Source organism: Saccharopolyspora antibiotica, assembly GCF_047200635.1.
In the GTDB taxonomy this organism is placed as follows: Bacteria; Actinomycetota; Actinomycetes; order Mycobacteriales; family Pseudonocardiaceae; genus Saccharopolyspora_C.
In genome coordinates, this window is record NZ_JBJZOI010000031.1 from 1 (window position 1) to 56812 (window position 56812).

52 protein-coding genes and 1 pseudogene (1 of these 53 cut by a window edge) are annotated in these 56812 nt (G+C 72.7%); 40 read left to right on the plus strand and 13 right to left on the minus strand.

Annotated features, from left to right (window positions below; translation table 11 throughout):
• Nucleotides 1-214 precede the first annotated feature (214 nt).
• Nucleotides 215-463, minus strand: coding sequence for a zinc finger protein (locus ACL03H_RS21750; RefSeq protein ID WP_412813149.1), 249 nt, complete (start codon nt 461-463; stop codon nt 215-217).
• 170 nt (nt 464-633) lie between these two features.
• On the opposite strand from ACL03H_RS21750, the gene ACL03H_RS21755 reads away from it, so the two are divergent.
• Both ACL03H_RS21755 and ACL03H_RS21760 read left to right on the plus strand, forming a co-directional pair.
• Complete coding sequence (locus ACL03H_RS21755) at nt 634-1515, plus strand: helix-turn-helix domain-containing protein (protein WP_412813150.1); 882 nt, start codon at nt 634-636, stop codon at nt 1513-1515.
• Nucleotides 1512-1706: a DUF397 domain-containing protein gene (locus ACL03H_RS21760; protein ID WP_412813151.1), complete on the plus strand. Its 195-nt coding sequence runs from the start codon at nt 1512-1514 to the stop codon at nt 1704-1706. The genes ACL03H_RS21755 and ACL03H_RS21760 overlap by 4 nt, the downstream gene beginning before the upstream one ends.
• Nucleotides 1707-1751: 45 nt before the next feature.
• Here the strand turns inward: ACL03H_RS21760 and coaA are convergent, their stop codons facing one another.
• Nucleotides 1752-2678 (minus strand): type I pantothenate kinase, encoded by a 927-nt coding sequence (gene coaA / locus ACL03H_RS21765; protein WP_412813152.1) that lies wholly within the window; start codon nt 2676-2678, stop codon nt 1752-1754.
• 163 nt (nt 2679-2841) lie between these two features.
• Nucleotides 2842-4293: an amino acid permease gene (locus ACL03H_RS21770; RefSeq protein WP_412813153.1), complete on the minus strand. Its 1452-nt coding sequence runs from the start codon at nt 4291-4293 to the stop codon at nt 2842-2844.
• Nucleotides 4294-4549: 256 nt separating this feature from the next.
• Between ACL03H_RS21770 and ACL03H_RS21775 the strand changes: the two genes are divergently transcribed.
• The 5 genes and pseudogenes from ACL03H_RS21775 to ACL03H_RS21795 form a co-directional block, all read left to right on the plus strand.
• Nucleotides 4550-5002: a universal stress protein gene (locus ACL03H_RS21775; RefSeq protein WP_412813154.1), complete on the plus strand. Its 453-nt coding sequence runs from the start codon at nt 4550-4552 to the stop codon at nt 5000-5002.
• Nucleotides 4974-5978, plus strand: a complete 1005-nt coding sequence (locus ACL03H_RS21780) for an adenylate/guanylate cyclase domain-containing protein (RefSeq protein ID WP_412813155.1) — start codon at nt 4974-4976, stop codon at nt 5976-5978. Before ACL03H_RS21775 ends, ACL03H_RS21780 begins: the two co-directional genes overlap by 29 nt.
• Before the next feature lie 386 nt (nt 5979-6364).
• On the plus strand, nt 6365-7750 hold the full coding sequence (locus ACL03H_RS21785) for an FAD-binding oxidoreductase (RefSeq protein ID WP_412813156.1): 1386 nt from the start codon (nt 6365-6367) through the stop codon (nt 7748-7750).
• Nucleotides 7751-7773: 23 nt separating this feature from the next.
• Complete coding sequence (locus ACL03H_RS21790) at nt 7774-9006, plus strand: class I SAM-dependent methyltransferase (protein ID WP_412813157.1); 1233 nt, start codon at nt 7774-7776, stop codon at nt 9004-9006.
• Nucleotides 9007-9139: 133 nt separating this feature from the next.
• Nucleotides 9140-9958, plus strand: a pseudogene (locus tag ACL03H_RS21795) (putative RNA methyltransferase); the annotation flags it as partial.
• 20 nt (nt 9959-9978) lie between these two features.
• Here the strand turns inward: ACL03H_RS21795 and ACL03H_RS21800 are convergent.
• Nucleotides 9979-11331: an FAD-dependent oxidoreductase gene (locus ACL03H_RS21800; protein WP_412813158.1), complete on the minus strand. Its 1353-nt coding sequence runs from the start codon at nt 11329-11331 to the stop codon at nt 9979-9981.
• Nucleotides 11332-11897: 566 nt separating this feature from the next.
• Between ACL03H_RS21800 and ACL03H_RS21805 the strand changes: the two genes are divergently transcribed.
• The 3 genes from ACL03H_RS21805 to ACL03H_RS21815 all read left to right on the plus strand — a co-directional run bounded on the left by ACL03H_RS21805 (nt 11898) and on the right by ACL03H_RS21815 (nt 16776).
• Nucleotides 11898-14012, plus strand: a complete 2115-nt coding sequence (locus tag ACL03H_RS21805; RefSeq protein WP_412813159.1) for a putative bifunctional diguanylate cyclase/phosphodiesterase — start codon at nt 11898-11900, stop codon at nt 14010-14012.
• Nucleotides 14013-14173: 161 nt separating this feature from the next.
• Entirely contained in the window at nt 14174-16213 is a 2040-nt protein-coding gene (gene thrS, locus ACL03H_RS21810) for a threonine--tRNA ligase (protein WP_412813204.1), read from the plus strand.
• Nucleotides 16210-16776, plus strand: a complete 567-nt coding sequence (locus ACL03H_RS21815) for an HIT family protein (RefSeq protein ID WP_412813160.1) — start codon at nt 16210-16212, stop codon at nt 16774-16776. Before thrS ends, ACL03H_RS21815 begins: the two co-directional genes overlap by 4 nt.
• A gap of 70 nt (nt 16777-16846) precedes the next feature.
• Here ACL03H_RS21815 and ACL03H_RS21820 read toward each other — a convergent pair whose 3' ends face one another.
• A complete protein-coding gene (locus tag ACL03H_RS21820; RefSeq protein ID WP_412813161.1) occupies nt 16847-17386 on the minus strand; it encodes a YceI family protein in 540 nt (179 codons plus the stop codon).
• 196 nt (nt 17387-17582) lie between these two features.
• On the opposite strand from ACL03H_RS21820, the gene pgsA reads away from it, so the two are divergent.
• Nucleotides 17583-18200: a phosphatidylinositol phosphate synthase gene (gene pgsA, locus ACL03H_RS21825; protein ID WP_412813162.1), complete on the plus strand. Its 618-nt coding sequence runs from the start codon at nt 17583-17585 to the stop codon at nt 18198-18200.
• Here the strand turns inward: pgsA and ACL03H_RS21830 are convergent.
• A complete protein-coding gene (locus ACL03H_RS21830) occupies nt 18176-18487 on the minus strand; it encodes a hypothetical protein (RefSeq protein WP_412813163.1) in 312 nt (103 codons plus the stop codon). The two genes, pgsA and ACL03H_RS21830, sit on opposite strands and share 25 nt — an antisense overlap.
• A 172-nt stretch (nt 18488-18659) precedes the next feature.
• Between ACL03H_RS21830 and ACL03H_RS21835 the strand changes: the two genes are divergently transcribed.
• The 3 genes from ACL03H_RS21835 to ACL03H_RS21845 all read left to right on the plus strand — a co-directional run bounded on the left by ACL03H_RS21835 (nt 18660) and on the right by ACL03H_RS21845 (nt 20300).
• The gene (locus ACL03H_RS21835) at nt 18660-19523 is read left to right on the plus strand and encodes a helix-turn-helix domain-containing protein (RefSeq protein WP_412813164.1); all 864 of its coding nucleotides are present in this window, start codon (nt 18660-18662) and stop codon (nt 19521-19523) included.
• Nucleotides 19520-19726 carry a DUF397 domain-containing protein gene (locus ACL03H_RS21840; protein WP_412813165.1) on the plus strand — a complete coding sequence of 69 codons (207 nt, stop codon included), beginning with the start codon at nt 19520-19522 and terminating at the stop codon, nt 19724-19726. Before ACL03H_RS21835 ends, ACL03H_RS21840 begins: the two co-directional genes overlap by 4 nt.
• Nucleotides 19727-19811: 85 nt before the next feature.
• The gene (locus tag ACL03H_RS21845; RefSeq protein ID WP_412813166.1) at nt 19812-20300 is read left to right on the plus strand and encodes a hypothetical protein; all 489 of its coding nucleotides are present in this window, start codon (nt 19812-19814) and stop codon (nt 20298-20300) included.
• A 158-nt stretch (nt 20301-20458) separates the two neighbouring features.
• On the opposite strand, the gene ACL03H_RS21850 is transcribed toward ACL03H_RS21845, so the two are convergent.
• Nucleotides 20459-22534, minus strand: coding sequence for an elongation factor G-like protein EF-G2 (locus ACL03H_RS21850; RefSeq protein WP_412813167.1), 2076 nt, complete (start codon nt 22532-22534; stop codon nt 20459-20461).
• A gap of 240 nt (nt 22535-22774) precedes the next feature.
• On the opposite strand from ACL03H_RS21850, the gene pdxS reads away from it, so the two are divergent.
• Nucleotides 22775-23680: a pyridoxal 5'-phosphate synthase lyase subunit PdxS gene (gene pdxS, locus ACL03H_RS21855; RefSeq protein WP_412813168.1), complete on the plus strand. Its 906-nt coding sequence runs from the start codon at nt 22775-22777 to the stop codon at nt 23678-23680.
• A gap of 94 nt (nt 23681-23774) precedes the next feature.
• On the opposite strand, the gene ACL03H_RS21860 is transcribed toward pdxS, so the two are convergent.
• A complete protein-coding gene (locus tag ACL03H_RS21860) occupies nt 23775-24323 on the minus strand; it encodes a helix-turn-helix domain-containing protein (RefSeq protein ID WP_412813169.1) in 549 nt (182 codons plus the stop codon).
• A 71-nt stretch (nt 24324-24394) separates the two neighbouring features.
• On the opposite strand from ACL03H_RS21860, the gene ACL03H_RS21865 reads away from it, so the two are divergent.
• The 13 genes from ACL03H_RS21865 to ACL03H_RS21925 all read left to right on the plus strand — a co-directional run bounded on the left by ACL03H_RS21865 (nt 24395) and on the right by ACL03H_RS21925 (nt 36849).
• Complete coding sequence (locus tag ACL03H_RS21865) at nt 24395-25117, plus strand: AzlC family ABC transporter permease (protein WP_412813170.1); 723 nt, start codon at nt 24395-24397, stop codon at nt 25115-25117.
• On the plus strand, nt 25114-25422 hold the full coding sequence (locus tag ACL03H_RS21870) for an AzlD domain-containing protein (RefSeq protein ID WP_412813171.1): 309 nt from the start codon (nt 25114-25116) through the stop codon (nt 25420-25422). Before ACL03H_RS21865 ends, ACL03H_RS21870 begins: the two co-directional genes overlap by 4 nt.
• A gap of 28 nt (nt 25423-25450) precedes the next feature.
• Nucleotides 25451-26095, plus strand: a complete 645-nt coding sequence (pdxT, locus tag ACL03H_RS21875) for a pyridoxal 5'-phosphate synthase glutaminase subunit PdxT (protein WP_412813172.1) — start codon at nt 25451-25453, stop codon at nt 26093-26095.
• A gap of 44 nt (nt 26096-26139) precedes the next feature.
• Nucleotides 26140-26892, plus strand: a complete 753-nt coding sequence (locus ACL03H_RS21880; RefSeq protein WP_412813173.1) for a YebC/PmpR family DNA-binding transcriptional regulator — start codon at nt 26140-26142, stop codon at nt 26890-26892.
• A 72-nt stretch (nt 26893-26964) separates the two neighbouring features.
• Nucleotides 26965-27471: a DUF4262 domain-containing protein gene (locus ACL03H_RS21885; RefSeq protein ID WP_412813174.1), complete on the plus strand. Its 507-nt coding sequence runs from the start codon at nt 26965-26967 to the stop codon at nt 27469-27471.
• Nucleotides 27472-27650: 179 nt separating this feature from the next.
• Entirely contained in the window at nt 27651-28238 is a 588-nt protein-coding gene (gene ruvC, locus ACL03H_RS21890; protein WP_412813175.1) for a crossover junction endodeoxyribonuclease RuvC, read from the plus strand.
• A complete protein-coding gene (gene ruvA / locus ACL03H_RS21895) occupies nt 28235-28831 on the plus strand; it encodes a Holliday junction branch migration protein RuvA (RefSeq protein ID WP_412813176.1) in 597 nt (198 codons plus the stop codon). The genes ruvC and ruvA overlap by 4 nt, the downstream gene beginning before the upstream one ends.
• Nucleotides 28828-29907, plus strand: coding sequence for a Holliday junction branch migration DNA helicase RuvB (ruvB, locus tag ACL03H_RS21900; protein ID WP_412813177.1), 1080 nt, complete (start codon nt 28828-28830; stop codon nt 29905-29907). The genes ruvA and ruvB overlap by 4 nt, the downstream gene beginning before the upstream one ends.
• A gap of 228 nt (nt 29908-30135) precedes the next feature.
• Nucleotides 30136-30582, plus strand: a complete 447-nt coding sequence (gene yajC / locus ACL03H_RS21905) for a preprotein translocase subunit YajC (RefSeq protein ID WP_412813178.1) — start codon at nt 30136-30138, stop codon at nt 30580-30582.
• 389 nt (nt 30583-30971) lie between these two features.
• Nucleotides 30972-32597, plus strand: coding sequence for a protein translocase subunit SecD (gene secD / locus ACL03H_RS21910; protein ID WP_412813179.1), 1626 nt, complete (start codon nt 30972-30974; stop codon nt 32595-32597).
• Nucleotides 32598-32599: 2 nt separating this feature from the next.
• On the plus strand, nt 32600-33805 hold the full coding sequence (gene secF, locus ACL03H_RS21915; RefSeq protein ID WP_412813180.1) for a protein translocase subunit SecF: 1206 nt from the start codon (nt 32600-32602) through the stop codon (nt 33803-33805).
• On the plus strand, nt 33805-34350 hold the full coding sequence (locus ACL03H_RS21920) for an adenine phosphoribosyltransferase (RefSeq protein WP_412813181.1): 546 nt from the start codon (nt 33805-33807) through the stop codon (nt 34348-34350). The genes secF and ACL03H_RS21920 overlap by 1 nt, the downstream gene beginning before the upstream one ends.
• Nucleotides 34351-34536: 186 nt before the next feature.
• On the plus strand, nt 34537-36849 hold the full coding sequence (locus ACL03H_RS21925) for a RelA/SpoT family protein (RefSeq protein ID WP_412813182.1): 2313 nt from the start codon (nt 34537-34539) through the stop codon (nt 36847-36849).
• A 97-nt stretch (nt 36850-36946) separates the two neighbouring features.
• On the opposite strand, the gene ACL03H_RS21930 is transcribed toward ACL03H_RS21925, so the two are convergent.
• Together ACL03H_RS21930 and ACL03H_RS21935 are read right to left on the minus strand one after the other, a co-directional pair.
• On the minus strand, nt 36947-38134 hold the full coding sequence (locus ACL03H_RS21930; protein ID WP_412813183.1) for a cytochrome P450: 1188 nt from the start codon (nt 38132-38134) through the stop codon (nt 36947-36949).
• A 56-nt stretch (nt 38135-38190) separates the two neighbouring features.
• Nucleotides 38191-39021 (minus strand): peptidylprolyl isomerase, encoded by an 831-nt coding sequence (locus ACL03H_RS21935; protein WP_412813184.1) that lies wholly within the window; start codon nt 39019-39021, stop codon nt 38191-38193.
• A 179-nt stretch (nt 39022-39200) separates the two neighbouring features.
• Here ACL03H_RS21935 and ACL03H_RS21940 point away from each other — a divergent pair, with 179 nt between their 5' ends.
• From ACL03H_RS21940 to ACL03H_RS21950, 3 genes are read left to right on the plus strand one after another with little or no spacing between them, the layout of a single operon-like run.
• A complete protein-coding gene (locus ACL03H_RS21940) occupies nt 39201-39878 on the plus strand; it encodes an MBL fold metallo-hydrolase (protein WP_412813185.1) in 678 nt (225 codons plus the stop codon).
• Between the two features lie 33 nt (nt 39879-39911).
• Nucleotides 39912-41183 (plus strand): histidine--tRNA ligase, encoded by a 1272-nt coding sequence (hisS, locus tag ACL03H_RS21945; protein ID WP_412813186.1) that lies wholly within the window; start codon nt 39912-39914, stop codon nt 41181-41183.
• Nucleotides 41180-41821: a hypothetical protein gene (locus ACL03H_RS21950; RefSeq protein ID WP_412813187.1), complete on the plus strand. Its 642-nt coding sequence runs from the start codon at nt 41180-41182 to the stop codon at nt 41819-41821. The genes hisS and ACL03H_RS21950 overlap by 4 nt, the downstream gene beginning before the upstream one ends.
• Before the next feature lie 15 nt (nt 41822-41836).
• Here ACL03H_RS21950 and ACL03H_RS21955 read toward each other — a convergent pair whose 3' ends face one another.
• The 3 genes from ACL03H_RS21955 to ACL03H_RS21965 all read right to left on the minus strand — a co-directional run bounded on the left by ACL03H_RS21955 (nt 41837) and on the right by ACL03H_RS21965 (nt 46625).
• Nucleotides 41837-43099 (minus strand): YibE/F family protein, encoded by a 1263-nt coding sequence (locus tag ACL03H_RS21955; protein ID WP_412813188.1) that lies wholly within the window; start codon nt 43097-43099, stop codon nt 41837-41839.
• Between the two features lie 641 nt (nt 43100-43740).
• Entirely contained in the window at nt 43741-44940 is a 1200-nt protein-coding gene (locus ACL03H_RS21960) for an APC family permease (protein ID WP_412813205.1), read from the minus strand.
• 665 nt (nt 44941-45605) lie between these two features.
• On the minus strand, nt 45606-46625 hold the full coding sequence (locus ACL03H_RS21965; protein WP_412813189.1) for a hypothetical protein: 1020 nt from the start codon (nt 46623-46625) through the stop codon (nt 45606-45608).
• A 407-nt stretch (nt 46626-47032) separates the two neighbouring features.
• On the opposite strand from ACL03H_RS21965, the gene aspS reads away from it, so the two are divergent.
• The 9 genes from aspS to ACL03H_RS22010 form a co-directional block, all read left to right on the plus strand.
• The gene (gene aspS, locus ACL03H_RS21970) at nt 47033-48823 is read left to right on the plus strand and encodes an aspartate--tRNA ligase (RefSeq protein WP_412813190.1); all 1791 of its coding nucleotides are present in this window, start codon (nt 47033-47035) and stop codon (nt 48821-48823) included.
• A gap of 308 nt (nt 48824-49131) precedes the next feature.
• The gene (locus ACL03H_RS21975; RefSeq protein WP_412813191.1) at nt 49132-50349 is read left to right on the plus strand and encodes a phosphotransferase family protein; all 1218 of its coding nucleotides are present in this window, start codon (nt 49132-49134) and stop codon (nt 50347-50349) included.
• A gap of 474 nt (nt 50350-50823) precedes the next feature.
• Complete coding sequence (locus ACL03H_RS21980) at nt 50824-51189, plus strand: hypothetical protein (protein WP_412813192.1); 366 nt, start codon at nt 50824-50826, stop codon at nt 51187-51189.
• A 65-nt stretch (nt 51190-51254) separates the two neighbouring features.
• Nucleotides 51255-51869 carry a carbonic anhydrase gene (locus tag ACL03H_RS21985; protein ID WP_412813193.1) on the plus strand — a complete coding sequence of 205 codons (615 nt, stop codon included), beginning with the start codon at nt 51255-51257 and terminating at the stop codon, nt 51867-51869.
• Nucleotides 51870-52136: 267 nt separating this feature from the next.
• Nucleotides 52137-53657 carry a SulP family inorganic anion transporter gene (locus ACL03H_RS21990; protein ID WP_412813194.1) on the plus strand — a complete coding sequence of 507 codons (1521 nt, stop codon included), beginning with the start codon at nt 52137-52139 and terminating at the stop codon, nt 53655-53657.
• 94 nt (nt 53658-53751) lie between these two features.
• Entirely contained in the window at nt 53752-55104 is a 1353-nt protein-coding gene (locus ACL03H_RS21995; RefSeq protein WP_412813195.1) for a replication-associated recombination protein A, read from the plus strand.
• Nucleotides 55105-55183: 79 nt separating this feature from the next.
• A complete protein-coding gene (locus ACL03H_RS22000; protein WP_412813196.1) occupies nt 55184-56143 on the plus strand; it encodes a 2-hydroxyacid dehydrogenase in 960 nt (319 codons plus the stop codon).
• A 124-nt stretch (nt 56144-56267) separates the two neighbouring features.
• Nucleotides 56268-56669 (plus strand): DUF948 domain-containing protein, encoded by a 402-nt coding sequence (locus ACL03H_RS22005; RefSeq protein WP_412813197.1) that lies wholly within the window; start codon nt 56268-56270, stop codon nt 56667-56669.
• A protein-coding gene (locus ACL03H_RS22010; RefSeq protein WP_412813198.1) for a hypothetical protein crosses the window boundary here: on the plus strand, nt 56666-56812 show its 5' portion. 174 nt of this gene lie beyond the right edge of the window; only the first 147 of its 321 coding nucleotides appear in the window; it begins with the start codon at nt 56666-56668; its stop codon lies beyond the right edge, outside the window. Before ACL03H_RS22005 ends, ACL03H_RS22010 begins: the two co-directional genes overlap by 4 nt.

Genomic DNA, 56812 nt, shown 5'->3' on the forward strand with positions numbered 1-56812 from the left:
GGGGGGGGGGGGGGGGGAGGGGGGGAGGGGGGGGGGGGGGGGGGGTATCCGTGGGGGGGGGGGGGGGGGGGGGGGGGGGGGGGAAGACCCCCCCCCCCCCCCCCCGGGCCCGTCGCCGCTCGGAGGGTGCGGCGCCGGGCCGGGGAAGGCCGGGTCGGGGCATGGCCGACCTTCCCTGCTCGGGGGGCGGGGCATTGCCGCGCCGCGCGGCTGGTCAGAACCCGTGCAGGTGTGCCTTCGGCGCCGGGTGCCGCGCGTTGTGCGCGGCGGCGAGCGGGTGCACGGCTGCCCCGCAGGCCCGGCAGGTCGGCCACAGCCACGCCTGTTCGCCGTGCGCGACGACGACCTGCCGGTCGCAGAGGGTGGCGGCGGAGCCCGCCGGTGGCAGGCCCGGGCCGGGGGCGCTGTCGGTGGTGGCGTGGCGTTCACCCGCCGCGGGTATCCAGCGGAACGGGTAGGGCATGGTCATCCCCTTTCCGAGAACGGAATCGGGGAATGCGCGCGGGCATTCCTCCGCGATCGCACCTCGGATCGGAGCTCCGGTCGGGACTCCGTCCGATCCCCTCGTGCGCTGGAGCTCATCGTCATGTTCCGGAACCAAGGTTCGCAATGCCTCGATCGTGTGTATTGATCATGAAACTTCGCTGCGCAAAGCTATGTTCCATGTCCGGAGACACTGAACAGCATTCACCGCAGGCGCGCCTTCTCGGTGGGCAGATCCGCACTCTGCGGAAACAGGTCGGCTACACCGGCAGGGAATTGGGGCAGCGCCTCGGAGTGGGGCACGCGGCGATCTCCCGCTATGAGACAGGTCGTCGCGTTCCGTCGCCGGACATGCTCTCCCGCATCATCGGCGCGCTCGCCGTCCCGGCGGGCCACGCCGAGGAGATGCTGGAACTGGCCCGGCGGGCCTCCTCGGCGAACGTCATCGGTGACACCGGATCGGGCCTGCACAAGCACCTGATCGACCTGGCCGAGCTGGAGCGCGAGGCGGCCGGCATCGTGCACGTCTCCCCGCTGGTGCTGCCCGGGCCGGTGCAGACCCGCGGGTACGCGCGCGAGATCATGCGCAGTCATTCCCCGGACGAGGCGAACCTGCGCGTGGAGCTGCGGATGGCTCGCAGCCGCCCGGTGCAGGGCGGGATCCCGCTGGAGATCTACGTCCGGGAGCAGGTGCTGCGCGATGCGCTCGGCGGTCCCGAGGTGATGGTGGAGCAGATCCGGCGCCTGCTGGAACTGCACGAGTCGGGATCCGTCCGGTGCCGGATCGTGCCCGATTCCCTGCAGCGCTGGACCCTCGCGCACGAAGGTGCGTTCGTCCTGTTCGAGTTCGACGACGCCCCGTCGATAGTGCACTTGGAGAACTTCCGCGGACCCGCGTTCCTCTACGACAGGGAGGATGTCGAAGCCTATCGGGGGGCACTCGCTACGCTCGCCGCCGTGGCCGTGAGCGGAGCAGAATCAAAAAGGATCATGGCCGAGGTGCTGGAAGGATGGGAAGGGGCCGAACCATGATCGATCCTGCGGGATGGCGGAAATCCAGCCGATCGGGTGCGAACAGCAGTTGCGTGGAAATCGGTCGCGCGGAGCACGGCGGTGCGGCGGTGCGGGACACGAAGGACCGCTCGGGGGGAATCCTCGTCGCGAGCCCGCACCAGTGGTCCGCCTTCGTCATCGCGGTGAAGGACGGGCGGTACGAGAGCTGACCGTCGAGCTCCGGAGCGGCCGGTCCGCGCGCCCCGGGGCCGGGGTCAGAGCTTGCGCAGCCGCACCCGGTTGATGGCGTGATCGCCGTCCTTGCGCAGCACCAGCGTGGCCCGCGGCCGGGTCGGCAGGATGTTGTCCACCAGGTTGGGCCGGTTGATGGTGTGCCACAGGTGGTGCGCCTCGGCGCGGGCGTCGTCGTCGGACAGCCCGGCGAAGTGGTGGAAGTGCGAGCCGGGATCGGCGAACGCCGTCCCGCGCAGTGCCAGGAAGCGGTCGGTGTACCAGCGCTCGATGTGCTCGGTGTGCGCGTCCACGTAGATCGAGAAGTCGAACAGGTCGGACACCGCGAGGCTCGGCCCCGGTTGCAGCACGTTCAGCCCCTCGACGATGAGGATGTCCGGCTGCCGCACCACCTGCTCCTCACCGGGCAGGATGTCGTAGGCCAGGTGCGAGTACACGGGAGCGCTCACGGCATCGGCGCCGGACTTGACCGCGGTGACGAAGCGCAGCAGCGCCCGCCGGTCGTAGCTCTCCGGGAACCCCTTGCGGTGCATGATGCCGCGCCGCACGAGTTCGGCCTTGGAGTGCAGGAATCCGTCGGTGGTGACGAGGTCCACCTGCGGGTGGTCGGGCCAGCGGGCCAGCAGCGCGCGCAGGATCCGCGCTGTCGTGGACTTGCCGACCGCGACGCTGCCCGCCAGCCCGATCACGAACGGCACCTTCGGGGCGGTTTCCCCGAGGAACGTGGTGGTGCTCTCGTGCAGCCGCTGCCGGGCCGACACCTGCAGGTTGATCAGCCGCGACAGCGGCAGGTACACGTCGGCGACCTCGTCGAGGTCGACGGGCTCGCCGAGCCCGCGCAGCGCTTCGAGCTCGGAGCGGGACAGCGGGAGCGGCAGCGAGTCGCTGAGCTCCCGCCACTGGCGCCGGTGCAGTTCGACGTACGGGCTCGATTCGCGGACTCGCGTCACAGCGCACACCCCTCGACGTTGAGGACCGGACCGGCTCGAGCGTCGCGCGGCCGGTCCGCACCGGTGCCGCCGACCCGGCGGCACCGGCAACCCTAGATCTCGGGTACTCGTGGGCGCTGTGACGCAGTGCACCGCTGCCCGCACTGATCAGGTGATCGTCGACTCAGGCGGAGTCGTCGGTCCTCTTGTGCAGCAGGGAGTGGCGGTACCCGTAGGCGCCGTACACCGCGAGGCCGATGAGGAACCAGATGGCGAACCGCAGCCAGGTCTCCGGTGCCAGGAAGGTCACCAGCCACAGCGAGAACACGATCCCGACCAGCGGCACCAGCGGCATCAGCGGCGTGCGGAAACCGCGCGGCAGGTCGGGGCGGCGGTAGCGCAGCACGATCACCGCGGCGCACACCACGACGAACGCCAGCAGGATGCCGATGTTGGTGAGCTCGGCGGCTTCCTCGATCGGCAGCAGCCCGGCGAACACGGCGGCGACGATGCCGATGAGCCAGGTGAACCGGGACGGCACCTTGCGCACCGGGTGGGTGCGGGAGAACCACTTCGGCAGCAGCCCGTCGCGGGACATGGCGAACCCGACGCGGGTGGCGCCGAGCATGAAGGTGAACAGCACCGTGAGGATGCCGAGGATGGCGCCGACCGCGATGATCGCACCGACCACGGGCAGGCCGACGTCGGCGAAGGCGGTGGCGAACGCGCTCTCCTCGCTGATCTCCTGGTACGGGATCATCCCGGTGAGGACCAGGCAGGCCAGCACGTACAGCACCATCGAGATGACCAGCGAGTACAGGATGGCCTTGGGCATGTGCTTCTGGGAGTCCTTGGACTCCTCGGCGGCGGTGCTCATGGCGTCGTAGCCGAACACCGCGAAGAACACGGTCGCGGCTCCGGTGACGGCGCCGCCGATGCCGAACGGGAAGAACGGCGTGTAGTTGCCCGCGTTGATGTGGAAGGCGCCGACGCCGACCACGAGCAGCACGACGCCGACCTTGAGGTAGACCAGGGCGGTCTCGAACCGGGCCGCGTTCTTCATGCCCTGGTTGAGCACGAAGGCGATCAGCAGGCACAGCAGCATCGCGAAGAGGTTGACCTTGTAGCTGCCGGGCGGAGCGTCACCGCCCTCGGTGCCGGGGGCGCCGATCATCCACAGCGGGAGGTCGACGTGCAGGAACCCGAGCAGCTCGTTGAAGTAGCCGGAGATCCCGATCGCCACCACCGCCACGATCGCGGTGTACTCCAGCAGCAGGTCCCAGCCGATGAGCCAGCCGACGATCTCGCCGAGCACCGCGTACCCGTAGGTGTAGGCGGAGCCGGCCTTCGGGATCATCCCGGCGAACTCCGCGTAGGAGAACGCCGCGGCGGCGCTGGCGATCCCGGCGAGCAGGAACGAGATGAGCACCGCCGGACCGGCCTTGCCGTGGGCGACGGCTCCGGCCAGCGAGAAGATGCCCGCGCCGATGATGCCGCCGACCCCGATGGCCGTGAGCTGCCACAGCCCCAACGTTCGCGTGAGGCCGGCGCCCGACTCGCCGTCGTCCTCGGTGATCGAGTCGATGGGCTTGCGGCGCAGCACGCCGTTGCCGGGACTGAGCCCAGGTACTGCCATCGCGTCCTCCTGATGATCTGTGGGTTGCGGCGAAACGTACGCCTGGCGAACGACCGGGTGGTTGTGGTGTACGACGACGTTCGCCACCGTCCTTCGTCGACTCGCACGATGGTCGTCCGGGCTCGCGGGGGCGGAGCGCCGGGCCCGAGCGCGTTCGAGGGAGGTTCTGCCCGGAGCGCGTGACCCGTCGGCTGCCAGGTCGTTAGTGTTCACGTCCGCGCGAACGGCGCGTCACGCGATGGAGGGTGATCGGCAGATGTCCAGCTACCGGAGTGTCGTGGTGGGAACGGATGGATCGCCTCCCTCGTTGCGCGCGGTCACCAAGGCGGCGAGCGTCGCGGCGGACACCGGGGCGAAGCTGGTCGTCGTGTGCGCTTACTACCCGAGTTCCGACCGCGAGGTGGAGCAGGCGAAGGACGAGCTGCGCGAGGAGGCCTTCCAGGTCATCGGTTCGGCTCCGGCTGAGCAGACGCTGTTGGAGGCCGCGGACCTGGCCCGCCAAGCCGGGGTGTCCGAGGTGGAGACGGTGCCCTCGTTGGGGGCGCCGGTGACCGCGCTGGTGGATGCCGCGGAGAAGGCCGGGGCCGACCTGCTGGTGGTGGGCAGCCGCGGCTTGAACACGCTGAAGGGTCGGCTGCTGGGTTCGGTGCCGTCCGAGGTGGCCCGCCGGGCCGATTGCGATGTGCTCGTTGTCCGCACCTCGCGATGAGCCGGGGTCCCGGCCGCCCGGGCACGGGCTGGGGCACGAGGTGGAGAAGGCGCTGCTCGGCGGCGAACCCCGCTACCGCAAGGCGGACGTGGCGGCGGCGGCCGGGGTCGAGCTGGAGCGGGCGGAGCGCCTCTGGCAGGCGATGGGCTTCGCCCACGTCGAGGACGACGAGGTGGTGTTCACCGACGCCGACGTGCGCGCGGTCCGGATGCTGGTGCAGTTGGTCTCCGCCGAGGTGATCACCGCCGAGGTGGAGACCGCGGTCGCGCGCACGCTCGCGCAGACGATGTCGCGGCTCGCCGAGTGGCAGGTGGGGATCTTCCGCTCGGTGCTGGGCGACCGGTTCGCCGAGGACCTGGACGTCACCGCGCAGTTCGCGGAGGCGATCACGCCGGTGATGGAGGAGCTGCAGGGCTACGTCTGGCGCAGGCACCTGGCGGCGACGGCGGCCCGCGAGCTGACCGAGCGCGCCGGCGGCGCCGACGAGCGGGTGCAGGTGATCGGTTTCGCCGACCTGGTGGGCTACACCCGGTTGATCCGCGACTTCAGCGAGGTGGAGCTGGCGCGGCTGATCGACGATTTCGAGGAGTCGGCGACGGCGGTGGTCGCCGAGAACCGGGGCCGGATCGTGAAGACGGTCGGCGACGAGGTGCTGTTCGTCGCGGACGCGCCGTCCGATGCCGCGGAGATCGCGCTGACGCTCAACGAGAAGATCGGCGGCGAGGGTCAGCTCCCGCCGCTGCGGATCGGCTTGGCTCGGGGGACGGTGCTGGCGCGGTTCGGCGACGTGTACGGGTCCACCGTGAACATCGCGAGCAGGTTGACCTCGGTGGCGCGCCCGGCTTCGGTGCTGGTCGACCGGGAGCTGGCGGCGTCGCTGCGGGGGCATCCCGCGTACTCGCTGACGTCGATCGGCCCGACGAAGGTGCAGGGCTTCCGGGGCTTGCGCGCCTACGCGTTGCGCCGGAACCGCTGAGCCCACCTCCGGGTGGGAGCCCACCCGGCCGGGTGGGCCCGTCGAGCCGCTTCCGGCCGGGCCCGCGGTGCACGTCCCGTGATCGCGCGATCGCGCGCTGGTCCGTTCGGGCAGCGGCGGCAGTGGGTGTGACCAAGATCCCTATCCGGTTGCCGGCGGAGCTCCGGGGGCGCCGAAACCGCTGGCCGGAGCGAGCTGGCGGGGTCCGGGTCCGGGTCCGATGACCTGCGAAATCGGTTGCGTGGCGCAACTTGTTGGGCGCGGCGGGCAGCCCCGGAACGGGCCGGGTGATTCGGGTGGTTCGTCCGGTCGACCGAGTCCGCGCGGCGCTGCGAGCAGGCGGAAGTGGGATGCCGGGCACTTCGAGGCGCAATAAGGTCGAGCGCATGGGAGCCGATCCGGGAACCGCGGGAGCACCGCCAGCCGACCACTCCGACGAGGTCGCCGCCCTGGTGGACCAGTACCGGCGGATCCCGCCCGGGAACCAGGTCCGGCTGGCCAAGCCCACCAGCAACCTGTTCCGCTTCCGGGCCCCCACCACCACCGGCCTCGACGTGGGCAGGTTGAACCGGGTGCTGTCGATCGATCCGGACACCAGCACCGCCCAGGTTCAGGGCATGGCCACCTACGAGAGCGTCGTCGCCGCCCACCTGCCCACCGGCCACGTACCGCTGGTGATCCCGCAGCTCAAGACGATCACGCTCGGCGGCGCCGTGGCGGGGCTCGGCATCGAGTCCAGCTCGTTCCGCTCCGGCCTTCCCCACGAGTCGGTGCGCGAGATGGAGATCCTCACCGGAGCGGGCGAGGTCGTGGTGGCCCGCCCCGACAACGAGCACGCGGAACTGTTCCGGGGCTTCCCCAACTCCTACGGCACCCTCGGCTACGCGCTGCGCCTCGAGGTCGAGGTGGAACCCACCCGGCCCTACGTGCGGCTGCGCCACGTCCGGTTCTCCACCGCGCAGGAGTGCGCCGCGGCTGTCGAGGAGATCTGCCGGGACCGCGAGTTCGAGGGGCACCGCGTCGACTTCCTCGACGGCACCGTCCTCTCCCCGTCGGAGCAGTACCTCACCGTCGGCACCTACGTCGATGAGGCCCCGCGGACCAGCGACTACACCGGCAGCAAGATCTACTACCGTTCCCTGCGCGACCACCAGACCGACTTCCTCACCGTCCACGACTACCTGTGGCGGTGGGACACCGACTGGTTCTGGTGCTCTCGCGCGTTCGGCGTGCAGCACCCGGCGATCCGCGCGCTGTGGCCGCGCAGGTACCGCCGCTCCGACGTCTACCGCCGCATCGTCGCCTGGGACCGGCGCGCCGGGCTCTCCGACCGCCTCGCCCGGTGGCGGGGCGCCGCGGGCAGCGAACCGGTGATCCAGGACGTGGAGATCCCCGTGCGGCGGCTGCCGGAGTTCCTGGAGTTCTTCCACCGCGACATCGGCATCGAGCCGATCTGGCTGTGCCCGGTGCGGCTGCGCGACCCGCGGGGCTGGTCGCTGTACCCGATGGACCCGGACGAGCTCTACGTGAACGTCGGCTTCTGGTCCGCGGTGGACACGAAGCCGGGCGACCGGCCGGGCGAGTACAACCGCGCCGTCGAGGACGCCGTCGGCGCGCTGGACGGGCACAAGTCGCTGTACTCGGACTCGTTCTACGAGCCGGAGCAGTTCTGGCGGCTCTACAACCGCCCCGCCTACGAGCGGTTGAAGCAGCGCTACGACCCGGACGGGCGCCTTCCCGGCCTGTACGAGAAGTGCGTCGGCAAGCGGTAGGGCAGCAGGGAGGAGAACAGAACATGGGTTGGGCAGAGGTGTTCCCGCGCATCCTGGGTGACGGGCTCGACGTCGAGTTCCGCGCCTACGACGGCAGCAGCGCGGGACGGGCCGGAGCGGACGTGGCCGTGGAGATCCGCTCTCCGCTGGCGCTGTCGCACCTGGCTGCCTCCCCGGACGAGCTGGGACTCGCCCGGGCCTACGTCACCGGTGCGCTGGAGGTGCACGGCGACATGCACGAGGCGCTGGCGCGCTTCCCGTCCATCGCGGTCGAGAACGTCCCGCCCCGCACGAAGCTCGACCTCGTCGTGCGGCTCGGCGCCCAGCGATTCTGGTGGCCGGTGGGTCCGCCGCCGGAGGAGTACCGCCCCCGCGGCGGGTCGCGGCACACGAAGCTGCGCGACAGCCGATCCGTGTCCTACCACTACGACGTGTCGAACCGCTTCTACGAGTGGGTGCTCGGCCCGTCGATGGCCTACACCTGCGCGGTGTACGAGAACGCGGGCGCGACCCTGGAGCAGGCGCAGTTCGCCAAGCACGACCTGGTGGCGCGCAAGCTCGGCCTCGGTGAGGGGATGCGGCTGCTCGACGTCGGCTGCGGGTGGGGCGGCATGGTGATGCACGCCGCCGAGCACTACGGGGTGCGGGCGCTGGGCGTGACCCTGTCGCGGCAGCAGGCGCAGTGGGCGCAGAAGGCCATCGTGGACCGCGGTCTGGCGGACCTCGCCGAGGTCCGGCACCTGGACTACCGCGACGTTCCGGAGTCCGGCTTCGACGCGATCAGCTCGATCGGCATGACCGAGCACATCGGACTGTCCCAGCTGCCCGCCTACTTCTCCGCGATGCGCGCGAAGCTGCGCCCCGGCGGGCGGTTCCTCAACCACTCGATCACCCGGCCGGACGGCACCCGAGGCTCCAAGCCGGGGAAGTTCATCGCCCGCTACGTGTTCCCCGACGGCGAGCTGGAGGGGCCGGGCACCCTGATGTCCGCGATGCACGACAGCGGGTTCGAGGTGCGCCACACCGAGAACCTGCGCGAGCACTACGCGCTGACCTTGCGGGACTGGTGCGCGAACCTGGAGTCGCACTGGGACGAGGCGGTGCGCGAGGTCGGCCCGGCCCGGGCGCGGATCTGGCGGCTCTACATGGCGGGCTCGCGGCTGGGCTTCGAGCTCAACAACATCCAGCTGCACCAGATGCTCGGCGTCCGCCTCGACGAGGGCGCCGCGCGGATGCCCCTGCGTCCGACCTGGTGACCTGCCGCCCGGCCGGGTGGTGCTCGCTCCCGCCGCGCGGGCTCGTCCGCGCGGCGGGCCGGGGCGCGTTCCGGGGCCGTGGCGGTGGGCCCGGCCGCGCACGGGCCTAGACTTCCCAGCGGGAGGCGGGGAAGTGTTGCACGATGTCGCGCGCCTGCTGGCGTGCCCGCATTGCGGTGCGGATCTGGAGCTGGCCGGGAGCGCGCTGCGCTGCCCCGCGCGCCACTCCTTCGACCTGGCCAAGCAGGGCTACGCGAGCCTGCTGAGCGGGCGGGGCGCCCCGGCGACCGGGGACACCGCCGACATGGTCGCCGCCCGCGCGGACTTCCTCGCGGCGGGTCACTACGCCCCGATCACCGATGCCCTGGCGGAGTTCGCGGGGCGGCACCCGGGCGGTCCGCTGCTGGACCTGGGTGCCGGGACCGGGCACTACCTGGCGCACGTGCTGGAGCGGCTGCCGGGTGAGGTCGGCGTCGCGCTGGACGTCTCCAAGTACGCCTGCCGCCGCGCGGCCAAGGCGCACCCGCGCGCCTCGGCGGTGCTCGCCGACGCCTGGCGCGCGCTGCCGCTGCGGAACGCCTCGGTGGGCGCGGTGCTCAACGTGTTCGCCCCGCGCAACCCGGCCGAGGCGCATCGGGTGCTGCGACCCGACGGGTGCCTCGTCGTGGTCACCCCGAACTCGGGGCACCTGGCCGAGCTGGTGGCGGAGCTGGACCTGCTGAGCGTGGACGAGCGCAAGCCGCAGCGGCTGGCCGCCCAGCTCGCCGAGCACTTCGCGCCCCGGGAGTCGGCGGTCCGCGAGTTCCCGCTGCGGCTGGATCCGGCGGAGGTCGCGACCCTGGTGGGCATGGGGCCGAACGCCTGGCACCGCACCGGCGACCTGGCCGCCCGCATCGCGGCGCTGCCCGTCCCGTTCCCGGTCACCGCCTCGGTCACCGTTTCGACGTACCGGCGCCGCTTCGGGTGCGGAGGTCAGCTCTCGCCGCGGGAGATGCCGATCATCTCGTCGCGTTCGACGACCTTGATGCGCTCGCGGCCTTCGGCCTGGCCGAGGGACTGCTCGTGGGCGTCGAGGAGGTTCCAGCCGTCCCAGGTGGTGTAGCGGACGCCGTTGTCCTCCAGCAGCCGCAGCACGCTGTCGCGGCCGGGCTCCTCGGCGGCGGGCATCGCGTCCAGGTCGGCCAGCAGGTTGTTGATGGTTTCGAGGGCGTCGCCCTTGGTGTGGCCGATGAGGCCGACGGGGCCGCGCTTGATCCAGCCGGTCGTGTAGACGCCGGGGATGTGGTCGCCGTCGAGGTCGAGCACCCGGCCGCCGTCGTTGGGCACCGTGCCGGTGCCGTGGTCGAACGGGACGTCCGGGAGGGGGGAGCTCAGGTAGCCGACCGCGCGGTAGACCGCCTGCACCGGGGTGACCTCGAACTCGCCGGTACCGCGCACGTTGCCGTCGCCGGTGAGCTCCATGATCTCGGTGCGCAGGCCCTCGACCCGGTCGGTGCCGAGCACCTCGACGGGGCCGCGCAGGAAGTGGAAGTGCAGCCGGCGCGGGGTGTCGTTCTTCGGGTCCCGCAGCGCCCAGTCCTGGAACGTCTTGACGATGGTCTTGACCTGGTTGCTGCCGCGGATGGCCTGCTCGCTGGCCTCGTCGAGCTCGAAGCCCTCGGGGTGCACGATGAGTTCCACGCCCGGCTGGTGGTCGAGCTCGCGCAGCTCCAGCGGGGTGAACTTGGCCTGCGCGGGGCCGCGGCGGGCGAACAGGTGCACGTCGGTGACCTGGGAGTCCTTCAGGCCCGCGTAGACGTTGGCCGGGATCTCGGTGCTGAGCAGGTCGTCGGCCTGCTTCGCCAGCACCCGCGCCACGTCGAGCGCCACGTTGCCCGCGCCGATGACCGCGACCTCGCGGGCGTCCAACGTCCAGTCCCGGGGGGCCTCGGGGTAACCGTCGTACCAGTACACGAAGTCCGCGGCGCCGTGGCTGTGCGCGAGGTCGATGCCGGGGATCTCCAGCGCCCGGTCCTTGTCGGCGCCGGTCGAGAAGATCACCGCGTCGTAGTGGTGGCGGAGCTGGTCGAGCTTGATGTCCTCGCCGTAGTTCACGCCGCCGAGGAACCGGATCTCCGGCTTGTCCATGATCCGGCGCAGCGCGTTGACGATGCCCTTGATCCGAGGGTGGTCGGGCGCCACGCCGTAGCGGATGAGGCCGTAGGGGGCGGGCATCCGGTCGAGCAGGTCGATGTCCACTGGGGTCTCGGATTTCGTCAGGATGTCCGCGGCGTACACGCCGGCGGGGCCGGCCCCGACGATCGCCACTCGCAGTGGGCGGGTCATGCGTGTCCTCCTGCTCGGATTCAAGGCTGGTGCCAGGACGCGCGTCCCGGCCCGGATGCGACTTCCGCGGCGGCTTCCCGGCGCGCGGAGCGGACCCGGTTCCCTCCAGCTTAGGTTGCCCTTACCGCAAATCCCGTCATGCGGACGGTGAGAAGCCTCATAGCCGATCGCTCGGGCGCGGGCGGGTCCCGGATTTCCGGTGGTGACCCTACGCGGACCGTCACAGTACGATCACGAGCGGCGTCGGTGCCCGTGCCGGAAAAGATCTTGTAGAGTACCGACTTTAGTCGGTCGCCCATCGTGGACGCCGGCAACCAGGAGGCAACGATGCACCAGCGGCCGGACCGGCTGCCTGATGGTGTTCACCTCGGAGAGCTCGCGCGCCGGAGCGTTCCGGCGGTGAGGTGCGAGCCATCCGCCCCGGCCCGCGATCGGCGGGCCGGGTGGACGTCGCGCCGCGCTCCGGGCCTGCCGGGTCGCGGCGCGCGGTGTTTCCGTCCCCCTTGGAATATGCCCTTCGCGATGGCTCCGATTCGGCATGAGGCCGCCGTCGGTGGTGATCGCCCGTGACCGCGCGGCCGCCGTCGGCGGACGAGTTCGTCCGCCGCTGGGCGCGCGAGATCATCCGCAGCAGCTACGTGCCGATGGCCCGCGCCGACATCGAGTCCTTCCTGCACGAGCGCCTCGGCCGCGTGCTCGCCGCGCTCGACGACGACGAGCGGCTGGCGGGCGCGGGTGCCGAGCTCGGTGAGCAGCTGGTGCGGGTGCACTTCACCAGCCCCGCCGCGCTGGACCGCACGCTGTGGATGCTCGGCGCCGAACTGCCCCGGCTGCGCCCCGGCGCGACCCGGCCCGACGCGCTGGTCGCGCTCCTCGGCGCGGTCGCGGCGGGCTACGCGGGCCAGCTGCGCGAGCAGACCCTCGACGAGCAGGAGGTCGTCAAGCGCGCCGTCCTCCAGGCCAGGGACGCGGCCGAGGAGGCGCTGCGCGCGAGCGAGGCCTCGTTCCGCGCGGTGTTCACCTCCTCCCCGCTGGGCATCGCGATCGTCACCCTCGACGGCTCGATCGAAGAGGTCAACGCCCCGATGGAGGCCATCTTCGAACCGGTGTGCCAGGACCTCGTGGGCCGCAGCGTCTTCGACCTCGCCGATCCGGACTGGGTCGAGGAGGTCGTGGAGTTCGTGGAGGCGCTCGCGGCGGGCGAGGTGGACCGCTTCCAGTCCGAGACCCGGCTCAGCGGGGAGGACGGCGCGCACATCTGGACCCAGGTCTCGGCGTCCCTGGTGCGCGACCCGCAGGGGCGGCCCGACTACCAGGTGCTGCTCTACGAGGACATCACCGACCGGCACATGCTCCAGGAGCAGTTCCGCAGGCAGGCCACCCACGACCCGCTGACGGGGCTGGCGAACCGCACCCTGCTCAAGACCCGCCTGGACGAAGCGCTGGAGCCCTCCGTCCCGGGTCGCCGGGTCGGGCTGTGCTACTTCGACCTCGACGGCTTCAAGGCCATCAACGACAGCCTCGGCCACCCCATCGGCGACGAGCTGCTGCGCGCGATGGCGCAGCGGCTCAACGCCCTGGCCACCATGGAGTCCGGCCTCGCCGCGCGGATGGGCGGCGACGAGTTCGTGGTGCTCGTCCCGGACTCGCACGGCGCGGCCCGGCTCGTGGAGGTCGTCGAGCACATGCTCGGCGAGGTGACCCGGCCGGTCTCGGTGCAGGGCCACCTGCTCACCGCCTCCGCCAGCGTGGGCGTGGTGGAGACGGCGGTCGCCGACACCAGCCCGGACGAGCTGCTGCAGGACGCCGACATCACGCTGTACCGGGCGAAGAACGAGGGCCGCGCGCAGTGGGCGCTCTACGATCCCGCCCACAACGCGCTGGCCAAGGAGCGGTTCCTGCTGTCCTCGGCGATGCCGAGCGCGCTGCACGACCACGAGCTCTACGTGGAGTACGAGCCGGTGCTGTGGCTGGACACCGCGGCGCTGGTCGGGGTGCAGGCGCACCTGCGCTGGGACCACCCGGAGTTCGGGGAGCTCGATGCGGAGGACTTCCTCGGCCTGGCCGAGGAGACCGGGCTGATCTCCCGGCTCGGCACCTGGATGCTGGAGCAGGTCTGCGCGCACGCGGTGCACTGGCAGGAGCGCTTCGGCGACCGCGGCCCGGTGGCGGCGGTGAGCCTGTCCACCCGCCAGCTGCGCGACCCGGAGCTGGTCGCGGACATGCGCCGCATCCTGAGCGCGTCCGGGCTGGCCGCCGGCAAGCTGATCATCGGCGTGCCGGAGATCGCCCTGTTCGACCAGCACGGCGATCCGATCGACGCGGTGGAGATCTTCGCGGAGATGGGTCTGACGCTGGCGGTGCACGACTTCGGCCGCGATCACCGGGCGGTCGGCCGGTTGAAGGACCTGCCGCTGCGGGCGGTGCGGCTCACCGGCGCCTACCTCGACGGCTTCGCCGATCCGGACGGCCCGGAGCCGCTCGACGAGCACCTGGTGTCCAGCCTCGTCGGCTCGGCCGACCTGCTGGGCCTGGCCGTGGTGGCCAACGGGGTGCGCACCATCGAGCAGGCGAAGCGGCTGCGGGCGCTCGGGGTGCAGGGCGTCACCGGACCGTGCGCGGGCGGCCTGGCCTCGGCGCTGGAGATCGAGGCGATGATCGCCGAAGGTGATCTCGCCTGACCTGTCCGCCCCGGGCAGGGGCGGAAACCGGGTGGCGGTCGGCCGATAGCATCGAAGGGGCAAGTCCCAGCCGGTTCAACCGCAGGTCGCCCGTCGGCGACCGGCCTTCGCGAGGAGTCATCGTGTCCGTTCAGCCGCCCGAAGCCCAGCAGGTCACCAGGGTGAAGGTACCGGCGGGCACGACCGCCGGGTCCGCCGTCGCGGACGCCGGTCTGCCCTCGCAGGGAGCGCAGGCGATCGTCGTGGTCCGCGACGAGGACGGCGAGCTGCGCGACCTGGCCTGGGTCCCCGAGTCCGACGTCGAGGTCGAGCCGGTCGCCGCCGAGACCGAGGCGGGCCGCAGCGTCATCCGCCACTCCGCCGCGCACCTGCTCGCGCAGGCGGTGCAGCAGCAGTTCCCGGACGCCAAGCTCGGGATCGGACCGCCGGTCAAGGACGGCTTCTACTACGACTTCGACGTGGACCGCCCGTTCACCCCGGAGGACCTGCAGGCGCTGGAGAAGCGCATGAAGCAGCTCATCAAGTCCGGGCAGAAGTTCTCCCGCCGCCGCCTGGACTCGGTGGAGGCGGCCCGCGAGGAGCTGGCGAACGAGCCGTACAAGCTGGAGCTGGTCGACCTCAAGTCCGGATCGGACGAGGTCGACACCAGCGAGGTCATGGAGGTCGGCGCCGGTGAGCTGACCGTCTACGACAACATCGACCGCCACGGCGAGGTCGTCTGGGGCGACCTGTGCCGCGGCCCGCACGTCCCGCACACCCGCTTCATCCCGGCCTTCAAGCTGACCCGGGTGGCCGCCGCCTACTGGCGCGGCGACCAGAGCAACCAGCAGCTGCAGCGCGTCTACGGCACCGCCTGGGAGTCGAAGGAGGCGATGGCCGCGCACCTGGAGTGGCTGGCCGAGGCCGAGCGCCGCGATCACCGCAAGCTCGGCGCCGAGCTCGACCTGTTCTCCTTCCCGGAGGAGGTCGGCTCCGGGCTGCCGGTCTTCCACCCCAGGGGCGGCATCATCCGCCGCGAGCTGGAGGACTACTCGCGCCGCCGCCACGAGGCCGCGGGCTACGAGTTCGTCAACACCCCGCACATCACCAAGAGCACGCTGTTCGAGACCTCCGGTCACCTCAGCTGGTACAAGGACGGCATGTTCCCGGCGATGCACCTCGACGAGGAGCGCGACGAGGACGGGACGCTGCGCAAGGCCGGGCAGGACTACTACCTGAAGCCGATGAACTGCCCGTTCCACAACCTGATCTTCCGCTCCCGGGGCCGCTCGTACCGGGAGCTGCCGCTGCGGCTGTTCGAGTTCGGCTCGGTGTACCGCTACGAGAAGTCGGGCGTGGTGCACGGTCTGACCCGGGTGCGCGGCATGACGCAGGACGACGCGCACATCTACTGCATGCCGGAGCAGCTGCAGGACGAGCTCAAGTCGCTGCTGTCGTTCGTGCTGGACCTGCTGCGCGACTACGGGCTGGAGGACTTCTACCTGGAGCTGTCCACCCGCAACGAGGAGAAGTACGTCGGCGACGACGAGAGCTGGCAGGTGGCCACCGACGCGCTGCGCGAGGCCGCGGAGTCCTCCGGCCTGGAGCTGGTGCCGGACCCGGGCGGGGCGGCCTTCTACGGCCCGAAGATCTCGGTGCAGGCCAAGGACGCGCTGGGCCGCAGCTGGCAGATGTCGACCATCCAGGTCGACTACCACCTGCCGGAGCTGTTCGGCCTGGAGTTCACGGGCAAGGACGGCTCCAAGCAGCGGCCCATCAAGATCCACCGGGCGTTGTTCGGCTCCATCGAGCGCTTCTTCGGCGTGCTCACCGAGCACTACGCGGGGGCGTTCCCGGCCTGGCTCGCGCCGGTGCAGGTGGTGGGCATCCCGATCGCCGACGAGCACGCCGACCACCTGGTCGACGTGGTGCGGTCGTTGCGCGCCGGGGGGATCCGCGCCGAGGTCGACCACGGCGACGACCGGATGCAGAAGAAGATCCGAACCCACACCACGCAGAAGGTGCCGTTCCTGCTGCTGGCCGGGGCCAAGGACGTGGAGGCCGGGGCGGTGTCCTTCCGGTTCCGCGACGGGACTCAGATCAACGGGGTGCCGGTGGCCGACGCGGTGGCCGCGCTGGGCCGCTGGGTCGAGCGCCGCGACAACACCTCCCCGACCGCGGAGGTCTTCCAGGCGGAGCTGGGCGGAACGGGGGCGCGGTGACGGCCGACGACGGCGGGACGCGGTTCTCCGAGCAGCACGGCACCGGAGTGCCGGACGCGCTCCAGCGGTTGTGGACCCCGCACCGGCTGGCCTACATCCAGGGCGAGAACAAGCCCGAGGGCGAGGCCAGCGAGGGCTGCCCGTTCTGCCGGTTGCTGGAGTCCGGGCTGCCCGACGAGGACACGTTGATCGTGGCCCGCGGTGAGCTGGTCTTCTCGATCCTCAACCTCTACCCGTACAACCCGGGGCACCTGATGGTGCTGCCGTACCGGCACGTCGCCGATTACACGGAGCTCACCGACGCCGAGACGACGGCGGTGGCCGCGTTCACCAAGCGCGCCATGCGGGTGATCCGCGAGGTCTCCGCGCCGCACGGCTTCAACATCGGCCTGAACCAGGGCCCGGTGGCGGGGGCGGGCATCGCCGCGCACCTGCACCAGCACGTCGTGCCGCGCTGGGGCGGGGACGCGAACTTCATGCCGGTCATCGGGCACACCAAGGTGCTGCCCCAGCTGCTCGGCGACACCCGCGGCCTGCTGGCGGAGGCCTGGCGGCGGTCGTGACCGCGCCCGGAACGCGCCGAAGGCCGAGGACGCACCCCGCGTCCTCGGCCTTCCGCGTCTCGCGCCCGGCTCAGTCGCGCAGGTTCGCCTCGATGTCGAGGGTGATCTTCACCTTCTCGCCGAGCATGGCGCTGCCGTTGGGGCCGACGCCGAAGTCGGTGCGGTTGAGGGTGGTGGTGGCGGAAATGCCCAGCAGCGTGCCGCCCTGGCCGTTGTCGGTGAAGCCGCCGAGCTCGGCCTCCAGGGACACCTGCTTGGTCACGCCGTGCAGGGTGAACTCGCCGTCGATGAGGTAGTCGTCGCCGTCCTTGCGGATGCCGGTGGAGCGGAACCCGGCCTTGGGGAACTTCTCGACGTCGAGGAAGTCGCTGTTGCGCACGTGCGCGTCGCGGTCGCCGTTGCCGGTGTTGATGGACGCCGGGTCGATGTCGGCGGTGACCGTGGAGTCGAGCGGGTTCTCGGCGGTGACGATCTCGCCGCTGAAGCCGTCGAAACGTCCCCGGGAGCGGCCGACGCCGAGGTGGCGCAGGGTGAACTCGATGTCGGAGTGCACGCTGTCGATGTCCCAGGTGCCGACGACGTAGCCGGGGATCGTGGTCGCGGTGCTCATGGCGTCTCCTGAAGGCGATGCGGAATCAATTCCGGTTCGGCCAACGGCGTTGAACGTTCAACTATTCCGGCTGTGATCTGTTTCACTTGATTCGGCGCCGCTCGCCTGCCGCCCAGGAGGGGGCGCGGCTCCGGATACGCTGCCGGAAGATGGAGCAGGACGTATTCGGGGCGCAGGGCGGCTGGCAGAGCAGGCGATGATCACACTCTTCGCGCGGGCATCGATCTCCCGCTGGACGCACCCGGTGGGTGCCGCGCTGGTCCGCCTCGGCCTCGCCCCCAACGCGGTCACCGTGGCCGGGACCGTCGCCAGCGCCGCCTCGGCGCTGTGGTTCTTCCCGCGCGGCGAGCTGTTCGTCGGCACGGTCGTGGTCGCCGTCTTCCTGCTGTTCGACGTGCTCGACGGTGCGATGGCCCGCGCCGGGGGCAAGGGGTCGGCCTTCGGCGGGGTGCTCGACGCCAGCTGCGACCGCATCGCTGACGGCGCCCTGTTCGGCGCGCTGGTGTGGTGGGCCCTGGTCGTCGCCGGGGACCGGGTGCTCGGGGCCGGCCTGCTGCTGTGCCTGGTGGGCGCGCAGGTCACCTCGTACGTCAAGGCCCGCGCGGAGGCCAACGGGCTCAGCGCGGACGGCGGCGCGGCGGAGCGGGCGGAGCGGTTCGTCCTCGTCCTCGTCGGCACCGGGCTGCACGGCCTGGGCGTGCCCTTCGTCCTGGGCGCGGCGGTGTGGTTGCTCGCCGCCCTGTCCGCGATCACCGTCCTCCAGCGCCTGCGCGCCGCCGCCCGCTCGGCTCAGGCGGGCACCAGCTCCTCGTAACCGGACCAGGTGAAGTGCCGCTCCGCGGGCAGCTCGTCCCGCTCCAGCAGGAGATCCGCGGCCGCGTCGTCCGGGGCGCCGCCCTCGTCGAGCGGGAGGACCGCGGCGAAGTACATCCCGAACCGGCACTCGTGCGCGCGCAGCTTCGCCAGGCCCCAGGCCGTGAGGCAGTCCTGCCACACGCCGGGCGGCTCGTCGCCGGGCAGCTCGCCGAGGCAGATCAACTGCTCGTAGGACGAGAGCGAGTCGGGATTGCGGATCTCGTAGAGGGCGATGCCGCAGCGCACGGGGACCTCCTGGTGATCGGGGTGTCGGATTCGGCAAGTACTTTGAGTGCCTGCTTGATCACTGAATGATGCTGTAAAGATTACTTAGTGAATGTTCTTCGCATAGATCACCGTCGGGTGATCTTGTCGGCCCCGGCCGGCGAACACGCACCCAGCGGGAAGCGAGTCCCTCATGCACGACCGCTCGACGCCGATCAGCCCGACCGTCGGTAGGCGGTGGCTCGCGCAGGAGATCCGGCGGTTGCGCGAAGCGGCCGGGCTGACCCAGCGCGACGTCGCCACCAGGCTGCGCTGCGCCTCGGCCAAGATCGCCCACATGGAGAGCATGCGGAACGCGATCAGCGGGCCGGACCTGGAAATCGTGCTCCCGTTCTTCGGCGTCCCCGCCGAGCGGGTCGACTGGTACCTGCAGCTCGCCGACGTCGCGAAGCAGAAGGGCTGGTGGGACGGCAACCGCGCCATCCCGGAGTGGTTCTCGCTCTACATCGGGCTGGAGTGGGGCGCGAGTGAGATCCGCGAGTGGGACCTCGGCTTCGTCCCGGGAATCCTGCAGACCCGCGAGTACGCGGAAGCCGTGCTCGCCGACGACCTGTCCGCGTCGGCGGCGCGGCTCCAGCAGCAAGCGGAAGCCCGTCTGCGTCGGCGCGATGCCCTGAACCGGGCGAACGCGCCGCTGTCGATGCACGCGATCATCGACGAATCCGCGCTCCGGCGAGTGATCGGCGACCGGCAGGTGATGCTCGACCAGATCGAGCAGTTGGTGAAGTTCTGCGCCGATCCGCGCGTGACGGTCCAGGTCATGACGTTCGAGGGCGGTCCGCATCGGGGACAGCTGGGCTCGTTCCACCTGCTCGACTTCACGCGGGACCACGATCACGGTGTCGTGTACGTCGAGAACCAGTCCGGCGGGGCCTGCCTGGAAGAAGTCGTGGAGGTCGAACGCTTCCGCCAGGTGTTCGAGGAACTGACAATGAAGGCGTTGTCGATCGAGGATTCCGAAGGATTCCTCCGCGGACTGGTTGGGGATCTCCGATGAGCACTCTGCAGCACCTGTCGAGCGCGTCGAGCGTGGCCGGAGCCGTTTGGCGCAAGAGCAGCCGCAGCGGACAGGGCGGTGGTGCCTGCGTCGAGGTGGCCTCGGTCCGGTCGGGCGTGGGGGTTCGGGATTCCAAGAACCCCACCGGACCCGCGCTGGTGTTCGGCCGCGACGCCTGGTCGGCGTTCCTCCGGGGGCTCTGACCGGCGCGGAGCGGGTGCGGGCACCACCGGTGCCGCTGGTTAGGCTGCTCGCCGCGAGAGTGCGAACGAGCGGAGGGGTGGCGCGGTGGTTTCGGGTGCGGGGGCTTCGGAGGCGGTCTACGACGTCCGGATCAGGGCTTGGGCGAGCGGTCAGTTCGACTGGTTCCCGCTGGCCTCGGCGGTCCCGGCGGACACCGTCGCGATCCTGCGCGAGACCGCCGCGTGGGAGATCGAGGTCACCGACACCGACACCGACACCGACGCGGCCTCGGTCGCCCCGGTGACGCACCCGTTGACCGAGGCCGAGGAGTACGCGGTGTGGATGCGCTACCCGTCGACCGGCGGCAAGGTCCCCTGGGGGCTGATCGCGGACCGCCTCACGCCGGAGCAGGCCGCCGCCTACGTGCGCAACCCTCGGACCCAGCTCAACGTGCAGCCCGCCGCCGACCGCACCCCGCCCCCGGTCGAGGACGACAGCGAACTCGACCCCGCCGAGGCCCCCGCCCCGGCGGAGGCCCCCGACCCGGCCGAGGTCCCCGACCCGGCCGAGGCATCCGAACCCGCCGCACCCTGAACCGGCGGCCCCCGAACCGGCGGGCGGTCGATGCGCCGCTCGGCCGCGCTCAGTCCCCGTCCCAGGCCGGGAAGATCGTCGAGAACTCGGCTCGCTCCTCGGCGCGCGGCCACGGACACCGCCAGGGTGGCCGGTCTCGGGCCGGCACGGGGCTCGACTCACTCCGCCGGGTGCATCGGGTCGTAGCGCTCGAAGTGGCGGGTGAAGGTGGCGGTGCCGGAGCTCAGGGAGCGCACGCTGATCGAGTAGCGGACGAGCTCGCTCGCGGGCACGTGGGCGTGCACCACGGTCCAGCCGGTGTCCTCCGGCGCGGTGCCGACGACCTTGCCGCGTCGGCTGGAGAGGTCGCCGAGGATCACGCCCAGGTGCTCGTCGGGCAGCGAGATCGAGACCGCGTCCACCGGTTCGAGGGTGAGCAGTCCCGCCTGCTCGGCGGCCTCGCGCAGCGCGAGCGCCCCGGCGGTCTGGAACGCGGCGTCGGAGGAGTCGACGCTGTGCGCCTTCCCGTCCAGCAGGGTGATCTCCAGGTCCGTCAGCGGGATGCCCTCCGCGACGCCCCGCTCGGCCTGGGCCCGGACGCCCCGCTCCACGCTGCCGATGAACTGCTTCGGCACCGCCCCGCCGACCACGCGGTCGGTGAACTCGATGCCGGTGCCGCGCGGAGCGGGACGCGCCTCGATCTCGCACACCGCGTACTGGCCGTGCCCGCCGGACTGCTTCACGTGCCTGCCGCGGGCCTTCGCCGGTGCCCGGAAGGTCTGGCGCAGCGCGACCCGGACCGGCTCGGTGTCGATCTCGGCGCCGCCCTCCCGCAGCCGTTGCAGCACGACGTCGGCGTGCGCCTCGCCCGTGCACCACAGCACGAGCTGGTGGGTCTCCTCGTCGCGATCCAGCCGCAGGCTCGGGTCGGCGGCGACGAGCCGGTTCAGGTTGCGGGCCAGGGAGTCCTCGTCGCTGCGGGTGCGGGCGGTGACCGCGATCGGCAGCAGCGGGTCCGGCATCGGCCACGGCGAGATGAGCAGCGGCCGCGCCGGATCGGACAGGGTGTCGCCGGTCTCGGCCGAGCCGAGCTTGGTCAGCGCGCACACGTCGCCCGCCACGCAGCGCGCCACCTCCCGGAGGTTCGCGCCGAGCGGCGAGTACAGGTGCGGGACGCGCTCGTCCTCGTCGTGGTCCGGGTGGCCGCGCTCGGCCATGCCGTGCCCGGACACGTGCACGGCCCGCTCCGGCCGGACCGTCCCGGAGAACACCCTGGCCAGCGACACCCGGCCCACGTAGGAGTCGGCGGAGGTGTGCACGACCTCGGCGGCCAGCGGGCCGTCCGGGTCGGGGCGGAGCCCGCGCGGGTGCCCGCCGGAGGGGTCGGTGACCTCGGGGGCGGGGCGTTCCACCGGGGAGGGGAAGCCTCTGACCAGGCCGTCGAGCAGCTCCGGCAGGCCCAGCCCGGTGGCCGCGCACACCGGCAGCACCGGGTGCAGGCCGCCGCGGGCCACGGCGGTCTCCAGGTCGCGGATCAGCTCCTCCTCGCCCAGCTCCTCGCCCTCCACGTAGCGGTCCATGAGCGATTCGTCCTCGCTCTCGGCGATGATCGCCTCGATGAGCTCGGCGCGGTCCCGGCCGATCTCGGGCGCGGCGCCGGTACCGGAGGTGGTGCCGGTGAGGACGCCGACCAGGCCGGTCGCCGCACCGTCGGCGTCGCGCAGCACCCGGTGCAGCGGCAGCACGCCGTCCCCGAACGCGTCCCGGCAGTCCCGGAGCGCGGCGTCCGGATCGGCCCGGTGCTGGTCCAGCCGCGTCAGCACCACGGCTCGCGGCAGGTCGAGGCGGGCGCACTCCTGCCAGAGCGCGCGGGCGGCGGCGTCCACGCCCTCGGCGGCGGCGATCACGAACAGCACGGCGTCGGCCGCGCGCAGCCCGGCGCGCAGCGCGCCCGTGAAGTCCGCGTAGCCGGGGGTGTCGATGAGGTTGATCTTGTGGTCGCGGTGCGGCACCGGGGCCACCGACACCGACACCGAGCGCTGCTGCTCGATGGCGGCGGCGTCGTGGTCGCCCACCGTCGTCCCCTCGGTCACGGAGCCGGGGCGCGGGATGGTGCCGGTCTCGACGAGCAGCGCCTCCACCAGCGTGGTCTTGCCCGCGGCCGACGGGCCGACGAGGGCCACGTTCCGGATCGCGCTCGGCTCGCCGGGAGCGGGCGCCTCCGGCGCGCCCGGCGCGTGCTGCCTGCTGCCCATCGCTGCCCCCTCCGACGTGGTTCCTCCCACGAATCGCACACCGGCTCCGCTCGCCCTGCAATGCCGTTCACCGCGTCCCGATCGAGGTGGCGGGCTCGCGCCCGTGGGCGAGGGGGTTCTTCCGCCCCGGAAGTGGACTACGGGGAAAGGGGATGAGTGGACCGTGGTCGTGGTCCAGTTCGGCGCTAGCGTCGGAGGTGCGCGGCGATCCCGTCGCGCCCGACCTAGGGAAGGCAGACCGTGACCGACACCGCAGCCCCCACGCAGACCACCGGCACCGACGGAGTGAAGCGCGGCATGGCGGAGATGCTCAAAGGCGGCGTGATCATGGATGTGGTCACCCCGGAACAGGCGAAGATCGCCGAGGACGCCGGGGCGGTGGCCGTGATGGCGCTGGAGCGGGTGCCCGCCGACATCCGCGCGCAGGGCGGCGTGGCCCGCATGTCCGACCCGGACATGGTCGAGGGCATCGTCGAGGCCGTCTCCATCCCGGTGATGGCCAAGGCCCGCATCGGGCACTTCGTCGAGGCGCAGGTGCTGCAGTCCCTCGGCGTCGACTACATCGACGAGTCCGAGGTGCTCACCCCCGCCGACGAGGCCCTGCACATCGACAAGTGGGCTTTCACCACGCCGTTCGTCTGCGGCGCCACCAACCTCGGCGAGGCCCTGCGCCGCATCGCCGAGGGCGCGGCGATGATCCGCTCCAAGGGCGAAGCCGGCACCGGCAACGTCGTCGAGGCGACCCGGCACATGCGCGCGATCCGCGCCGAGATCCGCAGGCTCGCCGCCCTCGACGCCGAGGAGCTCTACGCGGCGGCGAAGGAGCTGCGCGCTCCGGTCTCCCTCGTCCAGGAGGTCGCCGCCGCCGGGAAGCTGCCGGTGGTGCTGTTCACGGCGGGCGGGCTGGCGACCCCGGCGGACGCGGCGATGATGCGCCAGCTCGGCGCGGAGGGCGTGTTCGTCGGCTCCGGCATCTTCAAGTCGGGCGATCCCGCCAAGCGAGCCGAGGCGATCGTCAAGGCCACCACGTTCTACGACGACCCGGACGTCATCGCGAAGGCCTCCCGCGGCCTCGGTGAGGCGATGGTCGGCCTCAACGTCGACGCGCTCCCCGCGGACCAGCGGTACGCGACGCGCGGCTGGTGAGTCCCGCCGCCCGTGGCTCGGCTGTCGCGGCGGCGGAACCCCGGCGGCTCCGCCGCCGACGGGGCGGTGACGGCCACCGACGCGGATTCGAGGATCAGACGTGTTCCATCAGCAGGACCGCCCGGGTGTCGGGTTCCAGGGCCTCGTAGCGGTGCGGGACGTCGCCGGAGAACGCGGCGTAGTCGCCGGGGCCGAGTTCGACGGGGGAGGGTTCGGGCCCGGCGAGCAGTCGGCCCGCCGTGATCACCAGGTGTTCCACGGTGCCCGGCAGGTGCGCTTCCGCGCGGCGCGGATCGCCCGGCTGGACCTCCAGCACGTGCAGGTCCCGGCGCGCCCCGGTGGGGCAGGCCGAGAGCATCGCGGCGGCGAACGGCGCGTGCTCGGAGCGGATCAGCGGGGTGTGCCCGGCGCGCACGACCCGCAGCTGCGGAGCGCGCTGTTCGACGAGCCTGCTGAACGGCACGTCGAGCGCCACCGCCAGCGCCCACAGCGTTTCCACGCTGGGGTTGCCCGCGCCGGATTCGAGCTGGGAGAGCGTGGACTTGGCGACTCCGGCGCGCTTGGCGAGCTCGGACAGCGTCAGCCCGACGCGGTCCCGCTCGCGGCGCAGCGCGGCCGAGATGATCTCCAGCGGTGAGGTCATGAAGATGTTCGTTTCGTCGTGCTCAACGTTCGATTTGACGAACGCACTGGCCGGTGTTCAGGATAACGAACATGAGGTCGTTGTGGCGAACGATGCGCTCGTGGTGGCGCGACAAGCTGATCCGGGACCTGGTGGCCCTGGTGCCGGCGCTGGCCGTCGTCGGCGCGTCCCTCGGTGCCATCGCGGTGACCAAGGGCGTGCCGCTGTGGCTGATCACGCTCACGGCCGCGGCGGTCTTCGCGGGCGGATCGGAGTTCATGCTCGTCGGCCTGCTCACCGCCGGGGCCGCCCCGGCGACCGCCGTGCTGGGCGGCCTGCTGCTCAACGCGCGGCACTTCCCGTACGGGCTGGCCGTGGGCGGGCTCCTCGGGAACCGATGGCTGGACCGGCTGGTGGGCAGTCACCTCATGGTGGACGAGTCCGTCGCGTTCGCCCTCGCCGAGCGCGACCCCGCCCGGCGGCGCCGCGCCTACTGGCTCACCGGGACAGCGGTCTTCCTGACCTGGGTGCCGTCGGTGGCGCTCGGGGGCCTGCTCGGCCAGGTCGTCGGCGACCCGAACCGGTTCGGCCTCGACGCGGCGCTGCCCGCCGCGATCCTGGCGCTGATCGTGCCCGCGCTGCGGGACGCGCCGACGCTGCGCGCGGTGCTGGGCGGGGTGGTGCTGGCGGTGGCGACCACGCCGGTGCTGCCCGACGGGCTGCCGGTGCTGGTGGCGCTGCTCGGCGTGGTGCTCGCGCTGCCGGTGCGGCGCGGGCCGCGACCGGAGGCCGAGCGGCAGGAGGTGGCGGCGTGACGTTGACGGCCGTGCTCGCGCTCGCCGCCGGGACCTACGCGATGCGGCTGGCGGGCCCGCTGCTGCGGCGGCGGATCACGATCCCGCCGCGGTGGGAGCGGGTGCTGGCGATCGCCGCGACGGTGCTGCTCGCCGCGTTCGTCGCCATCGGGGCGGCCTACGAGGCGGGGGGTTTCGCCGGCGTCGCCCGGATCGCCGGGGTGCTCGTCGCCGGCGTGCTGGCGCTGCGCGGCGCGTCCTTCGTGCTGGTGGTGCTGGTGGCGGCGGGCGTGACCGCGGGGCTGCGGTTCGCCGGGATCGGTTGACGGAGATCAGAGGAACGGAGTTCGAGCAGTGCAGGAGAGGTCCACCGCGCCCGGCGCGGCCCCCGCGATCGGCGTGCTCGCCCTGCAGGGCGGGGTCGCCGAGCACCTGGCCGCCCTCGACCGCAGCGGTGCGCTGGCCCGCCCGGTGCGCAGGCCCGAAGAGCTGCGCGGCCTGCACGGGGTGGTGCTGCCCGGCGGTGAATCCACGACCACCAGCCGGTTGCTGCACGCCTTCGAGCTGTTCGAACCGCTGCGGGAACGGCTCGCCGCGGGCCTGCCCGCCTACGGCTCCTGCGCGGGCATGGTGCTGCTGGCCCGCGAGGTGGTCGGGGGCGCCGAGGCCGGGGTGACGCCGCTCGGGGCGCTCGACGTGACCGTGCGGCGCAACGCCTTCGGCAGGCAGGTCGACTCCTTCGAGGCCGACCTGGACTTCACCGGGGTGGACGGTCCCGTGCACGGGGTGTTCATCCGCGCCCCCTGGGTGGAGCGGGTCGGTCCGGAGGTCGAGGTGCTCGCCGAGGTCACCCCGCGCGGCGCGGGTGACGACCCCGCCGCCGGTAGGATCGTCGCGGTTCAGCAGGGGCGCGTGCTCGCCACCAGCTTCCACCCGGAGCTGGTCCACGGCGACGAGCGCGTGCACCGGCATTTCGTGCAGACCGTTCGCGCAGGCTGAGGACCCCGGTCCGGCCTGCGGCGGCGTGGGAAGACGGAGGAAAGATGAGCGGCCACTCCAAGTGGGCGACGACGAAGCACAAGAAGGCCGCCGTCGACGCCAAGCGCGGCAAGCTCTTCGCGAAGCTGATCAAGAACGTGGAAGTCGCCGCGCGGACCGGCGGGGGAGACCCGGACGGCAACCCGACGCTCTACGACGCCATGCAGAAGGCGCGCAAGAACTCGGTGCCGGTGGACAACATCGAGCGCGCGCGCAAGCGCGGCGGTGGTGAGGAGGCGGGCGGCGCCGACTGGCAGACCACGATGTACGAGGGCTACGGCCCGAACGGCGTCGCGGTGCTGGTCGAGTGCCTGACCGACAACAAGAACCGCGCCGCCGGCGAGGTCCGCACCGCGATGACCCGCAACGGCGGTTCGATGGCCGACGCCGGGTCCGTGTCCTACCTGTTCTCCCGGCGCGGCGTCCTGATCGTGCCGAAGAACGGGCTCACCGAGGACGACGTGCTCGGCGCGGTGCTGGAGGCGGGCGCCGAGGAGGTCAACGACCTCGGCGAGAGCTTCGAGGTGCAGTGCGAGCCGACCGACCTGGTCGAGGTGCGCAAGGCGGTGCAGTCGGCGGGCATGGAGTACGACTCCTCGGAGCTGAGCTTCATCGCCTCGGTCAGCGTGCCGCTGGACGTCGAGGGCGCGCGCAAGGTCTTCAAGCTGATCGACGCGCTGGAGGACTGCGACGACGTGCAGAACGTCTACGCCAACTTCGACGCCCCCGACGAGGTCATGGCCGAGCTCGACACCTGATCACCCGGGGCCCGCGAGGGGGATGATCGGACCCGGTGCCCGGGGTTCGCCCGAACGGATGAGATCGGCAGAATGGCACTCGTGGCGGAGACGGAAGAGCAGCTGCGGCAGTGGTTGGTGGACACCGCGGAGCGGGACGGCGCCGCCGTGGTGCACGTGGCGGCGGACGAGGCCGGCGCCGCCTACGCCTTCTCCGTCGGGGCGTGGCGGCGGTTCGGCAAGCCCGAGGTCGTCGTGATCGGCCTGCCCCGCGACGTGGCGCAGGCGGTGGTGGACACCTACGTGCGCCGCGCCGCCGCGGGTGAGCGCTTCTCGCCGGGGAGCCTCTACGACGGCTTCCTGCGGGACTGCCCGGTCACCTTCGAGCGGGTCGCGAAGCAGCACTACCCGGAGTTCCTGGGCAGCGCCTTCGCCGTCTACCAGGGTGGCGACTTCCCCGCGCTGCAGCTCATCGTCTCGGCGCCGGGCGGGGCCTTCCCGTGGCAGCCGGACGCGCCCGGCGGGTTCGCCGAGTACCAGCCGGTGCTCACCGAGAGCGGAGCGCCGGAGCGCTGGACCCCGGGCGTCGACGGCCCCTGACCCGGGAGGAGGGGGCCGGTCCCCGCCGGTTCCCGCGAACGGGCGATCATCGGGTGTGTCGGACGGCAGTCCGCCCCCGGCCGGGGTCTAGGCTGTCGAACGGGTGTTCCCGCTCGTCGCGGCTGCGCCCGGCCGTGGTCCGCTCCCGCCGGGGGCGGCCGGAGAGCGAGGAGGACGTCGTGCGGGTGCTGGGAGTCGACCCCGGGCTGACGCGGTGCGGGATCGGCGTGGTCGACGGCGGGCGGAACCGGCACATCTCGTGCGTGGCGGTCGGCGTCGTGCGCACCCCGCCCGGCGACGAGCTGCCGATGCGGCTCAAGGCGGTGGCCGACGCGGTCGAGCAGTGGATGGACGCCCACCAGCCCGAGGTGGTGGCGATCGAGCGCGTGTTCAGCCAGCACAACGTGCGCTCCGTGATGGGCACCGCCCAGGCCTCCGGCGTGGTGGCGCTGGCCGCCGCGCGTCGCGGGCTGCCGGTCGCCTTCCACACGCCCAGCGAGGTCAAGGCCGCGATCAGCGGCTCCGGCCGCGCGGACAAGCGGCAGGTCACGCTCATGGTCACCAAGGTGCTCGGGCTCAGCGAGGCGCCGCGTCCCGCCGACGCCGCCGACGCCCTCGCGCTGGCCGTCTGCCACATCTGGCGGGCGCCGATGCGCGACCGGCTCGCGGAGGCGGAGGCGAAGGCGGCCGAGCTGGCCCGCGCGCACCGGCAGCGCCTGCGGGACGCCCGACGCTCCTCGGCGGGCAGGGGGGACTCGATCCGATGATCGCCTCAGTGCACGGCCCGGTGCTGTCCATCGGGCTGGACCACGCCGTCGTCGAAGTCGGCGGCCTCGGCCACGCGGTGCACGCCACCCCCGCCACGCTCGCCGGACTGCGCCGCGGAGAGCAGGTGCGGCTGTGGACCACCCTCATCGTCCGCGAGGACTCGCTGACCCTCTACGGCTTCGCCGACGTCGAGTCCCGCGACCTGTTCGCGCTGCTGCAAACGGCCTCCGGGGTGGGGCCGCGGCTGGCGCTGGCCGCGCTGGCGGTGCTCTCACCCGAGCAGCTGTGCCACGCGCTCGCCGACGGCAACCTCACCGTGCTCACCCAGGTCCCGGGCATCGGGAAGAAGAGCGCGGAGCGGTTGATCCTGGAGCTGCGGGACAAGGTGGGCACCCTCGCGGGCTCCGCCCAGCGGCCCGGCGCCCCCGATCGCGGCCAGGTGCGCACCGAGGTCGCCGAGGCCCTGGTCGGCCTCGGGTTCTCCGCCAAGCAGGCCGAGCAGAGCGTGGAGGCGGTGCTCGCCGCCGACGGCGCGCCCGCCGACACCGCCGCCGTGCTGCGCAAGGCGCTGGCGACGCTGGGCCCGCGATGAGCGACGGCCCGTCGTACGAGGACTTCCCGGCCGCCCCGCTGCCGGGCGAGGCACCGCTGGACCCGCAGCAGGACACCGCGGAGCAGGACGTCGAGAGCACGCTGCGTCCGCGCAGGCTCGACGAGTTCGTCGGCCAGCCCCGGGTGCGCGAGCAGCTCCAGCTGGTGCTGCACGGCGCCCTCAACCGCCGCGAGCAGCCCGATCACGTGCTGTTCTCCGGCCCGCCCGGGCTCGGCAAGACCAGCCTCGCGATGATCATTGCGGCGGAGCTGGGCTCCGCGATCCGGGTGACCTCGGGACCCGCTCTGGAGCGGCCCGGCGACCTCGCGGCGATGCTGTCCAACCTCGCCGAGGGCGACGTGCTGTTCATCGACGAGATCCACCGCATCGCCCGCCCCGCCGAGGAGATGCTGTACCTGGCGATGGAGGACTACCGCGTCGACGTCGTCGTCGGCAAGGGCCCCGGCGCCACCAGCATCCCGCTGGAGATCGCCCCGTTCACCCTGGTCGGCGCGACCACCCGCTCCGGCACGCTCACCGGGCCGCTGCGCGACCGCTTCGGCTTCACCGCGCACATGGAGTTCTACTCGCCCGGGGAGCTGGAGCGGGTGGTGCGGCGCTCGGCGGGCATCCTCGGCGTCGACCTGCGCACCGACGGCGCCGCCGAGATCGCCCGCCGCTCCCGGGGGACGCCGCGCATCGCCAACCGGTTGCTGCGCCGCGTCCGCGACTACGCCGAGGTGCGCGCGGACGGCGCGGTCACCGTCGCGGTGGCGCGGGCCGCGCTGGAGGTCTACGACGTCGACGAGTTCGGCCTGGACCGGCTGGACCGGGCGGTGCTCTCGGCGCTGGTCCGCTCCTTCCACGGCGGACCGGTCGGCGTCTCCACGCTCGCCGTCGCGGTGGGGGAGGAGCCGACCACGGTCGAGGAGGTCTGCGAGCCGTACCTGGTGCGCGCGGGGATGCTCGCCCGCACCCCGCGCGGCCGGGTGGCCACGGTGGCGGCCTGGCAGCACGTCGGGCTGCCCCCGCCGCCCCACGCGCCCGGCGAGTCCCAGGCGGCCCTGTTCGAGTAGCGGACCGCTCGCGGCCGGTGCTGTGAGTCCGGCCACCGGAGGGCGATAGGCTGCGCGGCGTCGCCGGCCGAGGCCGTGCCTGCCGGAGCTCGGCCCGCCCTGCGCGGCCCGGCGGGCGCAGACGTGCCCATCGACAGGGCTGGCACACTGGAAGCGCAACATCCGAACAATTCGGGCGCCCCGGCTGGTGGCCGGGCAGTCCTCACGGCGTCCGCCGAACGGAGCATGATGTCACTGGAATCCTTGTTTCTGCCCCTGCTGATCGTGCTGCTGGCCGTGCCGATGTTTCTGCAGGCGCGCAAGCAGAAGCGGGCCATGCAGGAGCAGCAGCGGCTGCAGAACTCGCTGAGCGCGGGTGACCGGGTGATGACGACCTCCGGACTGTTCGGCACTGTCGTGTCGAGCTCGGAGGACAGCATCGACCTGGAGATCGCGCCGGGCGTCGTCACGACCTGGGTGCGGGCCGCGATCCGCGAGAAGGTCGTCGCGGACACCGCGTCGGAGACCCCCGCCGAGGACGGCGCGGAGACCGCCGCCGGGGAGACCGAGCTGAACGACTCCGCGGCGCGGGACGAGGCGAAGGACGTCGCGGGGCAGGACGTCGACACCACCGCGACGACCACCGAGTCCACCGCGCAGGTCGCCGAGCCGATCGAGAAGCAGAAGACCAGCTGAGTTCGCCGGCGGCCGGTGATCGCACCGGCCGCTCGACGGCCCGGTGCCCGCGCGGCACCGGGCCGAGTGCCGCGCGGCGCGCACCCGCTTGGCGAGTTCACGACGCCCCCCGCCCGCGCCCGGTTCCGCCCGCCGCGGGCGATATTCGCAGCTCGGGGCGTCGCGGGCGCGCCCCTCGCGGCTCCGTCCACGCGCCGCCTGGCAGACTGGACACCGGCGTTGCCGGATCACGCCGCGTGCTCGTGCCGACCGGGCGCGTACTGTGATCACCGGCCGCCCCGGGCCGCCGGACGCGGCCCGTCCTCCGGGGCATCAGATCGCGGGCGCCGAGCCCTGCGGGTCCGGTGCCCCGACCGCTTCGCAGAACGTGGACAGGAGACCGACGCACCGTGGCACCTCCGGCCGGGCAGCTTCGCCCAGGGCGTTACCTCGCGATCTTCGCGCTGATCGTCGTGGCGCTGTATGGACTGGTGTTCCTCACCGGCGATCACAAGCCCAACCCCAAGCTGGGCATCGATCTGCAGGGCGGAACCCGGGTGACGTTGACCGCGCGCACCCCGAACGGGCAGCCCCCGTCGCAGGAATCGCTCAACCAGGCGCGGCAGATCATCGAGACCCGCGTCAACGGCATGGGCATCTCCGGTTCCGAGGTGAGCCTCGACGGCTCCAACCTCGTGATCACCGTGCCGGGCGAGGGCGGTGACGAGGCCAAGCAGCTCGGCCAGACCGCTGAGCTGGACTTCCGCAAGGTCGTTCCGAACATGGTCGCCCCGGCCCAGGCCCCGCCGCCGGTGCCGACCCCGCCGGACGCGCCGGCTCCGCCGGGCGCTCCCTCGGGCACGGCCCCGCAGGCGGCGCACGCGCAGCAGCCGGACCAGGCCGATCCCGCGGCGCAGCAGGCGGCCATCGAGGAAGCGAAGCGGACCCGCCAGAGCACCGATCCGAACGTGCAGATGGAGGCCCTCGCGCGCCTCGACTGCAACGCCGAGGACCCGCTGCGCGGCAACGCGGACCCGAAGCTGCCGCTGGTCACCTGCGACCAGCAGAAGACCCAGAAGTACGTGCTGGAGCCGGTGTTCATGGAGGGCACCGACATCGCCAACGCCGCGGCCCAGCCCCCGAACCCGCAGAACCAGCAGCCGAGCTGGACCGTGAGCCTGGAGTTCACCGGCGAGGGCGGCAAGCGCTGGGCGGACTTCACCTCCGCCAACGTCGGCCAGCAGGCCGCGTTCGTGCTCGACGGCGAGGTCGTCTCCGCGCCGGTGATCAACATGGCCCTGCTCGGCGGCAACGCCTCGATCAGCGGGACCTTCAACCAGCAGAGCGCCACCGACCTGGCCGACGTGCTCAAGTACGGTTCGCTGCCGCTGGCCTTCGACCAGTCCGAGGCCGAGACGGTGTCGGCGACGCTGGGCAGCGCCTCGCTGGAGGCGGGCCTGATCGCGGGCGGCATCGGCCTGCTGCTGGTCGCGCTGTACTGCCTGGCCTACTACCGGCTGCTCGGCGTGCTCACGGTGCTCTCGCTGGTGCTCTCCGGCGGAATCGTCTACGGCGTGCTGGTGCTGCTCGGGCGGTGGATCGGCTTCACCCTCGACCTCGCGGGCATCGCCGGTTTCATCGTCGCGATCGGCATCACCGCCGACTCGTTCATCGTCTTCTTCGAACGCCTCAAGGACGAGATCCGCGAGGGCCGCACCTTCCGCTCGGCGGTCCCCCGGGCGTGGATCCGGGCCCGGCGCACGATCCTGTCCGCCGACGCGGTGAGCTTCCTCGCCGCCGCCGTGCTCTACGTGCTCGCCGTCGGCCAGGTGAAGGGCTTCGCGTTCACCCTGGGCATGTCCACGGTGCTCGACCTCGTGGTGGTGTTCCTGGTGACGCACCCGCTGGTGGCGCTCGCCTCGAAGAGCAAGTTCCTGTCCAAGCCCTCGGTGTCCGGTCTCGGCGCGGTGCAGCGCCACGCGGCCGCGCAGCGCCCCGCGCGCCGCCAGGGCGCTTCCACCTCGAAGGAGGCCTGACGGTGGCCACGCAGAGCCCCGCCGCCGAGGGCGGCAGCGTCTTCGAGCGCCTCTACACCGGTACCGGCGCGTTCGACATCATCGGCAAGCGCGTCCGCTGGTACGTCTCCCTCGGCCTGCTCGTGCTGGTCTGCATCGGCGCGATGGGCATCAAGGGCTTCAACCTCGGCATCGACTTCGAGGGCGGCACGAAGCTCCAGGTCCCCGCCGTCGGTGCGCAGGGCCCGATCAGCGAGGACGAGGTCCAGGAGGCGTTCCGCGAGGCGCTGGGCCAGCCCGCCGAGACGGTGCAGATGGTCGGCAGCGGAGGCAACCAGACCATCCAGGTCCGCACCGAGTCGCTGGACTCCGCGCAGGTAGCGCAGGTGAAGGAGACCCTCTACGAGCGGCTCCAGCCGCTCGGCTCCGACGGGCGTCCCAGCCCGGCCGCGGTCAGCGACAGCGCGGTCAGCGGTACCTGGGGCGGTGAGATCACCCAGCAGGCGCTGCTGGCGCTGGGCGTGTTCCTGGTGCTGGTGACCGTGTTCCTCGCCTTCTACTTCGAGAAGTGGATGGCGGTCGCGGCGCTGATCGCCCTGCTGCACGACGTCGTGGTCACCGCGGGCCTGTACGCGCTGATCGGCTTCGAGGTCACGCCGAGCACGGTGATCGGGCTGCTCACGATCCTCGGCTTCTCGCTGTACGACACCGTGGTCGTGTTCGACAAGGTCAAGGAGAACACCCGCGGCCTGCTCGGCCTGACCCGGCGCACCTATCCGGAGGCCGCGAACCTCGCGGTGAACCAGACCCTGATGCGCTCCATCAACACCTCGGTCATCGCGCTGCTGCCGGTGATCGGCCTGCTGGTGGTGGGTGCCTGGCTGCTCGGCGTGGGCGTGCTGCGGGATCTGGCCCTGGTGCAGCTGGTCGGGATGCTCGCCGGTGTCATCTCGTCGATCTTCCTGGCCACCCCGCTGCTGGTTGACTTCAAGATGCGCGACCCGAAGTACCGCCAGCAGGCGGCGAAGGTGCGCCAGCGCCGCGCCAGGGCGGCGGCGAAGGAGGCCGGGGAACCGGTCCCGGACGAGGAGGAGCCGGAGCAGCGGCGTCCGCTGGCGAACGCGTCCAGCGCGCCGGTGGGCAAGCGCTCCGCCCAGGGCGAGAGCCCGCAGAGCAGGCGGCGCCCGGCGGGCAAGTCCGCGCGCCCGACCGGCAAGCGGCGGCGCTGATGCCGGGCACCGGCGACCTCCGCGTCGTCCACCCGGCCCTGGCGGAAGCGGCGCGGCTCGTCCGGGAGGTTCCCGACTTCCCGGAGCCGGGCGTGCTGTTCCGCGACATCAGCCCGCTGCTGGCCGACGGCGATGCGTTCGCGGCGGTCGTCGGCGCCCTCGGCGAGGGCGGCGGCTTCGACGTGGTCGCCGGGGTGGAGGCGCGCGGTTTCCTGCTCGGCGCGGCCGTCGCGCACGCCTGCGGGACCGGTGTGGTGGGCCTGCGCAAGCCGGGCAAGCTGCCGGAGGTCGCCGACCGGGTGGACTACGAGCTGGAGTACGGCGCGGCGAGCCTGGAGCTGGCCGCCGACACGGTGCGGCCCGGCCAGCGGGTGCTGCTGGTCGATGACGTCCTCGCCACGGGCGGGACCCTCACCGCGGCCTGCGAGCTGCTGGGCCGGGCCGGGGCGAAGGTCGACACCGCCGCCGTGGTGCTGGAGCTGACGGGCCTGGGCGGTCGGGCGCGGGTGTCATCGGCCGAGGTCCGGGCGCTGCTGGCGGTGTGAGGAGTTCGGCTGAGCTGATCGGCTCCGGTGAACTTTTACCGTCTTCTCAAAGCTGAGAGTGACCGTTCAACGTTTCGGGGGACGGCCGGGGAAGGGTAGTAGCCCGAACGGCGTTATTCTCGATGTCCGGGTCGTGACCGCTTCGGGACCCGGGTGCAACGTCCCCTCCATGCCCGGGAGCGCGCGGTGAGCCAAGAGGTCGAGTCTCCTGCTTCAGCGGGAACCGAACAGGCACGTCCCGCCTCGGCCACGAGGCGGGTGCGGGCGCGCCTGGCCAGGCGAATCACGGCGCAGCGTCCCGCGGAGGTCAAGCAGGTGCTCGAACCGCTCGCGGCCGTGCACCGGGAGCTGCACCCGCACGCCGACCTGGCGCTGCTGCAGCGCGCCTACGACGTGGCCGAGGACAAGCACAGCCACCAGCGCCGCAAGTCCGGTGACCCGTACATCACGCACCCGCTGGCCGTGGCGACCATCCTCGGCGAGCTGGGCATGGACACCACCACGCTGGTGGCGGCGCTGCTGCACGACACGGTGGAGGACACCGACTACTCGCTGGAGCGGCTCAGCGCCGACTTCGGCGACGAGGTCTCGCACCTGGTGGACGGCGTCACCAAGCTGGACAAGGTGAAGCTGGGCGCGGCCGCGGAGGCCGAGACCATCCGCAAGATGATCATCGCGATGGCCCGCGACCCGCGCGTGCTCGTCATCAAGCTGGCCGACCGGCTCCACAACATGCGCACCATGCGCTTCCTGCCGCCGGAGAAGCAGGCGCGCAAGGCCCGCGAAACCCTCGAGGTGCTCGCGCCGCTGGCGCACCGGCTCGGGATGGCGACGATCAAGTGGGAGCTGGAGGACCTGGCCTTCGCCATCCTGCAGCCCAAGAAGTACGACGAGATCGTGCGCCTGGTCGCCAACCGCGCGCCGTCCCGGGACACCTACCTGCGCACCGTCACCCAGGAGCTGTCCGGCCAGCTGGAGACGGCGCGGCTGGCCGCGAAGGTCGAGGGGCGGCCGAAGCACTACTACTCGATCCACCAGAAGATGATCGTCCGGGGCCGGGACTTCGACGACATCCACGACCTGGTGGGCGTGCGGATCCTCGTCGACGAGGTGCGCGACTGCTACGCGGCGATGGGCGTGGTGCACGCGCTGTGGCAGCCGATGCCCGGCCGGTTCAAGGACTACATCGCCCAGCCCCGCTTCGGCGTCTACCAGTCGCTGCACACGACGGTGATCGGCCCCGAGGGCAAGCCGCTGGAGGTGCAGATCCGCACCAGCGAGATGCACCGCACCGCCGAGTACGGCATCGCCGCGCACTGGCGCTACAAGGAGACGAAGGGCCGCAACGGCAGCGGCGGCCAGTCGGCCGTCGAGGTCGACGACATGGCCTGGATGCGCCAGCTGCTCGACTGGCAGCGGGAGGCCGCCGACCCCGGCGAGTTCCTGGAGTCGCTGCGCTACGACCTCGCCACCCGCGAGATCTTCGTGTTCACGCCCAAGGGCGATGTGATCACGCTGCCGTCCGGGTCGACGCCCGTGGACTTCGCCTACGCCGTGCACACCGAGGTCGGGCACCGCTGCATCGGCTCCCGGGTCAACGGCAGGCTGGTGGCGCTGGAGCGCAAGCTGGAGAACGGCGAGGTCGTCGAGATCTTCACCTCCAAGGCGGAGGGCTCCGGACCGAGCCGGGACTGGCTGTCGTTCGTGGCGTCCCCGCGCGCCAAGGCGAAGATCAAGCAGTGGTTCGCCAAGGAGCGCCGCGAGGAGGCCCTCGAACACGGCAAGGGGGCGATCACCAAGGAGATCCGCAGGCTCGGCCTGCCGGTGCAGCGCCTGGTCACCGCCGACTCCATCGCCGCCGTCGCCCGCGAGCTGCACTACGTCGACGTCACCGCCCTGTACGCGGCGGTGGGGGAGCGGCAGGTCTCCGCGCACCACCTGGTGCAGCGGCTCGTCGCGCTGATCGGGGGCGTGGAGCAGGCCGAGGACGAGATCGCCGAGCGCTCCACCCCCTCCACGGTGCAGCAGCGGCGCCGCAGCACCGGGGACTCGGGCGTGCTGGTCAAGGACGCCGGGGACGTGTGGTCCAAGCTCGCCCGCTGCTGCACGCCGGTGCCGGGCGACGAGATCCTGGGCTTCGTCACCCGGGGCGGCGGGGTCAGCGTGCACCGCACCGACTGCACCAACGCCGACGACCTGCGCAAGTCCCCCGAGCGGCTGGTCGAGGTGCACTGGGCGCCCTCGTCGTCCTCGGTGTTCCTGGTCGCCATCCAGGTGGAGGCGCTGGACCGGCACCGGCTGCTCTCGGACGTGACGAAGGTGCTCGCCGACGAGCGGGTCAACATCCTGTCCGCCTCGGTGACGACCTCGAAGGACCGGGTGGCGGTGAGCCGCTTCTCCTTCGAGATGGGCGACCCCAAGCACCTGGGCCACGTCCTCAAGGCCGTCCGCAACATCGAGGGCGTTTACGACGTCTACCGGGTGACCTCGGCGGCGTGACCGGTGCCGAGGTCGCGCGCGCCGGCAGGTGCCGTCGCGACCGCACCGGTGCCCCCCGGGGGGAGACCGGTGCTCGGTGCTCCCGGCGGACGAGGCCTCAGGCCGTGATCTCGACGCGCTCGTAGCCGCGGAGCGCGAAGGCGCCGGAACGCCGGGGGCGCTCGGCCAGCGAGAACTCGGGGAAGCGGGCCGCGAACTCGGCGAGCACCACGCCCATCTCCAGCCGCGCCAGCGGGGCGCCGAGGCAGTAGTGCGCCCCGACGCCCAGCGCGAGGTGCGGGTTCGGCGAGCGGGTCAGGTCCAGCTCGTCCGGCGCGGTGAACGCGGCCGGGTCCCGGTTGGCCGCGCCCAGCAGCACCACGACCTTCTCGCCCGCCTCGACGCGGTGCCCGGACACCTCCACGTCCCGCACCGCGGTGCGTTCGAACAGCTGGTTCGGGGTGTCGTGGCGCAGCAGCTCGTCGACGGCGGTGGCCACCGCCGTCGGATCATCGCTGAGCCGTCGGAACAGGCGCCGCTGCGCGGGGTGGTCGTGCAGCGCGACGACCGCGTTGCCGATCCCGTTCACGCTCGCCTCGTGGCCCGCCATGAGCAGCAGCGCGCAGGTGGCGACCAGCTCGTCCCGGTTCAGGGCGCCGGTGGCGATGAGCGCGCTGAGCGGGTCCTCGCCGGGACGCGCGCGGCGGTGCTCGACGTGCTCGGCGACGTAGGTGCGGAACTCGCCGGCGGCGCGCTCGGCGTCCCGGCGGCCTGCCTCGTCGAGCTCGGGTTCGTACATCCGCACGATCCGGTTCGACCAGTCCCGCAGCACCGGCCCGTCGGGCAGCGGGAAGCCGAGCAGCGCCGCGATCACGTCCACCGGCAGCGGCCCGGCGAGGGCGGACATCAGCTCGGCCCGGCCGCGCTCCTCGATCTCCTCGCGGAGCCGGTCCAGGCGCGGGCCCACGAGCTCGGTGATGGTGCCGCGCATCGCGGCGACGGCGCGGCGGTGGAACAGCGGGGCCGCGGCGGCGCGCAGCCTGCCGTGCAGCCGCTGCTCGTTCTCCAACATGCTCAGCCGGTGCAGCGCGTTGAACGCCTCGAACTCGGCCTCGGGAGCCCGGTCCACCCACACCCGGCGCAGGTCACGGTGGCGCAGCACCGCCGAGCACAGCTCGTGCGAGACGGCGACGTGCGCGCCCCAGCCCTCGTGGCGGTGCAGCGGCCCCCGCTCGCGCAGCGCGCGGAACGCGGGATAGGGGTCGGCCACGAACTCCGGGTCGGCCGGGTCGGGGAACTCGGTCATGCGGTGCCTCCGCCAGCACCGGGTGCGCCCGCCTGGGCGGGCGCACCCGGATCGGGTCACGCCTCGGCGGTGACCTTGTTGAAGGTGACCTCCGTGTTGGGGTGCCCGCCGCCGGCCTGGGCGTCGAACGCCCCGTCGTGACCGGCGCGCGCGACCTCGTCGATGACCTGGAGGCCGTCCTCGGAGATCGTGCCGAACACGGTGTAGTCCGGCGAGAGCGGCGCGTCGCCGTAGACCATGAAGAACTGGCTGCCGTTGGTGTTCGGCCCCGAGTTCGCCATCGCCAGGTAGCCCCGGCCGTACTTCAGCTCCGGGAACGTCTCGTCGTCGAAGGCGTAGCCCGGACCGCCGCTGCCGCTGCCGGTCGGGTCGCCGCACTGCAGCATCTGCAAGCCCTCGGTGCTGATCCGGTGGCAGGAGGTGCCGTCGAAGTAGCCCTGCTCGGCCAGGTTGATGAAGCTGTTGACCGTGCACGGGGCCAGCGAGCGGTCCAGCGTCAGCGGGATCCGCCCGACGCTGCTGTCGATCGACGCCCGCACGGTTCCGGTGCTGGGCGCCTCCCCGTTCGCCGGCGGCTGCACCGGCTTCGCGGCCTCGCCATCGGGGCGGTATTCGCAGGACACCGGGCTCGCCAGCGGCGCGGGGCGCGCGGGCGGCGGCGCGGACTCGGTGGGGATCTGCAGGGCCGGTGGCTGCTCCTGCGGGGCGGCGGTGGACTCCTCGCCGGTGTTGATGAAGTAGACGACGCCCGCTACGGCCAGGATGACCACGACCACCGTGGCGCCTACGGTGATCATCCGTCGCCGCTTCGCCTGCTCGGCCCGACGCTCCAACTGGCGTTCGAGCTTCCGCTTGGCGGACTGGCGACGTTGTTCGTTGCTCGGCACCTGCTCCCTCCCCGGGGGCTCCGACACGATCAGGACGACGTCGAGTTTATGGGCCGCCCGGTTGACCGGAACGACCAGACCGTGCGCGACCATGTTCTAGGCTGAACAGGCCACGGCCCCGGCCGACCGCGTGCTGCGGCGGGGGTGGAGTTCGTGTCCGACGACGAAAGGCGCGTTGCGTGCTGGTGCTCGGGTTCCCGGCCGGACCTCTGCAGGCGAACTGCTACCTGCTCGCCACGGGCGAGCGGGCGGACTGCGTCATCGTCGACCCCGGGCAGGAGGCCGCGGCGGCCCTCGACGAGCAGATCCGCGAGAACGGGCTGAACCCGGTCGCGGTGCTGCTCACGCACGGGCACTTCGACCACGTCTACTCCGCGGGCGAGGTGTGCCGCGCGCACGACGTGCCCGCGTGGATCCACCCCGCCGACCGGTACATGCTCACCGACCCGGCCGCCTCGCTCGGCCCGCAGGGCGCGGAGCTGTTCGCGGCGCTGCCGCCGCTGACCGAGCCGGCCGACGTCCGCGACCTCGCCGACGGCGAGGAGCTGGAGCTCGCGGGCCTGCGGCTGAGCGTGACCCACAGCCCCGGCCATACCGGCGGGTCGGTGCTGTTCGGCGTCGGCACGGACGAGGGCGGTCGGCTGCTGCTGGCCGGGGACACCCTGTTCGCCGGGGCCATCGGGCGCACCGACCTGCCCGGCGGCGATCACGAGACGATGCTGCACACCCTGCGCACGCGGGTGCTGCCGCTGGAGGACGACGTGGTCGTGCTGCCGGGCCACGGACCCACCACCACCATCGGCCGCGAGCGCGCGGGCAACCCGTTCCTGCAGGACCTGGTGCCCGCCGACCGGTGACCGACCCAGCTTGAGGACAGCGACACACCCCTGATGAGCACCTTCACCGCCCCCAAGGGCATTCCCGAGTACCTCCCGCCGGAATCGGCCGGGTTCCTGGCCGTCCGCGACGCGCTGTCGGACGCCGCCCGCCGCGCCGGGTACGGCTACGTCGAGCTGCCGCTGTTCGAGGACACCTCGCTGTTCGCGCGCGGCGTCGGCGAGTCCACCGACGTGGTCAGCAAGGAGATGTACACCTTCGCCGACCGCGGCGGCCGCTCCGTGACGCTCCGCCCGGAGGGCACCGCCGGGGTCATGCGCTCCGCCATCGAGCACGGCCTCGACCGCGGCCAGCTGCCGGTGAAGCTGCACTACAGCGGTGCGTTCTTCCGCTACGAGCGGCCGCAGGCCGGGCGCTACCGGCAGTTGCAGCAGGTCGGCGTCGAGGCGATCGGCGTGGACGACCCGGCGCTGGACGCCGAGGTCATCGCCCTGGCCGACGAGGGCTACCGGCGGCTCGGGCTCACCGGCTACCGCATCGAGCTGACGTCGCTCGGCGACGCCGCCTGCCGCCCCGAGTACCGGGCGAAGCTGCAGGAGTTCCTCGCCGCCCTGCCGCTGGACGAGGCGACCCGTCAGCGCGCCGAGCTCAACCCGCTGCGGGTGCTCGACGACAAGCGCCCGGAGGTGCGCGAGCTCGTCGCGGAGGCACCGCTCATGGTCGACCACCTCTCGGCGGAGTCGAAGGAGCACTACGAGCAGGTCAAGCAGCACCTGACCGACCTGGGCGTGGCGTTCGTGGAGAACCCGCGGCTGGTGCGCGGCCTGGACTACTACACCAAGACCACCTTCGAGTTCGTCCACGACGGGCTCGGCGCGCAGTCCGGGATCGGCGGCGGCGGCCGCTACGACGGCCTGATGGCGCAGCTCGGCGGGGCGGAGCTCTCCGGTGTCGGCTTCGGGCTCGGCGTCGACCGCACGCTGCTGGCGTGCCGCGCCGAGGGGATCGAGGTCGGGGACCAGGCGCGCTGCGAGGTGTACTGCGTGCCGCTGGGCGAGGCGGCGAAGCGGCGCCTGGTGGCCGTCGCGGGCGGCCTGCGCGACGCGGGCGTGCGCGTCGACCTCGCCTACGGCGGCAAGGGGCTCAAGGGCGCGATGAAGGCCGCCGACCGCTCGGGCGCCCGGTTCGCCCTGGTGCTCGGCGAGCGCGATGTGGAGGCGGGCAGCGCGCAGCTCAAGGACCTCGGGTCCGGGGAGCAGCGGGCGGTGCCGCTGGACGAGCTGGTGGCCGAGGTGAGCCGCGCGGTGGCGGAGTCCGGCCGGTGAGCGAGCCGAGCGGGGAGCGGGTCGGGCTGGACCTGCTGGACCGCGCCTCGGTGCGCAAGCGCGCCCGGAACGTGATGATCGCGGGGCTGGTCCTGGGCGCGGCCTTCGGCGGCGTCGTCGGGCTGGTCGCGGGCCCGGTGGGCTTCGCGGTCGGCATCGCGGTGGTGGCGGTGCCGCTGCTGCTGCTGGCGTGGAGCGAGGCCCGCAAGACCACCTGGCTCAGCGACGGCCGGGTTTCGGTGCGGGCGCTGGGCACCCGGGTGGTGGACCTGCGCACCGCGGACCGGCTGGACGTGGTGATCACCGATCTGCGCGGGATGCGCACGGTGAGCCTGCTGGTCGGTGGCCCGCCGCAGGGCAAGGCGATCAGCGTGGCGCTCGCGATGTACGCGGGCACCGGCGGCCGCGAGCTGGAGGTGCTGGCGCTGCGGCGCATCGCCGACGCGCTGGCCGCGGTGGGCAGCGGTCACGCCCTGGTCCTCTCGGAGCTGGTGGTGGCGCAGCTGCGCTCGGAGGCGCGCGGCGATCCGGCGGCCGCCCGGCCGCTGTACCAGCTGGCCTCCGCCGCCCCGCAGGGGCGGGTGGCGCAGAAGCTGCACCCGCGGGCGGTGGCGACCTTCGTGACGTCGTTGGGCTAGCGCTCCGGTACCGGCTCAGGCCCGCGGCCGTCCGGGGCGCCGGGTGGCGCGGGTCGGAGCGCTCCGGGTCTCGCGCTCCGCGGCCGGGCTCCCGACCTCCGGGGACCCGGCGGGCTCCTGAGCCCCGGTGACTTCCTGGGACCCGGTGACTTCCTGAGCCTCGGCGGTCTCCTGGGGCGCGGGGGTTTCCCGGGCGGCGACGAGGGCGGCGATCAGCGTGGTGATCGGGACGGCCGCGACCAGGCCGATGCTGCCGACGAGGGTCCGCACCACCTCCTGCGCGACGGCCTGGGTGCTGACGATCTCGCCGAAGGAGCGCCCGGACAGCGAGTACGCCAGCAGCAGCGGCAGCGAGGCCCCCGCGTAGGCGAGCACCAGCGTGTTCACCGCCGAGGCCACGTGGTCCCGCCCGATCCGCAGCCCCGCCTGGTACAGCCTGCGCCAGCCCAGCGTCGGGTTCGCCCGCCGCAGCTCCCAGACCGCGCTGGTCTGGGTGACGGTGACGTCGTCGAGCACGCCGAGCGCGCCGATCACGATTCCCGCCAGCAGCAGCCCGCGCGCGTCGATGGGCGTGCCGAGCGCGGCGATGAGGTTCGAGGTGTCGTCGTCCAGCCCCGTGAGCTGCGTGGTCGCCGAGAACAGCACGCTGAGCCCGCCGATCAGCGACAGGCTTAGCAGCGTGCCGAGCACCGCCGTGGAGGTGCGCGCCGAGATGCCGTGCGTCAGGTACAGCACCACGAACATGATCAGCCCGGAACCGACCACGGCCACCAGCAGCGGGTTCTCGCCAGCCAGGATCGCGGGCAGCACGAACCCGATCAGCACCGCGAAGCTCAGCGCCAGCGCGCCGAGCGCCGCCAGCCCCTGCCACCTGCCGAGCAGCAGCACCGAGACCGCGAACACCAGGCCGAGCACCAGCAGCGGGCTGCCGCGCTGGAAGTCGACGACCTGGTAGGAGGATTCCTCGTCCGGGTTGGCCCCCGCGTAGGACAGCACCACCCGGTCGCCCACGGAGAACCGGGGCGTGCCGGGTTCGACGGGCATGATCTGGGCGATGGTGCGGCCCTGGGCGGGGCCGTCGTCCATCCGCACCTGCAACGTCACGCAGCCGTCGGAGTCACCGCACCCGCCCGCGGCGGCGGCGACGACCTCGCCGTTGACGGGGTACTGGCCGAGACCGAGGTCGGCTCCGGTGCGCTGCTGGTGGCCGAAGGGGTAGAGCAGCAGCGCGCCGACGATGGCCGCGATCGCGAACGGCACCAGCGCGAAGGCCAGCACTCGCCGCACCGTGCGCGAGGCGGGCGGATCATCGTGCCCGTGCCCGTGCCCGTGCCCGTGCCCGTGGCTGAGGGCGGTGGCGCCGGTGCGCGGGGGGCTGGGTTCGGGCGCGCGGTGTCCGCCCGCGGCGCTCTCGCCGGTGCCGGGCCCGGAAGCCCCGCGTTCGGCGCCGTGCTCGGAGTCGCGGGGGCGCTGCTCGCCCCGCGCTTGCCGGGAGCGCGGCGCGGCCCGCCGTCCCGGTTCGGCGGGCCCGGGGCGCTCCGGCGGCCTCGCCGCGCCGGGCCCGGGCGCCCGGGTCGGGTCGTCCGGCCTGCGGCGCCGCGCGCGCGGTCCGTCCGGAGCGGGACCGCCTCGGGGATCGGACGCGGAACCGGGCTCCGGGGAGCCCGGCGGGGGGCCGGGGCGTCCGGGCGGTCGCGGTCGGCCCGGCCGTGGCCGGCGGTGCTCTCCGCCGCCGGGTGGCCCTGCTGGAGGCACGTCGGTCACCCGCCAATCGTATGGGGTGCCTCAGCGCGCGCACGGCCGCTGCCGCCTCGCGAAGATCGTGCCAGCGCATCCCGCCCACCCCCGGCGCGGAAGCGAGCGGCAGACCGGGCCGGCCGGCCGCGAAGCGCTGGGGAGGCGGCAGGCGTCGCGCCGGTTCACCCGCCGCGTCGGCACGTGCCGCGGGCGAGCGCGATCGCGCGCCCGAGGAGGCCGAGGGCGAACACGGCGAGCCCGGCGAGCACCGAGGTCCAGGGCAGGGTCGCGGCGAGGGTGAGGCAGCCGACGAGCCCCAGGGCGGCCAGCCAGCGGGGCGGGCGCCGCTGCTCGGGTGGGAGGGTGAAGGCCGAGGCGTTGGCGATGGCGTAGTAGACGAGCACGCCGAAGGACGAGAACCCGATCGCCCCGCGCAGGTCCAGGGTCAGCACCAGCACGCACACGACGAGGCCGAGAACCGCTTCGGCTCGGTGCGGCACGTGGTGGCGCGGATGCACCGACGCCAACCAGCCGGGGAGGTCGCCGTTGCGGGACATGGCCAGGGTGGTGCGGCCGATCCCGGTGATCAGCGCCAGCAGCGCGCCGAGGCTGGCCACGGCCGCGCCCGCGGTGGCCGCCGGGGCGAGGCCGCCGAGGCCGCCGGCTTCGGTCGCGTCGGCCAGGGGCGCGGCTGAGGTCGCGAGCCGGGCAGGGCCGAGGACCAGCAGCAGCCCGACGCCCACCACGGCGTACACCACGAGCGCGATCGCCAGCGCCAGCGGGATGGCGCGAGGGATGGTGCGCTGCGGATCCCGGACCTCTTCGCCCATCGTGGCGATGCGGGCGTAACCCGCGAAGGCGAAGAACAGCAGCCCGGCGGCCTGCGAGATTCCCGGCAGGCCGCCGCTGGTCCACTGCTCGACGGCACCCAGGTGCCCAACGTCGAGTCGTCCGCCGCCGAAGATCCCGGCCAGCACCACCGCCAGCGCGGCGAGGGTCAGGGCGAGCAGGAGCCGGGCCAGCCTGGCGGTCTTGGTGACGCCGAAGCAGTTGACCGCGGTGAGGGCCGCGACGGCCGCGACCGCGAGCGGTGTGGCGTGCTCGCTGGTCACGTAGCTGGCGAAGGTGATCGCCATCGCCGCGCACGAGGCGGTCTTGCCGATGACGAATCCCCACCCCGCGGTGAAACCCCACCAGGGGCCGAGGCGTTCGCGACCGTAGACGTAGGTGCCGCCGGAGCGCGGATACCGGGCGGCCAGCGCCGCGGAGCTGGCGGCGTTGCAGTAGGCGATCACGCCTGCGACGGCCAGCCCGATCAGCAGTCCGGCCCCCGCCGCCGCGGCGGCCGGAGCGAACGCGGCGAACACCCCGGCGCCGATCATCGAGCTGAGCCCGATCACCACTGCGTCGGCGGTGCCCAGCCGTCGTGCCAAGCCCGCGGCGGCCGAGCGGTCGGCGTCGTCGGCGTCGGTCACTCGTTCTCCTCGGCCCCGGGCGGTTCCTCTGCGGAAGCAGGCGGAAGCAGGCGGAAGCAGGAGGTCGGCAGCCGTCGCGGCCGCGACCGCGCGCCGTTCGTCCAGCGTCCCCGCGCGGCGGCTCGTCCGGCGCGTCTCGCTCGACCGCGTGCCGCCGCATCAGATCCTAGGCATCGCGGAACGCCACCGGGAACATCGACGCGATCCCCGCTGACGTGCTCGTTCGAGCGCCCGTCCCGGGCGGGACGCGCCCGCACTGCGGTCCTGCGGACGGGAGAGCACCGGCCCGCGCCGCGTGCACCGGGGGAGGTGCTTGCCGACCGCTGAACGGGACCCGGTCGCGCGCGTCGGGGCGGTCGGGAATCGAATGCGAACCGTGCTCGGGATGCCGATCCGAGCGGGAGTCCGCGTCCGCGTTTCGGCGTCGCGGCGGCGTCGCGGGAGGCGGCGGAATTGCGGCGCACCCGGGCAGCGGTGGCTACTCAGGGTGTCTGGTGACGGTTCCCGAACGGAGCAGCGCTGGGGTGCCCGCTCCCGGACGCGCGGGTGGTCGCTGAGGGGCGCTAGCCGGATCAGCGCCCGTCGAGCAGGTCGCGTCGCGAGGGCTGCCACCGGACGCCGAACACGCCCATCCCGAAGTCGAGCGTGACCGCGTGCGTGCGCGCGTGCCGGTCCAGCGACAGCGGTTTCGGCTGCGCCACCTCGTTCGCCGCCGAGTCGCCGACGAAGCTCTCCACGTGCTCCGGAGGGCAGGCCGGGTCGAACTCCAGCTCCACCACGTACTGCCGCACCGGCAGCCGGAACAGCCGGCAGAAGGTGTGCTCCGGCTCGTTCGCCCCCACCGGCATGTCGCTGATCTCGTACTCCAGCAGCATCGTCTCGCCGCGTTCCAGGGGCCGGTCGAACAGCAGCTCAGCGACGATCACGTCCCGGGCGTGGTCGGTGAGCACCTGGCCGATCCGGCAGGAGCGCAGCGGCCGGATGGTCGGCGACACCGGGCAGGTGGAGGCGCCGTCGAACATCACCACCCAGCGATCGGCGCCGTTGGCCTCGGCGCGCACCAGCTTGCTCGCGCGCACCATCCGCTGATCGCCGTAGGCGTCGATGTGCACGACGTCGTGCTGGGAGAGCCTGGTCAGCTTGCTGTCGTGACTGGTGTCGATCTTGGTCAGCAGTTCCACCGCCGACTCGTTCTCCGACCACAGCTCGCTCAGCGGCGGGGCGTCGTGCGCGGCCTGCCGGGTGCGTCCGCGCGGCCGCGGCGGCCCGAGCAGGGCGGACAGCGCGCCGTCCGGGACGCCCAGCACGTTCTCCAGCTGCTGCAGCGCCAGCAACGAGTCCGGGCGCTCGGGGCGGCGCCTGCCGGACTGCCAGTAGCTCAGCGCGGTGATGCTCACCGGGGTGCCGCGGGTCTGCAGGCGGTGCTGGATGCGTTCCAGGCTCAGCCGGCTGGAGCGGATCGCCGCGCGCAGCGCCACCTCGAACGGTCCGGTTCGCAGAAGTTCGGCGAGCTCGGGTGACAACTGCGGAGCCGGGTCGCTGCGAACGGCAGTGCGCGACGTGGAACGGATGTCGGTCTTCGGACCGGTCATAGTTACTCCTCGTGTCCGCCGAACTCGCGAACTTACGCTAATGAGTGAGATCCAGCCGCGCAACGATCAAGTAGCGGTTCCGCGCACCCACTAAAGTGTGAGGTGAAATCGGCGCGCTTTCCGGCGGTGCGGCTCTCCGCTCCGCCCTCGTCCGACCGGCGCGGGCGGGGAACTCCCCGTTCCGGGCGTCGCCGCCTCCACCCGGATGGATCTCTCCGCGCGTCCCACCGGGGCGCGGCGCTCCGGGGAAAACCTGCTGGACGGCTCGATCGCCCCGTTGGATAGCCTGGGCACTTCCGCGTCCGCGCCGCATCGGGCTCCGCCGCCCGGAGGGCAGCTGGATCCGCGCGCGCCGCCGGACGCCCGCAGTTGTCGCTCTCGTCGACTTGAAGAGGAGCTCAGTACCCGTGATGCGCACGCACGAGGCCGGATCGCTTCGCGCCGGTCATGCCGGGCACACCGTCACCCTGGCCGGCTGGGTGGCGCGCCGCCGCGATCACGGGGGAGTGATCTTCATCGATCTCCGCGACGCTTCCGGCGTCGCCCAGGTGGTCTTCCGCGAAGGCGAGATGGCCGAGCGCGCCCACCGGCTGCGCGCGGAGTTCTGCGTCCGCATCACCGGTGAGGTGGTCCGCCGCCCCGAGGGCAACGAGAACCCCGAGATCGGCACCGGCGAGATCGAGGTCTACGCCTCCGAGCTGGAGGTGCTCTCCGAATCCGCCCCGCTGCCGTTCCCGCTGGACGAGCACCTGGAGGTCGGTGAGGAGGTCCGCCTCAAGCACCGCTACCTGGACCTGCGCCGCTCCGGCCCGGCCCGGATCATGCGGCTGCGCAGCGAGGTCAACCGCGCGGCGCGCGAAGTCCTGCACGAGCGCGACTTCGTCGAGATCGAGACGCCCACGATGACCCGCTCCACGCCCGAGGGCGCCCGCGACTTCCTGGTCCCCGCGCGCCTGCAACCGGGCAGCTGGTACGCGCTGCCGCAGTCCCCGCAGCTGTTCAAGCAGCTGCTCATGGTCGGCGGCATGGAGCGCTACTTCCAGATCGCCCGCTGCTACCGCGACGAGGACTTCCGCGCCGACCGGCAGCCGGAGTTCACCCAGCTCGACGTCGAGATGAGCTTCGTCGAGCAGGACGACGTCATCGAGCTCGGCGAGCAGATCATCGCCGCGCTGTGGAAGCTCGTCGGGCACGAGATCCCCCGCCCGATCCCGCGGATGACCTACGCGGACGCGATGGCCCGCTACGGCACCGACAAGCCGGACCTGCGCTTCGGCCTGGAGCTCACCGAGCTCACCGAGTACTTCCAGGACACCCCGTTCCGGGTCTTCCGCGCCCCCTACGTCGGTGCGGTCGTCATGCCCGGCGGCGGCGGCCAGCCGCGGCGGCAGCTGGACGCCTGGCAGGACTGGGCCAAGCAGCGCGGGGCCAAGGGCCTCGCCTACGTGCTCGTCGGCGAGGACGGGACGCTGTCCGGTCCCGTCGCCAAGAACCTCTCCGACGCCGAGCGCGAGGGCCTGGTGGCGGCGGTCGGCGCCGCCCCCGGCGACTGCGTCTTCTTCGCCGCGGGCGAGCGCTCTCCCGCGCGGGGCCTGCTGGGCGCGGCCCGGCTGGAGATCGGCGAGCGGTGCGGCCTGATCGACCACGACGCCTGGTCGTTCGTGTGGGTCGTGGACGCGCCGATGTTCGAGTCCATCGCCGACACCGACGACGTCGCGGTCGGGACCGGCCGCTGGACGGCGGTGCACCACCCGTTCACCGCGCCCAACTCCGACTGGGCCGAGGACTTCGACAAGGACCCGGAGCGCGCGCTGGCCTGGGCCTACGACATCGTCTGCAACGGCAACGAGATCGGCGGCGGCTCCATCCGCGTGCACCGCGCGGACGTGCAGGAGCGGGTGTTCTCGGTGCTGGGCATCTCCGAGGAGCAGGCGCGGGAGAAGTTCGGCTTCCTGCTCGACGCCTTCCAGTTCGGCCCGCCGCCGCACGGCGGCATCGCCTTCGGCTGGGACCGGATCTGCATGTTGCTGGCCGGGGCGGACTCGCTGCGCGAGGTCATCGCCTTCCCGAAGAGCGGCGGCGGCTTCGACCCGTTGACCAGCGCTCCCGCGCCGATCACGGCGGCCCAGCGCAAGGAGGCCGGCGTGGATGCCAAGCCCGCGGTCAAGACCGGCGCTCCCGCCCAGCCGGAGAGCTGACCCGCCGCGCACCCGGACGGCTCGCGGGTCCGGGTGCGCCCGCTGCTCCGGCGCGGACCGGGGGAGGTTCCGCCGATCGCGCGACGATCGGTCTCCGCGCCGGTGCAACGCGGGTGCCGCCCGGATCCGTCAGGGGTGACGTGGGAGGCGCCGGACCGGGCGCGGGCCGGTGTTCCGGCCCGCATGCGTCGGAATGGTCGTGGTTCGGCCGGACGAGTGAGAACGGTGTGCGCGCTGCTACCAACGGTCGCGCACTTGACCGGTCTTGCCCGTTCGGGGTCAGGTTGTGGGGGTAGTGTCTGGAGACGATGAGCGTGGAGATCACTTCCGGCCCTCCGGAGGTCCGAGTGCCCGCCAGCACCGCGGTGACTGACACCCTCGGGACCGCCGAGGGGGTGCTGAGCAAGCGCATGGGTGCTCCGGTCCGGCTCGCCGACGCCGAGGACCTGGGCGGCAGCGAGCGCTCCGTCGTGCTGCGCGTGCGGGTCGCGGAGACCCCGTACGAGCTCCCGCGCACGCTGGTTCTCAAGCACTACGGCGCCTGCCCCGCGGACGCCCGCTCGGACCCCTTCGCGCACGAGGCGGCGAGCTGCCAGCTCGCGACCGCGCTGCCCCCGGAGATCCGCGTCGGCCCGGAGCTCATCGCCCAGGACGCCGACCAGCGGCTGCTCGTGCTGGAGGACCTGGGCCGCGGCTCCACGCTGGCCGACGTCCTGTTCGGCGAGGACCCGCGCGCCGCGGAGCGCGCCCTGCTCGCCTGGGCCCGGGCGCTGGGGCGCCTGCACACCACCATGGCCGGCCGGGAAGCCGACTTCGACGCGTTGATGCGCCGGATCGGAGCGCGCGAGTGGACCGATCCGGTCGCCGACGACATCGTCCGGTCGCTGGACGACCTGCCCGGCCTCATCGAGCAGTCCCTGGGCGTGCGGACGCCGCCGGAGGTGGAGGCGCGGCTGGCCGAGGCCGCCGGCCTGCTGGAGCAGAGCCGCTACCGCTCGTTCAGCCCCTCGGACATCTGCCCGGACAACAGCCTGGTCACCGGGACCGGGGTGCGCTTCCTGGACTTCGAGTGGGGCTGCGTGCGGGACGTGGCGCTGGACGCCGCCTACCTGCAGTACCCGTTCCCGTCCTCGTGGTGCTCGTACTCGCTGCCGGAGAACCTGGCGGCCGGGATGCTGGCGACCTGGCGGTCCGAGATCGCCGAGGTGTGGCCGGAGCTCGACGACGACGACGTGCTGCTGCCCCGGCTGTTCAACGCCCAGCTGCTGTGGGTGTGGGTCTCGACCTGGTGGTTCCTGCCCCGCACGGGCGAGTCGGACCGGCCGATCGACCTGCACATGCCGTCGCCGCGGCGCAGCACCGCGCTGGTGGACCGCTGGCGGAAGTTGCGCGACGACGCCGCGCAGAGCGGTGAGGCGCAGCTGGCCGGGTACGCCTCCGGGATGGTCGACGCGCTGGTCGAGCGCTTCGGCGCGGGGGCCCTGCAGCTGCTGCGGTACCCGGCTTTCCGCGACGACGAGAAGTGACCCGGGAGCACCCGGACAGGCACGGCCCCGCCACCCGGCGGGGCCGTTCGTCTGCCGTTCACCTTTTCGCTCCCCTGGCACGTGGATTTGGCCTGCTCATCATGTTCGGGTAACACACCTCTGTTCAGCGCCACTCGAACGGGTCTAGGGTCCGCAATGCGGGCAGAACACGTGGCCAAACGTGCATGTTCCTCGGCGTTGGGGTGCACTGCCTGCGTCTTTCCGGGTGAGCTGCTTTCCCGCATTAATGTTTCTTCATATTCAGGGCGATGATCACCCTTGCATTTATACTGGGTGCGTCGGATAAGTTGTGCTGCGCGGCTCGTCGCACGGCTCCCGCAGCGGGTGCCGTGAACGGCTGCCCGTTCACCCGCGGCGCTCCTCGCCGCGAGGAGGAACCGACGGCTTCGGACATCTCGGCTGGGCAGCGTCGCCCCCGCAATTCACGAGCACAGATCGATCCACGGAGGGACGATGCGCACCAGGATGGTGAGAGCGGGACTGTTCCTGCTGTTCACGGTTCTGCTCGCCGTCGTCGTCCCGTTCCAGTCGACGCTGTGCGCGGAGCTGGCCGTCCGGAACACCTCGGAGATCACCACCAACGAGCTCAAGGAGCACAGCGAGAAGCTCCGCCAGCGCATCGCGGCCGCCTCGCCCTCCCGGCGCGAGCAGCGTGCCCCGGAGCCGCGCGGTCCGCTGCCGAAGGTCTTCCAGCGCGACCTGGCCGCCCGGCACCAGCCGTGCGCTTCGCGCGGCTCGGTGCACGCGGGCCCGCAGCCCCGCGAGGACTGCGCGAGGCTGAGACACGCGCCCGCCGTGTTGCAGGTCTACCGGCACTGAGCCGTCCCGTCCCCGGGACATCTCCTCAGCACCGACGACCCTTCACGCTCAACTAGGCGGCGCACATGACTTTCGAACAACTGGTGGACCACGCGCGGCGACACCCGCGGATGGTTTCCGAAGCACATCGCCGGGAATTGGCGACGGGACAGCAGCCGGTGGCGCTGTTCATCACCTGCTCCGATTCCAGGGTGATGCCCGCACGCATCACCGGAGCAGAACCAGGCAGGCTCTTCGAATTGCGCACCGCGGGCAACGTGGTGCCGCACTACGTCCCCGATTCCGCGTCCAGCGAAATGGCGACCATCGAATACGCCGTGCTGCAGCTGCGGATTCCGGAGATCGTGGTCTGCGGGCATTCGCACTGCGGTGCGGTGACGGCGAAGTGCGTGGCCGGGCACGGCCTGGAGCAGCTTCCCGCGCTGCGCGGCTGGCTGGGCACCGGCGAGCCGCCGGTGACCGGGCCGGCGGCCCCGGATCCCGCGGTGCGCTCGGAGAGCAAGGAGCACGTCCGCGAACAGCTGGACACCTTGTTCGAGTACCCGTTCATCCGGGACCGCGTCGCGACGGGGGACCTCCGCGTGCACGGCTGGTTCTACGAGATCGACACCGGTCTCGTGTTCCGCTCGCCGGAGCGCACCCCGGACAGCCCGCGGAACGTGGATTTCCTCCCGCTCTGATCGCATCGCCGAATCGGTCGGCTCCGTCCGGCCCAGTTCGCTGAACCGAACACACCAACGGCCGTTCCGGCCGGTCGCGCGTCACCAGCTGAACGCGCTCCGGCGCGGAATCGCCGACGATGTCCCGCGCCCGGTGGGATATCGATTTCCCGGGCGGAACGGCTCGGCGCCGCCGCGATTCGCGCGCGCCGCACGTCGATCCCGTCACCCCTCGCGCCCGCGCCACCGCGCGCGGAGCGCGCTGAGACCTCCCACGGAGAGTGCATCGTGAGCACGCAAGCAGACACGTCCACGAAGAAGGGGCACGGCAACGCCGGCGTCCCGCAGTGGCCCAAGGGGACCTTCGGCGCCGACCTCGGCGCCTCGTTGGTGGTCTTCCTGGTGGCGTTGCCGCTGTGCGTCGGCGTCGCCGTCGCCTCCGGCGTCCCCGCCGAGCTCGGCATCATCACCGGCGTCATCGGCGGCATCGTCGTCGGAATGCTGCCGGGCAGCACCATGCAGGTCAGCGGCCCGGCCGCGGGCCTGACGGTGCTGGTCGCCTCGGCCGTGTCCGAACACGGCCTCGGAACCCTGGGCGTCATCGTCCTCGGCGCCGGGCTGATGCAGATCGTGATGGGCCTCGGCCGGATCGGCACCTGGTTCCGGGCGATCTCGCCCTCGGTCGTGCAGGGGATGCTGGCCGGCATCGGCCTCGTGATCATGCTGGGGCAGCTCTACCCCGTGGGCGGCTTGGAGCAGCCCGCCCACACCGCGGAGAAGTTCGCGGGGCTGCCGGGCCTGTTCGCGGCCATGTTCACCACCCCGCAGGGCCTGGCCGGGCTCGGCGTCACCGTCGTGACCCTGGTGATCCTGTTCGGCTGGCAGAAGATGCCGGAGAAGGTCCGCGGCGTCCCGGCCGCGCTGGTCGCCGTCGTCGCGGCCAGCGCCGGGGTCTGGGCGCTCGACCTGCCGCTGAAGATGACCGAGGTCGGTTCGCTGCTGGAGACCATCAACATCCCGTCGGGTGCGGCCTGGGCCTCCGCGGTCACCCCGGCCGTGATCGGGTCGATGATCACCTTCGCGCTGATCGCCTCGGCGGAGAGCCTGTTCAGCGCCGCCGCCGTGGACCGGATGCACGACGGCCCGAAGACGAAGTACAACAAGGAGCTCATCGCCCAGGGCGCGGGCAACGCGGCCTGCGGGCTCCTCGGTGCGCTGCCGATGACCGCGGTGATCGTGCGCTCCGGCGCCAACGTCCGCGCCGGAGCGAAGACGAAGGCCTCCCGCGTGATGCACGGCGTGTGGCTGCTGCTGTTCGTCGTCGCGCTGCCCGGCGTCCTCGGCTTCATCCCCACCGCGGTGCTGGCCGCGCTGCTGATCCAGGCCGGCTGGAAGCTGCTGGAGCTCAACAAGGTCGTCGAGCTGATCCGGACGAACCGCCCCGAGGCGCTCGTCCTGGTGCTCACCGCCGTGATGATCGTGTCGACCGACCTGCTGATCGGCACCCTGATCGGCCTCGGCGCGGCCGTGGTCAAGACCGCCTTCGACGTCTCCCGCCTCTCGGTGAAGGAGGAGGAGCACGACGACGGTCACCTGCGGCTGGAGTTCGGCGGCACCGCCACCTTCCTGCGGCTCCCGCGCCTGCTGGAGCGGCTGGAGAACGTGCCCGCGGACCGCAGCGTGCACCTGGACCTGAGCACGGTCCGGCACCTGGACACCGCTTGCCACCAGGCCGTGCAGAACTGGGTCGCGCAGCGGGAGAAGGACAACGCCCCCACCGAGGTGGCGATGCCCGCGGGCGTGCGCTGACCGCGCCCGCCCCGCCTCGCGCACCGCGCCGGAGGAGCCCCGCCGGGGAACCTCCGGCGCGGTCGCGTCGGGGGTCCCGGGTAGCGTCGGGGACGTGAGTGACGGCCTGTTCGACGACGGCTTGTTCGGCGCCGAGACCGAGGACCGGGCCGGGGAGCGGCTGGCGGAGAACGCCCCGCTCGCGGTTCGGATGCGGCCGCGGTCGCTGGAGGAGGTCCTCGGCCAGGGCCACCTGCTCGGCGCGGGCGCGCCGCTGCGCAGGCTGGTCGAGGGCGCTGCCCCCGCGTCGGTGCTGCTTTACGGTCCGCCCGGCACCGGCAAGACGACCTTGGCGAACCTGGTGTCCCGGGCGACGGGACGCCGCTTCGTCGCGCTCTCGGCGCTGTCCTCGGGCGTCAAGGAGGTCCGCGCGGTCATCGCGGAGGCCCGCCGCAGGCTCGGCCGCAGCGGTGAGGCCACGGTGCTGTTCATCGACGAGGTCCACCGGTTCTCCAAGACCCAGCAGGACGCGCTGCTGGGAGCGGTGGAGGACCGCACGGTGCTGCTGGTGGCCGCGACCACCGAGAACCCGCACTTCTCCGTGGTGGCCCCGCTGCTGTCCCGCTCCCTGGTGCTCCAGCTGCGCAGCCTCGGCGAGGACGACGTGCGGGAGCTGGTGCGCCGCGCCGCGGCCGAGGAGCGCGGCCTGGGCGGCGACCCGGCGCTGGACGAGGACGCCCTGGAGCACCTGGTGGCACTCGCGGGAGGGGACGCGCGCCGGGCCCTGACCGCGCTGGAGGCGGCCGCGGAGTCCGCCGCCTCCACGGGGTCCGGCCGGATCGACCTGGCCACGGTGGAGGCCACGGTGAACCGGGCGGCGGTGCTCTACGACCGGGACGGCGATCAGCACTACGACGTCATCAGCGCGTTCATCAAGTCCATCCGGGGTTCGGACGTGGACGCCGCGCTGCACTACTTGGCCCGCATGGTCGAGGCGGGGGAGGACCCGCGGTTCATCGCGCGGCGGCTCGTGGTGCACGCGAGCGAGGACGTGGGCATGGCCGATCCGACCGCGCTGCAGGCCGCCGTCGCCGCCGCGCAGGCCGTGCAGCTCATCGGGATGCCGGAGGGCAGGCTGGCGCTGGCGCAGGCCACGATCCACCTGGCCACCGCCCCGAAGTCGAACGCGGTGATCACGGCCATCGACGCGGCGATGAGCGACGTGCGCGCGGGGCGAGCCGGGACGGTGCCGCCGCACCTGCGCGACGGGCACTACGCGGGGGCCCAGCAGCTCGGCAACGCGAAGGGCTACCGCTATCCGCACGATCGCGCCGAGGGCGTGCTGGAGCAGCAGCACGCGCCGGACGGGCTGGTCGGCACCGACTACTACGAGCCCACGGGCCGCGGCGCCGAGCGGGTGCTGGCGGAACGGGTGCCCAAGCTGCGCGGCATCGTGCGCGGCGGGTGAGCCGCGGACCGCGCGGCGCAGCTGTGCCGCCCGCCCCGGACCGGGGCGCGCGGGAGTGGAACGCATCGAAGGAGCCGCCGTGCGGATCGTCGTGACCCGGAACCTCCCCGAACCCGCCCTGGAGCTGCTGCGCTCCGCCGGCGACGTGCGGGTGTCCCGGCAGGACCGGGCGCTGGAGCCCGCGGAGCTGCGCGCGGCGGTGGTGGGTGCGGACGGGATCGTGGCGATGCTCGGCGACCGGGTCGACGCCGAGGTCGCCGAGGCGGCGGGGCCGGGGCTCCGGGTCGTGGCGAACGTGGCGGTCGGCTACGACAACCTCGACGTCCCCGCGCTGACCGGCCGGGGCATCACCGTGACGAACACGCCCGGGGTGCTCACCGAGGCGACCGCCGACCTGGCGTTCGCGCTGCTGCTGATGGCGACCCGGCGGCTGGGAGAGGGGGAGCGGTTGATCCGCTCCGGTACCCCGTGGTCGTTCCACCTCGGGTTCATGCTGGGCACGGGCTTGCAGGGGCGGACGCTGGGGATCATCGGGCTCGGCGGGATCGGGCGGGCGGTGGCGCGGCGGGCCCGCGCGTTCGGGATGCGGATCGCCTACTCCGGGCGCCGCCGGGCTCCGGCGGAGGTGGAGGCCGAGCTCGACGCCGAGTACCTGCCGCAGGCGGAGCTGCTGGCGGAGGCCGACGCGATCTCGCTGCACTGCCCGCTGACCGAGCGGACCCGGCACCTGATCGACGCGGCCGCGCTGGCGGTGATGAAGCCCTCCGCGGTGCTGATCAACACCAGCCGCGGCCCGGTGGTGGACGAGGCGGCGCTGGCCGAAGCGCTGCGCACCGGGGGGATCGCCGCGGCGGGGCTGGACGTCTTCGAGCGGGAGCCCGCCGTGCACCCGGGACTGCTGGAGCTGGACAACGCCGTGCTGATCCCCCACCTGGGCTCCGCGACGGTGGAGACCCGCACCGCGATGGCGGTGCTGGCGGCGCGGAACGTGGCCGCGGTGCTGTCCGGGAACGAGCCGCTCACCCCCGTGGGCGCTTGACCGGCGGACGCGCCGATGCACCGGGAGCGTCCGCCGGACGGGGGCACGGTAACCTGGCGCGCGATCAAGACACCGGTGAATCCTCGCCGGTGGCAGGAAAACCACGTGGAAACCGGGAGGGCACGTGACGCCCACGCAGATCGCCGCGCTGATCGTCGCGGGCGCGTTCGTGCTGCTGGTCGTGCTGCTGGCGATCCCGCTGGTCAAGCTCGGCCGCACGTTGGACGAGGCGACCGTCGCGATCCGCAAGGCGCACGAGAACACCGACCCGCTGTTCACCGGGGCCAACACGACGCTGACGCACGTCAACACCCAGCTGGAGCGGGTGGACGGCATCACGGCGAACGCCAGGACCGTCAGCGGCAACGTCTCGGCGTTGTCGTCGCTGTTCACGGCTACACTGGGTGGCCCGTTGGTGAAGACCGCGGCGTTCTCTTACGGGGTGAGCAAGGCCCTCCGGGCTCGGCGCAAGCGCAAGCAGGAGCCGTTGGGCAAGCACTCCCGCCGCAAGGGAGGTCGCAAGTGAGGCGGATGTTCTGGTTCGGGGCCGGAGTCGCGGCCGGGATCGCGTTGACCCGCAAGGTCAACGAGACCGCCCGCAAGGCGACCCCGACCGGCGCGGCCGAGCAGATCGGTGGTGCCGTGCGCGAGCTCGCGGTCGCCGTGGGT

Excerpts from the sequence above, each read along its gene's own strand:
- ACL03H_RS21750 (WP_412813149.1), bottom strand. The coding sequence starts at position 463 with ATGCCCTACCCGTTCCGCTGGATACCCGCGGCGGGTGAACGCCACGCC.
- ACL03H_RS21755 (WP_412813150.1), top strand. The coding sequence starts at position 634 with ATGAAACTTCGCTGCGCAAAGCTATGTTCCATGTCCGGAGACACTGAA.
- ACL03H_RS21760 (WP_412813151.1), top strand. The coding sequence starts at position 1,512 with ATGATCGATCCTGCGGGATGGCGGAAATCCAGCCGATCGGGTGCGAAC.
- ACL03H_RS21770 (WP_412813153.1), bottom strand. The coding sequence starts at position 4,293 with ATGGCAGTACCTGGGCTCAGTCCCGGCAACGGCGTGCTGCGCCGCAAG.
- ACL03H_RS21775 (WP_412813154.1), top strand. The coding sequence starts at position 4,550 with ATGTCCAGCTACCGGAGTGTCGTGGTGGGAACGGATGGATCGCCTCCC.
- ACL03H_RS21780 (WP_412813155.1), top strand. The coding sequence starts at position 4,974 with ATGTGCTCGTTGTCCGCACCTCGCGATGAGCCGGGGTCCCGGCCGCCC.
- ACL03H_RS21785 (WP_412813156.1), top strand. The coding sequence starts at position 6,365 with ATGGGAGCCGATCCGGGAACCGCGGGAGCACCGCCAGCCGACCACTCC.
- ACL03H_RS21790 (WP_412813157.1), top strand. The coding sequence starts at position 7,774 with ATGGGTTGGGCAGAGGTGTTCCCGCGCATCCTGGGTGACGGGCTCGAC.
- ACL03H_RS21800 (WP_412813158.1), bottom strand. The coding sequence starts at position 11,331 with ATGACCCGCCCACTGCGAGTGGCGATCGTCGGGGCCGGCCCCGCCGGC.
- ACL03H_RS21820 (WP_412813161.1), bottom strand. The coding sequence starts at position 17,386 with ATGAGCACCGCGACCACGATCCCCGGCTACGTCGTCGGCACCTGGGAC.
- pgsA (WP_412813162.1), top strand. The coding sequence starts at position 17,583 with ATGATCACACTCTTCGCGCGGGCATCGATCTCCCGCTGGACGCACCCG.
- ACL03H_RS21835 (WP_412813164.1), top strand. The coding sequence starts at position 18,660 with ATGCACGACCGCTCGACGCCGATCAGCCCGACCGTCGGTAGGCGGTGG.
- ACL03H_RS21840 (WP_412813165.1), top strand. The coding sequence starts at position 19,520 with ATGAGCACTCTGCAGCACCTGTCGAGCGCGTCGAGCGTGGCCGGAGCC.
- ACL03H_RS21850 (WP_412813167.1), bottom strand. The coding sequence starts at position 22,534 with ATGGGCAGCAGGCAGCACGCGCCGGGCGCGCCGGAGGCGCCCGCTCCC.
- ACL03H_RS21860 (WP_412813169.1), bottom strand. The coding sequence starts at position 24,323 with ATGACCTCACCGCTGGAGATCATCTCGGCCGCGCTGCGCCGCGAGCGG.
- ACL03H_RS21865 (WP_412813170.1), top strand. The coding sequence starts at position 24,395 with ATGAGGTCGTTGTGGCGAACGATGCGCTCGTGGTGGCGCGACAAGCTG.
- ACL03H_RS21880 (WP_412813173.1), top strand. The coding sequence starts at position 26,140 with ATGAGCGGCCACTCCAAGTGGGCGACGACGAAGCACAAGAAGGCCGCC.
- ACL03H_RS21885 (WP_412813174.1), top strand. The coding sequence starts at position 26,965 with ATGGCACTCGTGGCGGAGACGGAAGAGCAGCTGCGGCAGTGGTTGGTG.
- ruvA (WP_412813176.1), top strand. The coding sequence starts at position 28,235 with ATGATCGCCTCAGTGCACGGCCCGGTGCTGTCCATCGGGCTGGACCAC.
- ruvB (WP_412813177.1), top strand. The coding sequence starts at position 28,828 with ATGAGCGACGGCCCGTCGTACGAGGACTTCCCGGCCGCCCCGCTGCCG.
- yajC (WP_412813178.1), top strand. The coding sequence starts at position 30,136 with ATGTCACTGGAATCCTTGTTTCTGCCCCTGCTGATCGTGCTGCTGGCC.
- ACL03H_RS21920 (WP_412813181.1), top strand. The coding sequence starts at position 33,805 with ATGCCGGGCACCGGCGACCTCCGCGTCGTCCACCCGGCCCTGGCGGAA.
- ACL03H_RS21930 (WP_412813183.1), bottom strand. The coding sequence starts at position 38,134 with ATGACCGAGTTCCCCGACCCGGCCGACCCGGAGTTCGTGGCCGACCCC.
- hisS (WP_412813186.1), top strand. The coding sequence starts at position 39,912 with ATGAGCACCTTCACCGCCCCCAAGGGCATTCCCGAGTACCTCCCGCCG.
- ACL03H_RS21960 (WP_412813205.1), bottom strand. The coding sequence starts at position 44,940 with ATGATCGGCGCCGGGGTGTTCGCCGCGTTCGCTCCGGCCGCCGCGGCG.
- ACL03H_RS21965 (WP_412813189.1), bottom strand. The coding sequence starts at position 46,625 with ATGACCGGTCCGAAGACCGACATCCGTTCCACGTCGCGCACTGCCGTT.
- ACL03H_RS21975 (WP_412813191.1), top strand. The coding sequence starts at position 49,132 with ATGAGCGTGGAGATCACTTCCGGCCCTCCGGAGGTCCGAGTGCCCGCC.
- ACL03H_RS21980 (WP_412813192.1), top strand. The coding sequence starts at position 50,824 with ATGCGCACCAGGATGGTGAGAGCGGGACTGTTCCTGCTGTTCACGGTT.
- ACL03H_RS21985 (WP_412813193.1), top strand. The coding sequence starts at position 51,255 with ATGACTTTCGAACAACTGGTGGACCACGCGCGGCGACACCCGCGGATG.